Origin of the sequence: Micromonospora arborensis (genome assembly GCF_003205615.1) — a bacterium.
GTDB classification, from domain to species: Bacteria; Actinomycetota; Actinomycetes; order Mycobacteriales; family Micromonosporaceae; genus Micromonospora; species Micromonospora arborensis.
On the sequence record NZ_PYBV01000048.1, the window covers coordinates 1 to 49,909 of the forward strand.

Annotated in this window: 46 protein-coding genes and 1 pseudogene; 32 read left to right on the forward strand and 15 right to left on the reverse strand. The window is 69.8% G+C overall.

Annotated elements, in window-relative coordinates:
- The coding region (locus C7C45_RS29585; RefSeq protein WP_146247444.1) for an RICIN domain-containing protein at positions 1 to 185 on the forward strand (185 nt) is incomplete at its 5' end.
- Positions 186 to 388: 203 nt separating this feature from the next.
- On the opposite strand, the pseudogene C7C45_RS35940 reads toward C7C45_RS29585, so the two are convergent.
- Positions 389 to 624: pseudogene (locus C7C45_RS35940) on the reverse strand (transposase); the annotation flags it as partial.
- 54 nt (positions 625 to 678) lie between these two features.
- Positions 679 to 1,536, reverse strand: coding sequence for a zinc-binding dehydrogenase (locus C7C45_RS29595; RefSeq protein ID WP_244200640.1), 858 nt, complete (start codon positions 1,534 to 1,536; stop codon positions 679 to 681).
- Between the two features lie 263 nt (positions 1,537 to 1,799).
- On the opposite strand from C7C45_RS29595, the gene C7C45_RS29600 reads away from it, so the two are divergent.
- The 10 genes from C7C45_RS29600 (at position 1,800) to C7C45_RS29645 (ending at position 10,320) form a co-directional block, all read left to right on the forward strand.
- Positions 1,800 to 2,585, forward strand: a complete 786-nt coding sequence (locus C7C45_RS29600; RefSeq protein ID WP_110567617.1) for a helix-turn-helix transcriptional regulator — start codon at positions 1,800 to 1,802, stop codon at positions 2,583 to 2,585.
- Between the two features lie 324 nt (positions 2,586 to 2,909).
- Positions 2,910 to 3,686, forward strand: coding sequence for a cyclase family protein (locus C7C45_RS29605; protein ID WP_110567619.1), 777 nt, complete (start codon positions 2,910 to 2,912; stop codon positions 3,684 to 3,686).
- A 30-nt stretch (positions 3,687 to 3,716) separates the two neighbouring features.
- Complete coding sequence (locus C7C45_RS29610; RefSeq protein WP_110567621.1) at positions 3,717 to 5,237, forward strand: AMP-binding protein; 1,521 nt, start codon at positions 3,717 to 3,719, stop codon at positions 5,235 to 5,237.
- A gap of 1 nt (position 5,238) precedes the next feature.
- Complete coding sequence (locus tag C7C45_RS29615; protein WP_110567623.1) at positions 5,239 to 5,502, forward strand: phosphopantetheine-binding protein; 264 nt, start codon at positions 5,239 to 5,241, stop codon at positions 5,500 to 5,502.
- Between the two features lie 2 nt (positions 5,503 to 5,504).
- Positions 5,505 to 6,551 carry an anthranilate phosphoribosyltransferase gene (locus tag C7C45_RS29620; RefSeq protein WP_110567625.1) on the forward strand — a complete coding sequence of 349 codons (1,047 nt, stop codon included), beginning with the start codon at positions 5,505 to 5,507 and terminating at the stop codon, positions 6,549 to 6,551.
- Positions 6,544 to 7,365: a tryptophan synthase subunit alpha gene (gene trpA / locus C7C45_RS29625; protein WP_110567693.1), complete on the forward strand. Its 822-nt coding sequence runs from the start codon at positions 6,544 to 6,546 to the stop codon at positions 7,363 to 7,365. Before C7C45_RS29620 ends, trpA begins: the two co-directional genes overlap by 8 nt.
- Positions 7,362 to 7,736 carry an ectoine synthase gene (locus tag C7C45_RS29630; RefSeq protein ID WP_110567627.1) on the forward strand — a complete coding sequence of 125 codons (375 nt, stop codon included), beginning with the start codon at positions 7,362 to 7,364 and terminating at the stop codon, positions 7,734 to 7,736. Before trpA ends, C7C45_RS29630 begins: the two co-directional genes overlap by 4 nt.
- 31 nt (positions 7,737 to 7,767) lie before the next feature.
- Entirely contained in the window at positions 7,768 to 8,907 is a 1,140-nt protein-coding gene (locus C7C45_RS29635) for an acyl-CoA dehydrogenase family protein (RefSeq protein ID WP_110567629.1), read from the forward strand.
- Between the two features lie 3 nt (positions 8,908 to 8,910).
- On the forward strand, positions 8,911 to 9,606 hold the full coding sequence (locus tag C7C45_RS29640; RefSeq protein ID WP_208641437.1) for a phosphoribosylanthranilate isomerase: 696 nt from the start codon (positions 8,911 to 8,913) through the stop codon (positions 9,604 to 9,606).
- Positions 9,607 to 9,621: 15 nt separating this feature from the next.
- Positions 9,622 to 10,320, forward strand: a complete 699-nt coding sequence (locus C7C45_RS29645) for a beta/alpha barrel domain-containing protein (protein WP_110567631.1) — start codon at positions 9,622 to 9,624, stop codon at positions 10,318 to 10,320.
- A gap of 81 nt (positions 10,321 to 10,401) precedes the next feature.
- Here the strand turns inward: C7C45_RS29645 and C7C45_RS29650 are convergent, their stop codons facing one another.
- Positions 10,402 to 11,313, reverse strand: a complete 912-nt coding sequence (locus tag C7C45_RS29650) for an AfsR/SARP family transcriptional regulator (protein ID WP_341866524.1) — start codon at positions 11,311 to 11,313, stop codon at positions 10,402 to 10,404.
- A gap of 761 nt (positions 11,314 to 12,074) precedes the next feature.
- Between C7C45_RS29650 and C7C45_RS29655 the strand changes: the two genes are divergently transcribed.
- Complete coding sequence (locus C7C45_RS29655) at positions 12,075 to 12,854, forward strand: SDR family NAD(P)-dependent oxidoreductase (RefSeq protein WP_110567633.1); 780 nt, start codon at positions 12,075 to 12,077, stop codon at positions 12,852 to 12,854.
- A 16-nt stretch (positions 12,855 to 12,870) separates the two neighbouring features.
- Here the strand turns inward: C7C45_RS29655 and C7C45_RS29660 are convergent, their stop codons facing one another.
- Both C7C45_RS29660 and fabG read right to left on the reverse strand, forming a co-directional pair.
- Complete coding sequence (locus C7C45_RS29660; protein WP_110567635.1) at positions 12,871 to 13,842, reverse strand: aromatase/cyclase; 972 nt, start codon at positions 13,840 to 13,842, stop codon at positions 12,871 to 12,873.
- A 20-nt stretch (positions 13,843 to 13,862) separates the two neighbouring features.
- Positions 13,863 to 14,648, reverse strand: coding sequence for a 3-oxoacyl-ACP reductase FabG (gene fabG, locus C7C45_RS29665; protein WP_110567637.1), 786 nt, complete (start codon positions 14,646 to 14,648; stop codon positions 13,863 to 13,865).
- 190 nt (positions 14,649 to 14,838) lie between these two features.
- Here fabG and C7C45_RS29670 point away from each other — a divergent pair, with 190 nt between their 5' ends.
- The 13 genes from C7C45_RS29670 to C7C45_RS29730 all read left to right on the forward strand — a co-directional run bounded on the left by C7C45_RS29670 (position 14,839) and on the right by C7C45_RS29730 (position 28,470).
- Positions 14,839 to 15,228 carry an antibiotic biosynthesis monooxygenase family protein gene (locus tag C7C45_RS29670; RefSeq protein WP_244200642.1) on the forward strand — a complete coding sequence of 130 codons (390 nt, stop codon included), beginning with the start codon at positions 14,839 to 14,841 and terminating at the stop codon, positions 15,226 to 15,228.
- Positions 15,225 to 16,493, forward strand: a complete 1,269-nt coding sequence (locus C7C45_RS29675) for a beta-ketoacyl-[acyl-carrier-protein] synthase family protein (protein ID WP_110567639.1) — start codon at positions 15,225 to 15,227, stop codon at positions 16,491 to 16,493. Before C7C45_RS29670 ends, C7C45_RS29675 begins: the two co-directional genes overlap by 4 nt.
- A complete protein-coding gene (locus C7C45_RS29680; RefSeq protein WP_110567641.1) occupies positions 16,490 to 17,698 on the forward strand; it encodes a ketosynthase chain-length factor in 1,209 nt (402 codons plus the stop codon). Before C7C45_RS29675 ends, C7C45_RS29680 begins: the two co-directional genes overlap by 4 nt.
- Before the next feature lie 101 nt (positions 17,699 to 17,799).
- Entirely contained in the window at positions 17,800 to 18,057 is a 258-nt protein-coding gene (locus tag C7C45_RS29685) for an acyl carrier protein (RefSeq protein WP_110567643.1), read from the forward strand.
- Positions 18,058 to 18,107: 50 nt separating this feature from the next.
- Positions 18,108 to 18,542, forward strand: coding sequence for an ester cyclase (locus tag C7C45_RS29690; RefSeq protein ID WP_110567645.1), 435 nt, complete (start codon positions 18,108 to 18,110; stop codon positions 18,540 to 18,542).
- 91 nt (positions 18,543 to 18,633) lie between these two features.
- Entirely contained in the window at positions 18,634 to 19,476 is an 843-nt protein-coding gene (locus tag C7C45_RS29695; RefSeq protein WP_110567647.1) for an SDR family oxidoreductase, read from the forward strand.
- A 26-nt stretch (positions 19,477 to 19,502) separates the two neighbouring features.
- On the forward strand, positions 19,503 to 20,399 hold the full coding sequence (locus C7C45_RS29700) for an NmrA/HSCARG family protein (protein ID WP_110567649.1): 897 nt from the start codon (positions 19,503 to 19,505) through the stop codon (positions 20,397 to 20,399).
- A 95-nt stretch (positions 20,400 to 20,494) separates the two neighbouring features.
- On the forward strand, positions 20,495 to 21,283 hold the full coding sequence (locus tag C7C45_RS29705) for a TetR/AcrR family transcriptional regulator (protein WP_110567651.1): 789 nt from the start codon (positions 20,495 to 20,497) through the stop codon (positions 21,281 to 21,283).
- 145 nt (positions 21,284 to 21,428) lie between these two features.
- Positions 21,429 to 22,496, forward strand: coding sequence for an ATP-binding cassette domain-containing protein (locus tag C7C45_RS29710; RefSeq protein WP_110567653.1), 1,068 nt, complete (start codon positions 21,429 to 21,431; stop codon positions 22,494 to 22,496).
- Positions 22,493 to 23,326, forward strand: a complete 834-nt coding sequence (locus C7C45_RS29715; protein ID WP_110567655.1) for an ABC transporter permease — start codon at positions 22,493 to 22,495, stop codon at positions 23,324 to 23,326. Before C7C45_RS29710 ends, C7C45_RS29715 begins: the two co-directional genes overlap by 4 nt.
- A gap of 306 nt (positions 23,327 to 23,632) precedes the next feature.
- Positions 23,633 to 24,085, forward strand: coding sequence for a nuclear transport factor 2 family protein (locus C7C45_RS29720; RefSeq protein ID WP_110567657.1), 453 nt, complete (start codon positions 23,633 to 23,635; stop codon positions 24,083 to 24,085).
- Between the two features lie 282 nt (positions 24,086 to 24,367).
- Positions 24,368 to 27,157 carry a DEAD/DEAH box helicase gene (locus C7C45_RS29725; RefSeq protein WP_110567659.1) on the forward strand — a complete coding sequence of 930 codons (2,790 nt, stop codon included), beginning with the start codon at positions 24,368 to 24,370 and terminating at the stop codon, positions 27,155 to 27,157.
- Between the two features lie 11 nt (positions 27,158 to 27,168).
- Entirely contained in the window at positions 27,169 to 28,470 is a 1,302-nt protein-coding gene (locus tag C7C45_RS29730) for an SWIM zinc finger family protein (protein WP_244200643.1), read from the forward strand.
- Positions 28,471 to 28,670: 200 nt separating this feature from the next.
- Here C7C45_RS29730 and C7C45_RS29735 read toward each other — a convergent pair whose 3' ends face one another.
- The gene (locus C7C45_RS29735; RefSeq protein ID WP_208641441.1) at positions 28,671 to 29,657 is read right to left on the reverse strand and encodes a zinc-binding dehydrogenase; all 987 of its coding nucleotides are present in this window, start codon (positions 29,655 to 29,657) and stop codon (positions 28,671 to 28,673) included.
- Positions 29,658 to 29,707: 50 nt separating this feature from the next.
- Entirely contained in the window at positions 29,708 to 30,166 is a 459-nt protein-coding gene (locus tag C7C45_RS29740) for an ester cyclase (protein ID WP_110567664.1), read from the reverse strand.
- Positions 30,167 to 30,301: 135 nt separating this feature from the next.
- Here C7C45_RS29740 and C7C45_RS29745 point away from each other — a divergent pair, with 135 nt between their 5' ends.
- Entirely contained in the window at positions 30,302 to 31,138 is an 837-nt protein-coding gene (locus tag C7C45_RS29745) for an NAD(P)H-binding protein (protein ID WP_110567666.1), read from the forward strand.
- Positions 31,139 to 31,223: 85 nt separating this feature from the next.
- Complete coding sequence (locus C7C45_RS29750) at positions 31,224 to 32,042, forward strand: TetR/AcrR family transcriptional regulator (RefSeq protein WP_110567668.1); 819 nt, start codon at positions 31,224 to 31,226, stop codon at positions 32,040 to 32,042.
- Positions 32,043 to 32,080: 38 nt separating this feature from the next.
- On the opposite strand, the gene C7C45_RS29755 is transcribed toward C7C45_RS29750, so the two are convergent.
- Positions 32,081 to 33,166 carry a serine hydrolase domain-containing protein gene (locus C7C45_RS29755; RefSeq protein ID WP_110567670.1) on the reverse strand — a complete coding sequence of 362 codons (1,086 nt, stop codon included), beginning with the start codon at positions 33,164 to 33,166 and terminating at the stop codon, positions 32,081 to 32,083.
- Between the two features lie 23 nt (positions 33,167 to 33,189).
- Positions 33,190 to 34,692, reverse strand: coding sequence for an FAD-binding oxidoreductase (locus C7C45_RS29760; RefSeq protein ID WP_110567672.1), 1,503 nt, complete (start codon positions 34,690 to 34,692; stop codon positions 33,190 to 33,192).
- 239 nt (positions 34,693 to 34,931) lie between these two features.
- On the opposite strand from C7C45_RS29760, the gene C7C45_RS29765 reads away from it, so the two are divergent.
- The 3 genes from C7C45_RS29765 to C7C45_RS29775 are packed head-to-tail and all read left to right on the forward strand — an operon-like array spanning position 34,932 to position 37,980.
- On the forward strand, positions 34,932 to 35,792 hold the full coding sequence (locus C7C45_RS29765) for a class I SAM-dependent methyltransferase (protein ID WP_110567675.1): 861 nt from the start codon (positions 34,932 to 34,934) through the stop codon (positions 35,790 to 35,792).
- A 44-nt stretch (positions 35,793 to 35,836) separates the two neighbouring features.
- Positions 35,837 to 36,526, forward strand: a complete 690-nt coding sequence (locus C7C45_RS29770) for a transglutaminase-like domain-containing protein (RefSeq protein WP_110567677.1) — start codon at positions 35,837 to 35,839, stop codon at positions 36,524 to 36,526.
- Positions 36,523 to 37,980 carry a UbiD family decarboxylase gene (locus C7C45_RS29775; RefSeq protein WP_110567679.1) on the forward strand — a complete coding sequence of 486 codons (1,458 nt, stop codon included), beginning with the start codon at positions 36,523 to 36,525 and terminating at the stop codon, positions 37,978 to 37,980. The genes C7C45_RS29770 and C7C45_RS29775 overlap by 4 nt, the downstream gene beginning before the upstream one ends.
- Before the next feature lie 198 nt (positions 37,981 to 38,178).
- On the opposite strand, the gene C7C45_RS29780 is transcribed toward C7C45_RS29775, so the two are convergent.
- Positions 38,179 to 38,823: an alpha/beta fold hydrolase gene (locus tag C7C45_RS29780; protein ID WP_110567681.1), complete on the reverse strand. Its 645-nt coding sequence runs from the start codon at positions 38,821 to 38,823 to the stop codon at positions 38,179 to 38,181.
- Between the two features lie 198 nt (positions 38,824 to 39,021).
- Complete coding sequence (locus C7C45_RS29785; RefSeq protein WP_110567683.1) at positions 39,022 to 39,969, reverse strand: VOC family protein; 948 nt, start codon at positions 39,967 to 39,969, stop codon at positions 39,022 to 39,024.
- Between the two features lie 67 nt (positions 39,970 to 40,036).
- Here C7C45_RS29785 and C7C45_RS29790 point away from each other — a divergent pair, with 67 nt between their 5' ends.
- Positions 40,037 to 40,660: a TetR/AcrR family transcriptional regulator gene (locus C7C45_RS29790; RefSeq protein WP_110567701.1), complete on the forward strand. Its 624-nt coding sequence runs from the start codon at positions 40,037 to 40,039 to the stop codon at positions 40,658 to 40,660.
- 98 nt (positions 40,661 to 40,758) lie between these two features.
- On the opposite strand, the gene C7C45_RS29795 is transcribed toward C7C45_RS29790, so the two are convergent.
- Positions 40,759 to 41,790 carry a hypothetical protein gene (locus tag C7C45_RS29795; RefSeq protein WP_208641446.1) on the reverse strand — a complete coding sequence of 344 codons (1,032 nt, stop codon included), beginning with the start codon at positions 41,788 to 41,790 and terminating at the stop codon, positions 40,759 to 40,761.
- A 261-nt stretch (positions 41,791 to 42,051) separates the two neighbouring features.
- Here C7C45_RS29795 and C7C45_RS29800 point away from each other — a divergent pair, with 261 nt between their 5' ends.
- Positions 42,052 to 43,029 (forward strand): GNAT family N-acetyltransferase, encoded by a 978-nt coding sequence (locus C7C45_RS29800; RefSeq protein ID WP_110567687.1) that lies wholly within the window; start codon positions 42,052 to 42,054, stop codon positions 43,027 to 43,029.
- 295 nt (positions 43,030 to 43,324) lie between these two features.
- On the opposite strand, the gene C7C45_RS29805 is transcribed toward C7C45_RS29800, so the two are convergent.
- From C7C45_RS29805 to C7C45_RS29815, 3 genes are all read right to left on the reverse strand, one after another.
- A complete protein-coding gene (locus C7C45_RS29805) occupies positions 43,325 to 46,183 on the reverse strand; it encodes a glycosyl hydrolase family 95 catalytic domain-containing protein (protein WP_110567689.1) in 2,859 nt (952 codons plus the stop codon).
- 402 nt (positions 46,184 to 46,585) lie between these two features.
- On the reverse strand, positions 46,586 to 49,474 hold the full coding sequence (locus C7C45_RS29810) for a glycosyl hydrolase family 95 catalytic domain-containing protein (protein WP_110567691.1): 2,889 nt from the start codon (positions 49,472 to 49,474) through the stop codon (positions 46,586 to 46,588).
- A 250-nt stretch (positions 49,475 to 49,724) separates the two neighbouring features.
- A partial coding sequence (locus C7C45_RS29815; RefSeq protein WP_146247445.1) for an RICIN domain-containing protein occupies positions 49,725 to 49,909 on the reverse strand: 185 nt, incomplete at its 5' end.

The window sequence follows — 49,909 nt, forward strand, 5'->3', positions numbered from 1 at the left end:
CAAACGGCGGCACCAACCAGATGTGGTACCTGCGGCCCACCGGTGACGGCTACTACACCATCGTCAGCCGCAGCAGTGGACTACTGGCCGACGTCTACGGCGCGGCGACCACTGACGGGACGCAGGTCGTGCAGTGGACCGCCACCGGCGGCACCAACCAACAGTGGCAGTTCGTACCCGCCTGACCAGTAGCAGAGGTGAGTGCCAAGTTCGGCCGCCGGTAACGGGCTGCCGATTGTCGCGCCGACTCGGGGGCACGGTTTGTGCGCCCGAGTCGGCCGCGATCCAATCACGGTGGGCACGAGCTACCGATCCGGGCAGGCGCGGATCCGGTCCGCTCGCTACCCGTACGTGATCCAGGCCCGAGGCGTCGCGGCTGAGTGCACGAACGGTCGAACGTGTACTGGCAGACGTTGCGCTTCTTGTAGATCACCTTGTCGAAGGCGGGCGGTCGCCCGCCGGTGCTGCCTTTGGCGGCCCGGCGGGCGCCCTGGTCCGAGCGTTCGGGGATGACGTGCCGGATCCCTCGCTGCCGCAGAGTTCGACGCGTCGGGTCATGCGCGTAGCCTCTGTCGGCGATCAGCACCTCGACGCGCTGCCGGGTCGTCCGGCTCCGGGCTCGCTGGCGGCCGCGTCGGCTTCCCCCCGATCGCTCGCAATCGGAATGGCAAGGGACGGTCAGGGGACAAGGGCTACGAAGCGGAGGCCCGTCGTCCGCTCTGCAAGGTCGAGGGCGGCGGGTGGGTCGTCCAGGCCGACCGTCAACAGCTCCACCGCGGAAAGATCCAGCAGACCGGAGCGGACCAGGTTCCACACTGTGGTCACCGTTTCGTCGTCGCTCATCCAGGAGCCGCGCAGATTGAGCCGGCGGTGCATCAGGTCGCCGTACGGAATCGTGAGGTTCTGTCGTACGCCGCCGATGAGCACAAGGGTGCCGTGCCTCCGCAAGCTGTCGTAGGCGGCCATGGTCGCGTCTGCCGTCGGCGTGGCGCCGAGGGTGTCCAGGGCCACGTCCACCGGGCCGATCGCTGCCGCGTCCGTCGCACGGTCACCGGTCAGCTGGTGGGTGCGTACGCGGGGGGCGAGCTCGGCCAGCCGACCGAGCGCCTCGGAGTTACGGCCCACCGCCGTCACCGTCGCCGCGCCTTCCGCCAACGCCACCAGCACCGCCGCGCCACCCAGCTGACCCGTCGCGCCGATCACCGCAACGTCGCGACCGGCCAGCGGGCCGGCGGCGTGCAGGCCCGTGGCGGCGATGCAGAGCCACGGCAGGAACGACAGGCGGGCCGGTTCCGGATAGTCTTCGGCGCCGGGCAACTTGACCATTGTTTCCTTCGCGCACAGCGCGCGCTCGGCGAAGACGCCGTCATGCCACACCGTACGCATGCGTTCCGTGCGCGCGCTGCCCACGCCAGAGCCGCCCAGGCCGACCCAGCCGACCAGGATCTCGTCGGCGCCGCCCGCGTCGAGCAGCGCCGTGTCCAGCACGATGTCGCCGGGGGCCACGTGGAACACGTCGGGCGCGACGTCGGTCACCCGAGCGATGCAGGAGGGGCCCAAGGTCAGCGGGATGGGCAAGCCGCCGCGGTTTCCTCTCACCACCGCTTTCGTGTACGCCGGAAGATGCGCGGCGAGCACCTCCACGAGCACGCCACCGCCTTGGAGCGCCGGCTCGGGAACCTCCGAGAGGCGCACGTCATCGTCTTGTGAAGCAACAGTCCAAGCTCGCATGGATCAAGCGTCGCAGTTCGCTAAGGTAGTATCCAGAGTCGCGTTATTCTGGTACTGGAGGTTCTAGGGTGAGTCTCGAGCTGGGCGCGTTCCTGCGTAGTCGCCGCGAGCGGGTAACCCCAGCCGACGCGGGCTTGCCGGTTACCGGGCGCCGCCGCACGCCCGGGTTGCGTCGCGAGGAACTGGCCCTGCTGGCCGGCATCAGCGCCACCTGGCTCACCTATCTGGAGCAGGGTCGCGACGTACGCCCCTCCGGCCAGGTGCTCGACGCTCTGGCGCGGGCGTTGCGGCTCACCGCCGCCGAGCAGGAGCACCTGCGCCGCCTGGCCGGTGGGGACGCAACCCCTGAGCAGGACGCCCCTGAGGAGGTCGGACCCGAGGTCGCGGGCGTCCCGGCGTTGCTGGGCGACAATCCCGCGTACGTCACCGGCATCTGTTACGACCTGCTTGCGATCAACGACGCCGCCGCGGAGCTGTTCGGTGGCACCGGGCCGGGCGGCAACGTCGTGCGGTGGATGTTCACCGAGCGCGCCGCTCGCGAGATCCTGGTCGATTGGGAGCGGGAGGCGCGCGACATCCTGGGCCGGCTACGGGCGATCGCGGGGCGGCATCCCGGCCACCCGCGCGTGACCCGGCTCGTAGCCGAGCTGAGCGAGGCCAGCCCCGAAGTACGCGAGTGGTGGCCGCAGTACGACATCCAATTCAGTCACGCGGGCCGCAAGCGCTTCCGGCATCCCCGGCTGGGTGTGATCACCGTGTCGCACACCGCGTTCCACGTCGCCGAGCGGCCCGAGCAGACACTGGTGGTCTACCACCTGCCGGGCAGCGCAGGTCCCCTGCCCGGCTACCCCTGAGCCGCCTGGGCAGGGCCATCGTGGATCACGCTGTGGAGGGGGCGGGCCGCCGCCGTGCTCACCACGCACCGGAAGGCGTTGTCAACGCGGACCACCCAGATTCGCGGCGGGGCTCCTCGATCGTTGCCGCTGCACCCGTAGCAACGCGGCGGCGGGTGCCGGCGGCCCGGGACGGCCGCGGGCCCCGCGGGCCGGGGGCCGACCCTCCTGGGTCCGGCGTGAGCGCACGGCGCGGCCGGTGCCGTCGTGGCTCGCCCGTCCAGCCGGCTTCCAACGCCTCTCGAGCGCTGATAGCGACCGTTGACGGGAGCCGAGGAGGTAGCTGTGCGGATCATCGACCTGTCGTCCCCGATCGACGCGGCCGCGTACGAGCCGGATCCGGTCAGGCACGAGGTGCTCAGCCCCAGGGAGGGCGCCCTGCACATGAGTTCGGAGATGCGCGAGCACTTCGGGATTGAGTTCGACCCGGACATCTTGCCCGACGGCGAGTTCCTCTCGCTGGACCGGCTCAGCCTGACGAGTCACACCGGGACGCACGTCGACGCCCCGTCGCACTACGGCTCCCGTGCCGGATACGGCACCGGAGTGCCCCGGCACATCGATCAGCTGCCGCTGGAATGGTTCCACCGGCCGGGCCTGGTGCTGAACGTGGCCGCCGAAGAGCCCGGCGTGGTCGGCGCTGCCGAGTTGGAGAAAGAGTTCGCCCGGATCGGGCGCACACCGCAGCCGCAGGACATCGTGCTGCTGCGCACTGGTGCGAGCGCGTGGGCCGGAACGCCGCGCTACTTCACAGACTTCGTCGGGCTCGACGGGCCCGCCGTGCACCTGCTCCTCGACGCCGGGGTACGGGTGATCGGCACCGACGCGTTCAGCCTGGACGCCCCGTTCACGAACATCCTCGCCCGCTGGCAGTCCACCGGTGACCGATCGGTGCTCTGGCCCGCTCACTTCGCGGGACGGGACCGGGAGTACTGCCAGGTCGAGCGCCTGGCAAACCTGGAATCCCTGCCTCCGTACGGCTTCGAGGTCGTCTGCTTCCCGATTCGAGTGGCCGGCGCGGGCGCCGGATGGACCAGGGCCGTCGCCCTCCTCGACGACTGATGCTCGCCCACGACCGGAATAGGACCTGACATGAAGGTGCAGTCCGAACTGGTGGACTCGATCGTCCGTACCGGGACGACCGACCCGGACTCGGTGGCCATGGTCTGGCGGGCCCGGGAGATCAATTACGGGATGCTGCTGGACCTGGCGGCGCAGGCCCGGGACCGGGTGACCGCGCTCGACCTGGACGACGGCGAGCCGGTGGGTCTGCTCGCGGACAAGTCACCGGAGGCTGTGGCGCTGATTCTCGGCGTGCTCCAGGCGGGGCGGCCGTTCCTGTTGCCCGCGCCGAACCTGCCGTCGGCCACCCTCCGCGAGCTGTTTGGTCAGGCGGGCTGCCGGCAGGTGCTGTCACCGCAGGACACGCTGCGAATCCCCGGTGTCGCTGCTGGACGGGCGCCGGCCGGTACCTCGTTCATGCTGACTACCTCCGGCTCGACCGGCCTGCCCAAGGTGGTGCCGCTCGGAGTCGACGCGGTCGATCGTTTCGTCGCCTGGGCGTCCGACCGGTTCGGCATCGGCCCCGGAGTCCGGGTGCTCAACTACGCCCCGCTCAACTTCGACCTGTGCCTGTTGGATGTCTGGACCACGTTGGGTCGAGGCGGCACGGTGGTGCTGGTCGACCCGGACGAGGCGCTGCGGGCCGGCGCCCTGGCAACCCTGCTGGCCCGGGAACGGGTGTCGGTGGTCCAGGCCGTACCGATGTTGTTCGGCCTGCTCGCCGGCCCCGATTCCGACGCCGCGTCCCCGGACATCGCGGGTGCGAGGCAGGCGTCCGATGCGGTGCCCCGGGTCTACCCGGACGTCACGCAGGTCGTGTTCACCGGCGATGCGATGCCGACCCAGGTGCTGCGCCGGCTGCCTGCCGTATTCCCCTCGGCCCGCCTCTACAACCTCTACGGCTGTACGGAGACCAACGACAGCTTCCTCTGCGAGATTGACCGAGACGGCCCGTTCGATGGGCCTGTGCCGCTCGGCCAGCCGCTGCCCGGGGTCGACGCGGCCGTCGTCGCGCCCGACGGCACGATCGTCACCGGACCGGGGGACGGGGAACTGTGGGTGCGTACCCCCTTCCAGAGCAGCGGCTACCTGGGTGCAGCCGCAGGCAGCGGCCGGTTCGGCCCGGACCCGTCCGGACGCCCCGGCCCGGCCTGGTACCGCAGTGGCGATCTGGTGCGTCGAGATGCCGACGGCCGGCTGTTCCTCTGCGGCCGGGACGACCACCGGGTCAAGGTACGCGGGGTCGGGGTGGATCTGTCCGAGGTGGAGCAGGCGCTCCTCGCGCACCCGGACGCCGCCGACGCGGTGGTGCTCGCCGTGCCCGACGCGCTGGTGGGCTCCCGGCTACACGCCGTGGTCCGGCGGGCCCCCGGCAGCGCCCTCAACAGCCTGACCCTGCGCCAGCACTCCGCGGGAGCGTTGCCGCGCGGCGCCATCCCGGAGACGGTCCGTGTCGTGGACGCGCCGTTGCCGCGGACCTCCACCGGCAAGGTCGACCGCCTTGCCGTACGGCAGGCACACCTCGCCAGCAGCTTCCCGGAAGGAGTCTGAGTTGCAGCACGCACGGGTCATCACGCAGTTCGTCGTCGAGGAGTTCCTGCCGGACATGTCCCCCGGCGACGTGGACGTCGATCTCGACCTCATCGACAACGGGATCATTGACAGCCTCGGCCTGCTCAAGGTGATCGCCTGGCTGGAGGATCGGTTCGGGATCGCCGCCGACGATCTGGAGCTGTCCCCGGAGCAGTTTCGGTCGATCCGGTCGATCGACACGTTCGTGGCGCTGACAGCCACGCACTCGGTTGAGGCGTCCTAGTCGTGCACCAGGTGATCGCTGCCCTGCTCGCCCCTCGTCAGCCGATCGACCTGCCCGGCTGGCGCTCCTTCTGGGACGGCCTGCACGCGGGTGAGATCCGGCGGGGGGAGGCGGTGGCCCTGCTGACCTCCCTGGCTACCTGTCCACCGGACGTGGGGACCGTGGAGGCGATGCTCGCCTCGCTCGACGAGCGCCGTCTCGCACCGCCGGTGCAATACGACGAGAGCGTCAACATCGTGGGCACCGGTGGAGGGCCTCGTACCTTCAACATCTCCACCGCGGCAGCCTTCGTCGGAGCGGCGTCCGGGCTGCGGGTGATCAAGACGGGTGCCCGGGCGTACAGCGGCGGCCGGGGCTCCTTCGACCTGCTGGAGCAACTCGGCATCCCGCTCAGCAACGCGTACGAGGAGACCGGTGAGACGCTCGACCGGTTCGGGCTGGCCTTCGCCGGCTACTTTGTCTACCCGCCGGAAGTGTCCCTGCTGGCTCGGGCGATCTTTCCGATGCGGATGCGGGAAATCGGCCGATTCGTCAACGTCCTCGGCCCGGTCCTCGCGGCGGCGCCGGTGACCGCTCAGCTGACCGGGGTCTCAGACCACGGGCTGCTGCCGACCCTGCGCCGACTGGCGGTGGCCCTCGGTAAGCCTCGAATCTGGTTCTGCACGAACGCCCTGGGCGCTGACGAGCTGACCGGATTCGCCGACGACCTGCTGTACACCGCCGACGGCGGACCGCCCGTACGCCTGGCCGACATCGGCCTGGCCGAGCGGCCCGGCACGCTCGCGGACCTGCACCCGGCGCCGCCCGGGACGGACCTGGTGGCGGATTTCCTCGATGTGTTGGCCGGACGGCGCGGCGAGGTCGCGACGCGGGCGGTCTGCCTGAACGCGGCGGCGCTGCGGGTCGCCCTCGATCCGGTGACAGGCTGGCCGGAGGCGATGGCGCGGGCCGAGGAGGCCATCCGGTCCGGGGCGGCGCTGGAGCTGGTCGGACGGATGCGTGACGCCGCGCCACTTGCGGCGCGGCCGAGGGTGCGCCGCGGTGGCTGAGTTCTTCACCGCCCGCAGCGGCGACGGTCCCGGGTTGGCGGTGTTTGTCACCGGCGGTGACCCGCCCCCGAACCGGCTCGCCGAACTGGCGATCCTGCTCGACGAGCGCGGCGTCGATTGCCTGGAGTTGGCGGTGCCGTTTCCCGGCTCGGTCACCGACGGTCCGGTGCTGCGCCGCTCAGCCCAGCGGGCGCTGCGTCGCGGCACCGACCTCGCCGAGGTGCTGGCATTCGTCGCGCAGATCCGACCGCGGCTCCGCCGTCTGCGGATCGCCCTGCTGGCCGACTGGAGCCACAGTGTGCGACCGATGGGCGACGCCGAGTTCGTTCGGCGGGTGGCCGATTCGGGGGCCGACGGTCTGCTGGTGCACGCTCTGCCGCCGCGTCTGCGCGAACGCCACCTGGCCCAGGCCGTCGACGTCGGCCTGCCGGTGGTCACCACCTGCTACGCGACCTCACCACCAGCGGTACGTGCCGTGGCGGCACGGGACGCCACAGCATACGTCTATGTCGTCGCCGCCTACGGGCGTAGCGGGACCGCTCCGGCGGGCGGCTACGCCGGGTTGGGCTCGGTGGTCGCCGCCGTCCGCGCGGGCAGCCGCGTGCCGGTCGCCGTCGGCTTCGGGGTACGCACCCGCGCCGATCTCCTTCAGATCCGCGCGATCGGCGCGGACGCCGCCGTCGTCGGCACAGCCGCCGTGCAGGCCATCGAGCGGGCCGAACGGACTGGCCAGGACCTGCTGGCCGGGTTCGACACATTCCTGCGATCAATGGGGATCGTCGACCAATTGTCAGAAGAAGGGACCCATCGGTGATTATCAGGGAACTGGACGACGTGACCACTGTCGACTGGGGCAACGGCCTCAGCCGACGGTTCCTCCTCGAGTCGGACGGAATGGGCTACTCCATCACCGACACCACCGTCCGTGCCGGCACGATGGCTCGGCTGGAGTATCGCCGGCACCTGGAGGCCTGCTACTGCCTCGAGGGTGAGGGCAGTGTCATCGACCTGGCGGGTAACACCTACCCGATCCGACCGGGCGTGCTGTACGCCCTGGACAAGCACGATCCGCACTGCCTGGTGGCAGGGCCGCACGGCGACCTGCGTCTGGTGTGCGTGTTCAGCCCGGCCCTGAGAGGGGACGAGCAGCACAACATCGATCCCGAGGGCTTCTCGCAGTACTGATCCGTAGTAACGACCTCATTGGAGTCGGCAAGTGATCACTTGGACCGCTGACCAGGACGCCCTGCGAAACGGTCTGGCTCCCTGGCTCCACGTGCTCAACGACGAGCACGTGGAGCTGGACGCCAGGGCAGAGTTTCCCCGCGAGAAGTGGGCGGTGCTCCGACGCGCCGGGCTGCTGGGTCTGCCGGTACAGGAGCGCTGGGGCGGTCTTGGCCAGGACCTGCTCACCACCATGTACGTCCTGGAGGGTCTCGGTGAGGGTTGCCGGGACGCCGGACTCAACTTCTCTGTGTCGACCCACCTGGCGAGCACCGCCATCGCGGTGCAGCGTTTCGCCTCGGCAGCCCTGAAGGACCGCTATCTGCCGGAGGTCGCCTCCGGTGCTCTGATCGGCGCGCATGCGATCACCGAGCCGGACAGCGGTTCGGACGCGCTGGCGATGCGTACCCGCGCCGTCCGCGACGGCGATCATTTCGTGTTGTCCGGTCAGAAGGCCTTCGTCAGTAACGGCCCCGTGGCCGACCTGATCGTGGTGTATGCCCGTACCGGGGAGCCCGGCAGCCCACTGGGGATCACCGCCTTCCTCGTCGAGCGAGAAACCCCAGGCCTGGTCGTGGGACCGCCGACGGCCAAGATGGGCCTGCGCACCTCGCCGTTCGGTGAGCTGTACCTCGACGGGTGCCGGGTGCCAGCAGCCAACGTGGTGGGCAGGGTCGGCGGCGGGTTTCTGGTGCTCGACCACGTGATGAAGTGGGAGATCCTCTGCGGCTTCGCGATCAACGCGGGGGAGATGCGGAACCGCGTCGACCGGTGCCGGGAGTACGCCCGCACGCGCAACCAGTTCGGTAGCCCGATCGCGAAGTTCCAAGCGGTCGCACACCGGATCGTCGACATGGAGATCGGCGTGCGTACCGCCCGCGCTGCTCTCTACGGTGCGGCAAGCCGGATGGTCGCGGGTGCGAACGTCACGATGGACGTCGCCGTGGCGAAGGTGGTGACCAGTGAGGCGAACGTGGCCTCGGCGCTCGCCGCCGTACAGATCTTTGGTGGCAACGGATACACCACCGAGTACGGAGTCGAGAAGGAGCTGCGTAACGCGGTGGCCGGCACCATCTACTCCGGCACCTCGGAAATCCAGCGCAACCGCATCGCCGCCATGCTGGGGCTCTGACCCGTGGCGGTGGTCAAGATCTGTGGAGTCGAGTCCGGACGGGACGTCGATCTGCTGCGCGACTGCGGCGCCGACCTTGTCGGGGTGTGGTGCGGGGTGGCCGATGGGCCGCGGGACCTGTCGGTGGACCGCGCCGCCGCGCTGGTCGCTCGGGTCGGCGCAGCCTCCCCGATCCCGGTGCTCGTCACCACCCTCACCGACGAGCGCCGGCTGCGGAACGTGGTGGACCGCACCGGTGCCCGGTGGGTGCAGTTGCACGGCTGGCAACCACCCGCCCTGGTCCGCCGGCTCAAGGCCGAGCCGGGTCTTGTCGTGGTGAAAGTGCTGCACGTCGGCGAGGGCGGATGCCCGGAGCAGCGGATCATCCCGGCGTACGAGCGCGCCGGGACAGATCTGTTCCTGCTGGATGCTCTGGCCGCGGGCCGGGTGGGCAGCACCGGGACCATGGTCGGCGCGGCCGCCGCGCTCGCCGTCGTCGACCGGTGCACCCGGCCGTTCCTGCTTGCCGGAGGTATCTCCCCGACCAACCGTGCCGCGTGCGAGGCGGTCGTCTCCCACCCGCTCTACCACGGCGTCGACGTGGACGGCGCGGCCCGCGACCGTCGGGGCCGACTGGACGCCGAGCGGGTCGCCCAACTCATCAGTGCCTGGCGTTCGAGTGCAGCGGGGCCGGACGCCGACAACCCAGCCGACGACTGAGCAGGGGTCATCACCATGGATGCCACCTTTATGGACGCCCTCCGCCAGGCGGACCGTCCGGTCGTGATGGAGCTGAAGCGCCGCGACGGTGCCGGTGCCGACCTGTTCGGCGGCCGTTCGCTGCCCCGGATCGTCGCGGCCTACGAGCGGGCTGGTGCCCCCTGCCTGTCCGTGGTCACCGGTCACTGGTTCGGAGGCACCGAGGACATGCTGCGCGAGGTGCGTTCGCTGACCGGGCTTCCCCTGCTGCAGAAGGACTTCATCACCCGCCGACGGGATCTGGACCGAGCGGTGCGACTGGGCGCGTCGGCGGTGCTGCTGACCGCCCGGCTGCTCGCCCGGGCCAGCCTCGACATGCTGGTGACCGGGGCGCTGGAGCGAGGGCTCACGCCGTTCGTGGAGGTGGCGACGCCCGCCGACGTGCGGGCGGTGCCTCGGGCGGTCGACTGCGTCATAGCGGTGAGCAACGGCGACATCGCCAGCCGCGAGCGGGCTCCCGCCGACCTGAACCGCAGCGTGCGGCTGCTCAGTGAGGTGTCGGCCGCCGGGACGCCGTGCCCGGTCAGCGCAAGCGGCATAGCTGATCCGGCCGACGCGGCTCGCCTCCTCCGGCTTGGCTATCGGGGCCTGCTGATCGGCTCCGAACTGCTGCGCGCCGGCGACGAGTTGCCGGTCTGGCTGGCCGAATTCGATCGTCTCCGTCAGGCTGCCTGACGGCCCTACCGAGGCCCCGGCTGACAACTCGTGCTCCGCCGCCCGACCGATCGGACGGCGGAGCGGATCATGACGATCCGACTACGCGGGGCGCGCCTGTGCCCACTCGACTTCCCGCTTGATCCGGTTGTCCGCATCCACCCGAGGCGCGTTGCGCAGTGTGTTGGCGCCAGGCACGTTCAGCGCCGGATCGCCGGCGAGGATCGCCCGGTGCAGGTGCTGGAGGTCGTCGCACGGGTCCACGCCGAGCTCGTCGACGAGAGTTTCGCGGGCCCGCTGATAGGCGTCCAGCGCCTCGGAGCGCCGTCCGGCCCGGTACAGCGCCAGCATGAGCTTGCCCTGAAATCCTTCGTGGGTGGGCTGCCGGGCGGCCAGCCCGGTCAGCTCACCGAGGAGCTCGTGGTGGCGTCCCAGCCGGAGGTCCGCGTCCATACGTAGCTCCAGCGCGCTCTTGCAGATCTCGTCGAGGCGCAACGCCTCCACCTGGAGGAGAGGGCCGGGATTGATGTCGACGAGCGCCGGCCCCTGCCAGAGGGCGAGGGCTTCGCGCAGAGTCCGTACGGCGGTGACGACCTCGCCCCGTTCCAGCTCTGCCCTCCCGCGCTGGGTCAGCTGCTCGAAGCGCAACCAGTCCAGCGCGTCGGGGCTGAGGGACAGCAGGTATCCGCCCGCGTAGGTGCGTAGGGCCTCGCCCCGCGGTCGCTCGCTCTGCGGGGGTCTGCCCATGCTGGGCAGTCTGGTGTTCAGGTGTTTACGGAGCTGGTAGACGTACGTCTGCAACGTCGTGGTCACGCTCGGCGGAGGCTTGTCGTCCCACAGTTCCTCGATAAGCAATTGGTTCGGCACGACGCGGTTGGCGTGGATAGCCAGCAGCGCCAGCACGCGGCGGGTTTTAGGGGCTGTGGGAGTTACGTCAATTCCATTAACGCGAACCGATAACGGACCGAGTAGATTAATCTGCACCGCGTACATTGATCTCCTCCGTTTTGACATTCCCGCATTTGCTCGACCCGCTCATTGCTGGGATCCAGAGCAATTCTCGGACAATTGTCGACGCCCCATTCTCTGGTGGGCGCCATCAATTGCCGGGTTTTGGCTGGGATCGTGGCATGGCAGTTGTTCGCCGTGCATATCTGCCACCCGTGACCACCTGCATCACAGAAGGCCGAACAGGTCGGCCTTGGGTGGCGGCGGCGAGGAAGACTTGCCTGCTAGAGGGCAACGCCTTCGGGCGCTCGGGGCATTCCGGAGCAGCTCGCCCGGCGCATCACTCGGTGTCGCGCCCATTCTTTGAGGACAAAAAATGGGTTACGTCGCGAATGCGCGTCGATGACAATGGGGACCCCCGTCTCCAGTTCCAATGCTGCTGGAAGCTGAGATGTATCGTATGCACTGACATGCGCCCTGCGCAACCGTTGATTTACCTTGAGCTATCGTCGAGCGGAATTCGAGCCGCTCTCCGCCCAGCTTGTAAGGGGTGTGCCGGGCAGTCCGGTAACGCAAAGTAGCGCCGCTTGCGAGCGCCCTGGTATTGGCGGGTATGACAGACCGATTACCTACCTCAGTGTGAGCGGACCCGCCGGACCCCCGGGGCTCACCGCCCGGTCGTCCTGCGTCCTGGACGGTGCCGGGCATGCCACAGGTCGGGACGTGGCCCAGGCTCGGTCGGGTGTGCGATGCGACGTCCCGGCGGGCGGTGGCGGGCCGAGCGCTCGCCCCAGCCGGCCTCGAGCGGCCGTTTCTACCGTGGGGCCATGAACGATTCCAGCGCAAGGACCGACCGTGCAAACCGACCGCGGGGTGTCGTGGTGACCGGCGGCGGAACGGGTATCGGACGGGCGACCGCGCACGCGTTCGCCGATCGGGGCGACCGGGTGCTGGTGGTGGGCCGGTCGGAAAGCACCCTCGCGGAGACCGCGAAACACCGAGACGGCATCTCGGTGCTCCCGATCGACGTCACCGATCCCGCGGCACCCGACGTGATCGTCGAGACAGCCCTGCGTGAGTGCGGCCGCCTCGACGTCCTGGTGAACAACGCCGCGACGGCGGGCTTCGCCACGTTGGAAGAACTCGACCCGGCCAGCGTCCGGGCCGAGGTGGCGACCAACCTGCTGGCGCCGATCCTGCTTACGCAGCGGGCCGTCGCACCGCTGGCCGCTACCGGTGGCACAGTGGTCAACATCAGCTCCGCCGGGTCGCTCGGCCTGCGGGCCATGCCGGGCAGCTCGGTGTACGCGGCCACCAAAGTCGGACTGGACGCGTCGACCCGCACCTGGGCGGTGGAACTCGCACCCCGGGGAATCCGGGTGGTGGCCATCGCCCCGGGGCTCGTCGACACCGAGGTCGCCGTCCGCGCGGGCATGTCCCGGGAGGCGTACGACGAGTTCCTCGCCTCGATGCTGCCGCGCATCCCGTCCGGGCGGGTCGGTGTACCGGAGGACATCGCCTGGTGGGTCGTCGCGCTCACCGAGCCCGGCGCTGGGTACGCCAACGGCATGGTGCTCGCAGTCGACGGGGCGCTCTCGGTCACCTGACCCGCCCGCGCTCGGGCTACGACCGGGTGGCCAGGCGCCGACCCTCGGCGAACTCCTTGGCGGCGTACATCGTGGCGGTGCTGTTTCGGCCCAGTGCGGCTCGAACGTACGTGCGGGCGTCGCCCAGGGTCGCATCCGGACCGAGAACGCCCTGAATGGCCTGCGGATCCAGCACCACCCGGTGGGTGGAGATGACCATCGCCCCGTCCTCGTGCGGCTCGATCGACCACTGACCGGTATGTACGGACATCAGCGCCGGGGTACGCAGTTGCTTGTAGACGATGCGCCGGTGCGGGAAGCACACCCGCACAGACCGGGTGCTGTGGGTCGAGCCGTCGGGGGTGGTGGTGTCCATGTCCAGCAGTTGAACGCCGGGGTCCTCCTCCGTCAGCCGCACCCGAGCCACGTGCGGCAGCCGGCGGTCCCAGTGACCCGCCTCGTTGAGGAAGTCGTACACGTCGCCCGGCGCGCCGTTGACGTGAACCACGTCGTCGAAGACCAGCAAACGGCCGTCGCTCTCGGCCGGCGACTCGACAGCGGCGCGCACCGCGGCCAACTCCGAACGGCTGTTGCGGTCCACCGCCTGATGGATCCAGGCCATGGCGGAAGGGTCGTCGCCGACGGCCCGGAAGTCGTGGGTGAGCCGGACCAGGGAGCGCCCGTCCGCGGTCGGCTCGATGATCCACTCACCGCCCATCGACGCTACCGGCGGGGCGGAGACCACCTGCCGGAAGCGGATCCGCCGAGCCTGCCGATCGAGTTCCCGGCGCGAGGTCCACCCCTTCACTGCGTCATTGGCGGTGGCCCAGATCCGAATCACCTCCGAGGTGGAGCCGGATTCGACGTACTCCACGTGCACGGTGGGTGGAAAGACGAGTGGCCACCGGCTCACGTCCAGGACCAGGTTGTAGACGGTACTGGCCGGAGCGGAGACGATCTCGCGGTGTTCGGTGTGTGCAGAGGGCGGCTGGTTCACGCGGTTCTCCATTTCGGGTCGGTCGGGTCGGTTCAGTAGTTGCCGAGGCCACCGCAGACGTTGAGAGCCTGGGCGGTGATCGAAGCGGCGATGTCGGTGACCAGGTAGCCGACCAGGCCGGCCACCTCCTCCGGGGTGGAGTAGCGGCCCAGCGGTATCTTCGCCTCGAACCGCTGCCGTACGTCGTCCTCGGTGGTGTTCCAGAAGTCGGCGTAGCCGCCGCGTACGCGCTGCGCCATCGGCGTCTCGACGTAGCCGGGGCAGACCGCGTTGACGGTGATGCCGGTCTTCGCCAACTCCAGGCCGAGGGCTTTGGTCAGCCCGACCACCCCGTGCTTGGAGGCCGAGTACGGCGCCCCGTAGATCACGCCCTGCTTGCCTCCGGTGGAAGCGATGTTCACCACCCGGCCCCAGCCGGCATCGAGCATCCGGCCCGTGGTCAGCACCTCCCGGGTGACCCGGAAGACGCTGTTCAGGTTCGTCTCGACCACGTCGTTCCACAGCTCGTCGCTGATCGTCGCGGTCGACCCGCCACCGCTGCGCCCGGCGTTGTTGACCAGCACCCCGACCGGGCCCCAGGCGTCCACCGCCGTGCGCAGCAGGGTGTGCACCTCGGCGCCGGAGCGGACGTCGCACCCGCTACCGCGTACCTGAAGGCCCTTGTCGCGTAACTCGCTGGCGGTCTGCTCGACCGCCGCCGTGTTCCGGGCGCAGATCCACACCCGGTGACCTTGCTCGGCGAGGGCCTTCGTCACCGCGAGACCAATCCCGCTCGTCGCACCGGTCACCACCGCGACCGGACCGCTCTGCCCTGGCATCTCGTGCCTCCTCACGTCGGCTCCACAGGTGCGGTCGAGACTGCCAGTGGCTGCTCGAGACTCTCTCGACCGGCGGATTGGCGCTGCCCCGGCCGGCGGACTTCCAGCGAGGTTCAAGGCAGATGCGACCCGACCCGTCCACGGTCGACACGACGAACCGCGGCACCCGCGGCTCGGTACCGGCTCGGACATGGGGAGTGTGTTGGACATGCGGGCAGGCGGACTCGATCCTGCGGAACGGGACGCGGTTGTCTTCGTCAACCGGTTCACCGTGCACGCCTCGACGGAGGACTTTGAGCGAACCTTCTCCGAGACCTCGGAGTTCATGGCGAGCCAGCCGGGCTTCGTCGCGCACACTCTGGCCCGGCACGCGGAGCAGCCCGGCGCGTACGTCAACGTCGCGTACTGGCGGGATGAGGAGTCGTTCCGCCGGGCGTTGGCCCAGCCGGGGTTCGCCCCGCACGCCATCGCTCTGCGGGCCCTGGCGACAAGCGATCCGAATCTCTACCGGCCGGCCGTGCACCACGACGCGGCCCCGGCCGCTGCCGGCGGTATCGGCCCAGGGCGGCACACCCGATGACCCGCCGGGCCGTCATCACCGGCATCGGAGTCCTGGCACCGAGCGCGAACGGCACGAAGTCCTTCTGGGACCTGCTGGTCAGTGGCCAGACGGCCACCCGGAGGATCTCGTTCTTCGACCCGACGCCGTTCCGCTCGCAGGTGGCGGCCGAGTGTGACTTCGATCCGCTGCGCGCCGGGCTCTCACACCAGCAGTCCCGGCGGATGGACCGGGCAGCCCAGTTCGCGGTGGTCAGCGCCCGAGAGAGTCTCGCCGACAGCGGGCTGGACCTGGAGCGTACCGACCCGACCCGACGCGGCGTGGTGATCGGCAGCGCGGTCGGCTGCACGATGAGCCTGGAGCGCGAGTACGTCGTGGTCAGCGATGGCGGCGCCCGGTGGCTGGTTGACGAGAGCCACGCCGTGCCCCACCTGTTCGACTACCTGGTGCCCAGCGCGATCGCCCGCGAGGTGGCGTGGGAGGTCGGCGCGGAGGGCCCGGTCTCCCTGGTCTCCACCGGCTGCACCTCGGGTTTGGACGCGGTCGGCCGGGCCGCCGAGTTGGTGGTCGAGGGCAGCGCCGACGTCATGGTGTGTGGGGCCACCGACGCCCCCATCTCGCCGATCACCGTGGCGTGTTTTGACGCGATCAAGGCGACCACCCCGCGCAACGACGACCCGGCGACAGCATCCCGGCCGTTCGACCGCACCCGCAACGGGTTCGTGCTCGGCGAGGGGAGTGCGGTCTTCGTGCTCGAGGAGCTGGAGCACGCCCGCCGTCGGGGTGCCCACCTGTACGCAGAGGTGGCCGGTTTCGCCTCCCGGGCCAACGCGCACCACATGACCGGGTTGCGGCCCGATGGTGTGGAGATGGCCGAGGCGATCCGGGTAGCGCTGGCGCGGGCCCGCAGCGCGCCGACCGAAGTGGACTACGTCAATGCCCACGGCTCCGGTACCAAGCAGAACGACCGGCACGAGACGGCGGCGGTCAAGCGCAGCCTCGGGCGGCACGCGTACGACACCCCGGTCAGCTCGATCAAGTCGATGATCGGTCACTCGCTCGGTGCCATCGGCTCGCTGGAGATCGCGGCCTGCGCGCTGGCGATGGAGAACGGCGTGGTGCCACCGACGGCGAACCTGCGTGAACCTGACCCCGAGTGCGACCTGGACTATGTGCCGCTGCGGGCCCGGGAACGGCGGGTGGACACCGTACTCAGCGTCGGCAGCGGCTTCGGTGGTTTCCAGAGCGCCATGGTGCTGCGCCGCCCCGGGCGGGGCGCGGCATGACGGCGGCGTTGATCACCGGGCTGGGCGTGGTCAGCCCGGCCGGTCTCGACAGGGAGACCCACTGGGCCGAAACCCTCGCGGGCCGGTGCGTCATCGGCCCGATCACCCGTTTCGACGCCTCGGGATACTCCAGTCGGCTGGCCGGTGAGGTGCCGGCGTTCGAAGCACGGGAACACCTGCCGGGGCGGCTCATCCCGCAGACCGACCGCATGACCCAGTTGGCCCTGCTGGTGGCCGACGCCGCGCTCGCCGACAGGGAGGTCGACGTGGCGGCGATGGGCGAGTTCGGGGTGGGCGTAGTGACCGCGAGCAGCGCCGGTGGCTTCGAGTTCGGCCACCGGGAGCTGGAGAAGCTGTGGAGCCGCGGCCCCGAACACGTCAGCGCCTACCAGTCGTTCGCCTGGTTCTACGCGGTGAACACCGGTCAGATCTCCATCCGGCACGGCACACGTGGGCCCAGCGGCGTGCTGGTGACCGAACAGGCCGGCGGTTTGGACGTGCTCGGGCAGGCCCGCCGGCAGGTGCGGGACGAACTACCGATGATGATCAGCGGTGGGGTGGATGGCTGGCTCTGCCCGTGGGGCTGGGTGGCGCATCAGGCCAGCGGGCACCTGAGCCGCCGCACCGATCCGCGCTCGGCGTACCTGCCCTTCTCGGTCGACGCTGCGGGGTACGTGCCGGGGGAGGGTGGCGCGCTGTTCGTCGTCGAGTCAGCCGAGTCCGCCCGATCGCGGGGTGCCCGACCGCGGTATGGCGTGATCGCCGGCTACGCGGCAACCTTCGACCCGCCCCCGGGCTCCGGCCGGGAGCCCTCCCTGCGCCGGGCGATCGAGGCGGCGCTCGACGACGCCAGGATCGCCCCGACCGACGTGGACGTCGTGTTCGCCGACGCGGTCGGCCTGCCGGAGCTGGACGCTGCGGAGGCGCGGGCGCTGGCGGCGGTGTTCGGGCCGTATGGCGTGCCGGTGACCGCCCCGAAGACCATGACCGGCCGGCTCGGGGCGGGCGGCGCGGCGCTCGACGTGGCCAACGCGCTGCTCAGCATCCGCGACGGGGTGCTACCGCCGACGGTCAACGTGTCCGAGCCGGCGCCCGTTCACGAGCTGGACCTGGTCCGCGTCACCCGCGAGGCGCGGGTCCGCACCGCGCTGGTCCTCGCACGCGGCCACGGCGGGTTCAACTCCGCGCTGGTCGTCACCGCCTGAACGGTCCCACCCCGCCTGTTCCGACCGGATACCAACCCACCGCCGTCGTGGGGCCGCCGGCACCGAGAAGGCCGCCCCGCACCGACCCTCAAGGAGAGCGAATGACGACCCTCGAACTTCCGGTCCTACGGGACATCCTGCGCGAGTGCGCCGGTGAGGACGACGCCGCCGGCCTCCAGGGCGACATTCTCGATGTGCCCTTCAGCGACCTCGGCTACGACTCGCTGGCCCTGTTGGAGACCGCGAGCGTTATCCAGCGCCGCTTCGGCGCTCGCCTCGCCGACGACGCCGTCACCCGTGCGGAGACCCCCCGGGCGCTGCTCGACCTGACCAACGAGACCCTCGCCGGCACCAGCTGACTGTCCCATCCGCACGATCCGAGACCCGACCCGAGAGCCGAGGAGGCCGCATGAGTGTGCAGATTGACGCCGTACGTCGAATGGTGGCGGCGTACAACAGCGGACAGACCGAGGACGTCGCCGAGTACATCCACCCTGACTACCTCAACCCGGCGTCCCTGGAACACATGGACCTGCGCGGCCCGGCCGCCTTCGCGATGGCCGTGAAGTGGCTGCGGATGACCTTTTCTGAGGACGTCCACCTGGAGGAGGTCCGCTACGAGGAGAAGGGCGACTGGGTGCGCGCCTACCTGGTCCTCTACGGCAGGCACGTCGGCAACCTGGTCGGGATGGAGCCGACCGGCCGGCGCTTCTCCGGTGAGCAGATCCATCTGATCAAGTTGGTGGACGGCAAGATCCGCGACCACCGTGACTGGCCGGACTACCTGGGCACCTACCGCCAGCTCGACGAGCCGTGGCCAACTGCCGAGGGCTGGCGGCACTGACCGTCCCCCGCTCGCGGGGGCCCGGCTGGCGCGATCGCCGGCCGGGTCTCCGCGCCACGGCCCATTCCCCTCCCAGCAAAGGAGAGACGCGATGATCCTTGTTACCGGCGCGACCGGAAAGGTGGGCGGACACGTGCTGACCCGCCTGCGGGAGGCGGGCCACCAGGTCCGCGCTCTGAGCCGAGACCCCGACCGGGCCGACCTGCCCGCCGACGTCGAGGTGATCGCCGGCAGCCCCGCTCAGGTCGACTCGTCCGCAGCCGCGCTGGCCGGCGTGGACGCCGCGTTCGTCTGCTTGGTGGGCGACGTGGAAACCCAGGCCCGGGGGTTCGCCGAGGCGGTCCGGCGGGTCGGTGGCGTCCGGCGGCTGGTGCTGCTGTCGTCGTCGGCGGTGCTGCATCCCGTGCGACACCGGATCGGCGACGAGCACCGGGCCGCCGAGGAGTTGATCGGCGCGGTCGCACCCCACGCCACCCTGCTGCGGCCGGGGCCGTTCCACACCAACTCGCTGTGGTGGGCGAAGTCCATCCGGGAGCAGGGCCGGGTCCGCTGCCTGGTGGGCAACAATCCGGGTGCCCCGCTGGACCCGGACGACCTGGCTGCCGTCGTGGTGGCGGCACTGACCTCTGCTGAGCACGCCCGCCAGCGGTACGAACTTACCGGGCCGGAGGTGCTCACCTCCGCCGAGCAGGTGCGCACCATCGCCGAGGTGACCGGGCGGGAGCTCGACTTCGAGGTGGCTGCTCCGGCGGAGGTGGTGGCGATGTTCGCATCGATCACCGGCGACCGGCCCGCCGCCGTGACCAACGTGGCGGCGCTGCACAGCGCCCAGGTCCCCTGGGGGCGCACGACCGACACCATCCAGCGGCTGCTGGGCCGTCAGCCGCGCACGTTCCGGGACTGGGCGGCCGAAAACGCCCACCTGTTCAAATGACCCCGCACTCCAGAGAGGATCCTTCGATGGCCGACAGCAGCGGCATCGTCCTCGTGACCGGCGCGACCGGTACCCAGGGTGGCGCCACCGTCCGAGCCCTGATCGCCCGGGGCCGCCCGGTGCGGGCCCTGGTCCGCGACCCCGGCACCGACGCCGCCCAGGCGCTCGCAAAGGCCGGCGTTTCCCTGGTGACCGGCGACCTCAACGACCCCGCGTCGCTGCGAGCAGCCATGGCTGGTGTGCACGGGGTGTTCAGCGTGCAGACCTTCATGGCCCCCGGCGGGTTGGGCGCCGAGGTCCGCCAGGGCCGTGCGGTCGCCGACGCGGCGGCGATAGCAGGGGTCCGCCACTTGGTCTACAGCTCCGTCGGCGGGGCCGACCGGTCCAGCGGGGTGCCGCATTTCGAGAGCAAGTGGGCCATCGAGCGGCACCTGCGGTCGTCGGGCGTCCCCACCACCGTGCTTCGTCCCACCTTCTTCATGGACAACTTCGCCGCGTTCGGCCCGCAGGTGGTCGACGGTGCGCTCGTGGTCCGGCTGGCGCTGCGTCCGGACACCGCGGTGCAGCTCGTCGCCGCGGAGGACATCGGGGTGTTCGCCGCGCAAGCCTTCGACGACCCCGACACGTACGTCGGGGCGTCGCTGGAGTTGGCCGGGGACGAGCTGACCGGTCCGGAGTTGGCCGCGCGCTTCGGCGAACTGGCCGGTATGCCCGCCCGGTTCGACGAGCTGAGTCTCGCCGAGGTCGCTGCGGATCCGTGGATTCCGTACAGCCACGAGATCGCGGTGATGTTCGAGTGGTTCCAAACCGATGGTTACGCGGCGGATATCACGGCGCTGCGGGCCCGACACCCGGGCCTGCGGACGTTCGCCGACTGGCTGCGGACGATCGGTTGGCGCCCGCCGGTGCCCGCCGCGGGGTGAGCCGGCCGGACCACGGGTCGGGCTCTTTCGATGGACACGCACGTCTGCGTATATTGTATCGTACGTCATACGGCTAGGCCGACCATGGAGGGACGATGAGTCCGGACGACCGGGGCAGGGGTGTCGCCGATCCGGCCCGGAGCCTGGCCCTGCTGTGGGGCGCGCGCGGCCCGGACGCCCGCAGCAGGTCCAATCTCGGCGTGGAGAAGATCGTCCGGGAGGCCATCGACATGGTCGACACGGACGGACTGGGCGAGCTGTCCATGCGCCGGCTGGCCCAGGCGCTCGGGGTGGGCGTGATGTCGCTCTACACGTACGTGCCCGGTAAGGCCGAGCTGATCGAGCTGATGGTCGACACCGTGTACGGGGAGACCCTGGACGCCGGGGAGTTGCCGGCCGGGTGGCGGGCGGCGCTGGAGCAGGTGGCACGGGCCAACTGGGCGCTCTACCGCCGGCACCCCTGGGTGCTGCGCATCCCGGTGGGCCGCCCGTCGCTCGGTCCGCACGCCACAGCCAAATACGAGTACGAGCTGCGGGCCGTGGAGGGACTCGGTCTCACCGAGGTCGAGATGGACTCGGTCGTGCGCCTGGTCACCGACTACGCCGAGGGGGCCGCCCGGCGGGCCGTCGAGGCATCCGTGTTGGAGCGGGAGAGCGGGCTGACGGACGAGCAGTGGTGGCGGGTCTGCGGTCCGCTGCTCGGTGCGTTCGTGGATGGTTCGCGCTACCCCGTCGCCACTCGCGTCGGCTCCGCCGCCGGGGCCGCTCACGGTGGTTCCTACTCGCCGGAGCACGCCTTCGAGTTCGGGCTGGAGCGGATGCTCGACGGCATCGAGGTCTTCATCGCGAGCCGGACGACGCGGGCCCAGGTCTTTCCCGGCTGACCGGATCCCGCCGGGCGTTCTCCCTCTTCGGTGTCGTCGCCGCGCCGACGACGCGCACCTCTGCCGTATGCGCTACCGTATGCGCTACCGTATGGTGTACGTTAAATGTCTTCGACAGGTGTTGTGGTGCTCAGGGAGGAGCGACGTGACAGCGGGTAATTACGCGATTGTCGCGGAGGGACTGCGTAAGCGGTACGGGGACAGGTACGCCCTGGACGGCTTCGATCTACAGGTCCGGCCGGGCTCGGTGTGCGGCCTGCTCGGCCCCAACGGGGCCGGAAAGACCACCTCCGTGCGGATCCTGTCCACGCTGCTGGGCTTTGACGAGGGCCGGGCCGAGGTCGCCGGCTTCGACGTGGCGCGCCAGGCCGACCAGGTCCGTTACCGCATTGGCCTGGTCGGACAGAACGCCGCGGTGGACGAGGTTCTCAGCGGCTATCAGAACCTCGTCATCTTCGGCCGGCTGTTCCACCTCGGTACGAAACATGCTCGGCAGCGCGCCGGCGAACTGCTGGAGCGGTTCGGGCTCGCCGAGGCCGGCGACAAGCCGGTCAAGGCATACTCGGGCGGCATGCGGCGCCGGCTCGACCTGGCCGCGGGGATGATCCTCACGCCGTCGGTGCTCTTCCTCGACGAGCCGACCACCGGGCTCGACCCGCGTAGCCGCAACGAGGTGTGGGTGTCGGTTCGGGAGTTGGTCCGTTCGGGGACCACCGTTCTGCTGACCACTCAGTACCTGGACGAGGCCGACCAGCTCGCCGACCAGATCTCGGTGATCGACACCGGGAAGGTCATCGCCGAGGGCACGCCCGACGACCTGAAAGCCCGGCTCGGAGGCGACCGGATCGATCTGGTTGTGCACGACGCTGCCGACCTTGCGGCGGCCAGCGCGCAGCTTCGTCAGGTGGCCGGGGCCGAGCCCGAGGTCGACGCGGATCGGCGGTTCGTCAGCGCCCAGGTCGGGCACCGCGCCGCGGCGCTCACCGAGGTGCTGCGAGGGCTCGACGCGGCGGGCGTCGCCGTCGAGGACGTGGCGCTGCGTCGCCCGACCTTGGACGAGGTCTTCCTGCACTTGACCGGCCGTCGCCCGCAGACCGTCGAGGAAGCCGAGGCGGCCGGGAAGGCGAAGAAGGGCAAGGGAAAGAAGGGTAAGGGCGACGAGCCGAACGCCGGCCCGGCCCGCTCGGAGAACGTCGAGGAGGTTCCCGCGTGACCAGTGCGACCCTGCCCGGCACCGCGTCGCCGGACGTGGTGCACGGCCGCCCCTCACTGCTGGGCGACAGCATCACCCTGACCCAGCGCAGCCTGGCTCACTGGCGTCGTAATCCGGGGCCGCTGATCGCCTCCCTCGGGTTCAACATCGTGATGGTGTTGATGTTCGCGTACCTGTTCGGCGGCGCGTTGCAGGTGCCCGGGGGCGGCAGTTACCGCGAGTTCCTGATGCCGGGCATGTTCGCCATGACCATGGTGTTCGGCATCAGTCTCACCACGCTCGCCGTCTCCGCCGATCTGGACCGCGGCGTCACCGACCGACTCCGGTCGATGCCGGTCTCCCCCCTGGCCCCGTTGATCGGGCGGGCGGTGGCCGACATGCTCTTCGCGGTGGTCACCCTCGCGGTGATGCTGCTGGCCGGCCTCGCCGTCGGCTGGCGCGCGCACGGCGGCGTCGGCGACACCCTCGCCGCGTTCGGGTTGATCCTGCTGCTGCGCTTCGCCCTGGTCTGGGTGGGCATCTTCCTCGGCCTGGTCATGAAAGGTCAGGAGGCGGTGGCCGGCGTGCAGACTCTCGAGTTCCCGCTCGGCTTCCTGTCGAACGCGTTCGTCTCTCCCGCCACCATGCCCGGCTGGCTGGGCGCGATCGCCGAGTGGAATCCCCTGTCGGCGACCGTCGGAGCGATCCGGGAGCTGTTCGGCAACCCTGGCTGGGGTGGCGACTCCTGGGCGGTCCAGCACTACCCGACGATGGCGGTGATCTGGCCGATCGTGCTGGTGGTGATCTTCCTGCCGTTGTCGATGAGCAAGTACCGGTCCTTGAGCCGCTGACGAAACACGCCAGCACCGCCTGGGACGATGAGGCGCAGCTGCTGCCCCCGGCCGACGAGAGTCGCCGGGGGCGGCCTCGTCTTGTCCGCGTTCCGGCCGTGACGCCGGCGTTGTCGGTGAGCCGCCGAAAGAAACCGTGGGGAGAAGAGGCGTACCCCTGCCCGGCGCAGCCCGCGGTCGATCTCCGCATCCAGGCGGCGCTGGCGCCGAACCGTCCCTCCGATCCGCGAGGGCTTCTCTAGCGAGGTGCGGAAGCATCGCGGTCACCGACACCGCCGACGAGGCGAAACAGAGAGGGCGGCACCGATGACCGTGCAAGTTGAGAACGTCGTGGACCGGACAGCCTTCGCTCGGGTGTACGCCGAGGTCCAACAGTTCTACGCCCGGCACATGTACCTGCTCGACAGCGGTGCGGCCCGGGAGTGGGCCGAAACGTTCACCCCCGACGGGGTGTTCGCCGCCCCTTCGGCCCCACAGCCGATCGTCGGCCGGGCGGCGTTGACCGCCGGCGTCGAGCAGGCGCACGCCGAGCTGCGCGACAAGGGCGAGCAGCACCGGCATCTGCTGTTGTCGGTGGACGTCGCACCGCAGCAGGACGGCTCGCTGGTGGTGCGCAGCTACGCCCAGATCATCGCCACGCCCCGGGGCGGCGCCCCGCGGCTGCACCTGATGTGCGTCACCCGCGACCTGCTGGTCCGGGACGCGGACGGGCGGCTGCTGGTCCGGCACCGCCGGGTCACCCGGGACGACCGCGCCTGAGCCCGCGACTCCGCGGCCCGGCGGCGCGTAGGGAAGCCGTGTCGTCGGGTCGCGGCCCGCACCGGTACGTCGCGAGGCCCCCGTCCGCAGGCCCCACGGAGGCGGTGCGGCCGGTTCCGGATCGATGGGCGTCTCGGTTGGCGGCACGCCGATTGCCGACAGGTCGGCCAGCAGGGCACCGGACCGCCGGCCGCATCGTGTAATATACGGTACGTTGTACGCTAGTGTTGTCACGTCGTTCGCGGGCAGTCGTCGCCCGCCCGAACCACCCCTGGAGGCCAGGTGCGACTCGGGCCGTTCGCGGTCGTCTTCGAGCCGGGAGACCCGCCCCGGACGGGCGCGGTCAGCTTTTACGACCCGACCGGCCAAGCGTTGCCGGCGGAATTCGACGATTTGGGGGAGCGCGGGGAGCTGGAGCTCGCCCTTCCCCGCGATGGCGTGGTGACGCTGTCGACGACTCAGGTCTGTGCCATCCCGGTCGGCGATGCGGTCCGTCAGCTCCTCGCGCTGCGCGACGCCGACGACGTCACCCCCGCCGCCGCGTTCTGGTCGGCGGTGGCGGTTACCGGTCTGCACCTGGCCGCCCGTGGGCGACTGCTACCCGGGGTCTCCCCGGAGGGCTGGGACGCCTGGCGGGCGGGGCCCTTCGACATCGCCGACGTGCAGCGCATTCGAACCCTTGCCGCGGCGATGCCGCCCGAGGCCCGCGCCGTGCCGGTCGACATGGGAGCCGAGCAGCTCGTGCTGCCCGAGCCGGAGGGCCTGGTCTACGCCTTCCTCGACGCGGTAGCCGACACCCTGCCGCGTATCCCCGCCGCCACCTGGCTGACCGGCGACGTCCGGTTCACCGGCTTGAAGCCCGAGCCGGCGGCCGACCTGCGCGACTGGGCGGGAGAGGTCTCCGCCGGCGTCGACACGGGTCTGCGGGTGGCGCTGCGCCTCGAGGGCCGGGGCGACTTCGACAGCACGCCGGTTTCCGGCGTGGTGCGGCTGCGCAGCCTCGCCGACCCCACGCTGGTGAGCGACGCGGCGGCGCTGTGGGAGGGCGACGAGCACGGGCTCGGCGATGGCGCCACGTTCGAGGCGATGCTCGCCGTCCGGCGTGCCGCCGCCGTGTGGGCACCGCTGGAGCGGCTGCTCGACGAGGCCGCGCCGGTCGAGCTGGAACTGCTCGACGAGGATCTGACAGATCTGCTCGGCGGCGCCGATGCGCGGCTGACCGAGGCCGGCATCGACATCGAGTGGCCGCCGCAGCTCTCCCGCGAACTGGACGCGCAGGTGCTGGTCAGCTCGCCGCCGGAGCAGCCAACCGAGGTGGCCGGGTTCTTCCGCTCGGCGGCGCCGATGCCGCTGAGTTGGCAGCTTACTCTGGCCGGTGCCCCGCTGACCGACGCCGAGATGGACCTGCTCGCCAAGTCAAGGCCGATCGTCCGACTGCGCGACAGGTGGGTGGCTGTCGAGCCCGAGCTGGCGCGCAAGGCCCGGGAACGCCAGCTCAGGCCACTCAAGGCGTACGACGCTCTGGCGGCGGTGCTGATCGGCAGCACCGACGTCGAGGGTGAGCGGGTCGAGGTGGTGGCCGATGGCTGGCTGAGCCAACTGTGCGAGCGGGTCGCCGAGCCCGATGGTGGGCCCGAGGTGGTGACGCCACCGGCCGCGCTGGACGGCACACTGCGCGATTATCAGGTGCGCGGGCTGCGTTGGCTGGACCGGATGACCTCGCTCGGCTTCGGCGGCTGCCTTGCCGACGACATGGGCCTGGGCAAGACGGTCACCGTCATCTCGCTGCACCTGCGTCGCCAGGCCGAGTCGGCGACCGCGGGTGCGACCCTGGTGATCTGCCCGGCGTCGGTGCTCGGCAACTGGGAGCGTGAGATCCGGCGGTTCGCCCCCGGTGAACCGGTCCGCCGGTTCCACGGCAGCGCCCGCTCCCTCGACGGCCTGACCGGCGGGTTCGTGCTGACCAGCTACGGCACCATGCGAGTCGACGCCGAGGCCCTCGCCGGACATTCCTGGGGGTTGGTGGTCGCCGACGAGGCGCAGTACGTCAAGAACCGGCTCAGCGGCACGGCGAAGGCGCTGCGCGACATTCCGGCCCGGGCCCGTGTGGCGCTCACCGGCACCCCGGTGGAGAACAACCTCTCCGAGCTGTGGGCGATTCTCGACTGGACGACCCCTGGGCTGCTCGACAAGGTCGGCACGTTCCGCTCGCGGTGGGCCCGGCCCATCGAGGTGGATCGGGACAGCCCGACGGTCGAGCGTCTGTCCCGGTTGGTCCGACCCTTCCTGATGCGCCGGCGCAAGTCCGACCCCGGTATCGCCCCCGAGCTGCCGCCGAAGACCATCACCGATCACCTCGTCTCGCTCAGCGACGAGCAGGCCACGCTCTACCAACGGGTGGTCACCGAGGTCATGGCCGAGATTCGGGCCAGCGGCACCGGCATCGCCCGTCGTGGTCTGGTGCTCAAGCTGCTGGTCGGCCTCAAACAGGTCTGCAACCACCCAGCGCACTACCTCAAGGAGCCGCAGGGCAAGCTCACCGGCCGGTCGGAGAAGCTCCAGCTCCTCGACGACCTGCTGGAGATCATCCTGGCCGAGGGCGGCGGTGCGCTCGTCTTCACCCAGTACGTCCAGATGGCCCGGCTGCTGGAACGCCATCTCGGCGAACGGGGCGTGCCGGCGCAGCTGCTGCACGGTGGCGTGCCGGTGCACCAGCGCGAGGAGATGGTGCGCCGGTTCCAGGCTGGCGAGGTGCCGGTGTTCCTGCTGTCGCTCAAGGCGGCGGGCACCGGCCTCAACCTGACCCGGGCGGATCACGTCATTCACTACGACCGCTGGTGGAACCCGGCGGTGGAGGAGCAGGCCACCGATCGCGCCTATCGGATCGGGCAGACCAAGCCGGTGCAGGTGCACCGGCTGATCGCGCAGGGCACCCTGGAGGATCGGATCGCCGCTCTGCTGGAGTCCAAGCAGGGGCTGGCCGACGCGGTTCTCACCGGCGGTGAGACCGCCCTGACCGAACTGTCCGACGCCGAACTGCTCCGGCTCGTGCAGCTGCGCGGCGAGGGATGAGGGAAGGCAACGTGGACTTCGACGTCGATTTCGACGACTCCGACGACGAGTTGGAGCAGGACGACCCGGGGTTCTCCGGGGACGACCGGCGTGCGCGCAGCTTTCCGGCGTTCGGGCCGGGTAAGCGGATCGGCAGGAAGTTCGCCGACACCTGGTGGGGCAACGCCTGGATCGAGGCGATGGAGCACACCGCGCTGGACCCGGAGCAGCTCAAGAAGGGCCGCCGATACGCTTTCGCCGGGCAGGTCGGGTCGATCACGGTCTCCCCGGGCCGGCTCTCCGCGCCGGTCCACGACGGCGACCAGTACACCCCGCACGACACCGTGGTGCGCATCGGCACGCTCAGCGAGGCGGAGTGGGACCGGCTGCTCGACAAGGTCGCCGCGAAGGCAGGGCACATCGCGGCCCTGCTCGACCGGGACATGCCGCGCGACCTGGTCAACACCGCCGACGATGCCGGTGTGCGCCTGTTGCCCGGCTACGGCGACCTCGAACCGCGGTGCGACTGCCCAGCCTGGGACCATCCGTGCCGGCACGCCGCCGCGCTGTCGTACCAGGCGTCCTGGCTGCTCGACCGCGACCCGTTCGTGTTGCTTCTGCTGCGCGGGCGCGGCGAGGCCGAGCTGATCGAGGAACTGCGCGAGCGCAACGCCCGCCGGTCCATCGCCACCGCGGACGACGGCGCCGCCGGCACGCTGGCCGCCGAGGCGTACGCCGCCCCGTCGGTCCCGTTGCCCGACCCGCCCGGTCCGGCGTCTGGCGCGCCGATGGCGCTGGCCCCGTTGCTCGCCGAGCACGAGGCTCCCGGCATCGACGCCGAGGCGCTCGGTGTGCTCGTCGCCGATGCGGCTGACCGAGCCCGGCACCTGCTCGCCGCGACCCCGGAGGAGATTCTCGCGCCGGAGCCAGGCGCCTGGCCGGACGCCGTCCGGCTGGCTGCCCGGATGCCGCGCTCGCGGGCGGCGAAGCGGATCGGCGAGGCCAGCGGCCGGGCGGCCGAGCTGCCGCGCGCCATCAATGCATGGGAGTACGCGGGCGCTGCCGGGGTGGATGCCGTCGACGCGGTGTTCAATCCGCCGAAGGAGTTGGTCGCCCGGGCCACCGACGCGTTGCGCGAGGCGGTCGAGGGTGGCGGCGCCGCGCCCGAGGTGAAGAGCTGGCGTAACCGGTGGACTGTTGGCCGCGACGTCCAGGTGCGGTACGGCCGAGACGGCCGCTGGTACCCCTTCCGGAAACGGTCGGGGGACTGGTGGCCGGCGGGGCCGCCAAGCCCCGAACCGGCGGACGCCCTGCTCGATCTGTCCCGGGACTGACCCGTCCGTCGCCGCGGCCGGCCGGGTGTTTCCAGTCCGTCCGGCCGCTGGTACGGCGGGTCAGTCCCGGGCCTACCGCGTCGCCGGCCTCCAGCACCGCTCGAACCTCTGGTTAAACGGCCCGGGTCGCACGTGGCGACCCGGGCCGTTTTCTCGGGCGGTGAAAGCGCCGTCGGCGCAGCGGTCCACCGGTCTTCAGATCAAGGCACCAGGACGAGTTTCCCGACGACACCTCCGTCGATCAGTTCCCGTACCGCCCGGCCCGCCTCGTCCAACGGGTACCGCTGGGCCACTGTGGGCCGCAACGCCCCGTCGCGGACCAGGCTGAACAGGCTGGCCAGGTCGTCGCGAAAGTGCGGACCGGGCTTGACGTAGTAGGTCCTCGCCCGGCGGCCCCGGGTCGCGCCGACCAGTCCGGCGAGGTTCCAGCCGATCACTCTGCGCAGCGCCGGCAGATGCGGCCGGAACCACTGGCCGGGCTGGTAGCCCGCCACCGAGGAGTCGTACGACACGAGCGTCCCGCCCGGGGCGAGCAGCGACCAGCCTGCCGTCAGGCCGGCGCCGCCGATGTGGTCGAAGACCGCGTCGACGCCCCCGGGAGCGAGCCGCCGAACCGCGGCGACCACGTCGTCGCGGTAGTCGAGCGGTTCGCCACCGAGGGCCCGCACCGCGTCGTGCTTGGCCGGCGACGCGGTGCCGATCACTCGAACCCCGTGGCGGACGGACAGTTGGGTGAGCAGGGTGCCCACCCCGCCGCTCGCCCCGTGAACCAGCACCACCCCGCCCGGGCGGACCCGGGCGGAGCGGTGCAGCATCTGCCACGCGGTGACCCCGTTGCAGACCAGAGCGACCACCTCGCCCGCGTCGAGGTCCTCCGGGACCGGGGCCAGTGACCTCACGGTCACCTCCGCGTACTCCTGCCAGGCGCCGATGCGTGGCATGGATACCACCCGATCGCCGGCCCGCCAGTTATCGACCCCCGGTCCTACCTCGACGATCCTCCCGATGAGGTCGTAGCCGAGCACACACGGCGGCTTCGACGGGAACGGGTGCAGTCCGCCCAGTGTCTGCACCTCGGCGAAGGAGACACCCGCGGCCTCCACCCGCACCACCACCCGGCCGCGTCGGGGGGACGGGCGTGGCCCGGTGTGTACCTCCAACGCCTCCGGCCTGCCCGGGGACGTCATGACGACACGGCGATTCACCGGTGCCGTCTGGTCTGTGTCGAGGCCCATGGTCAGACGTCCGCCGGCACCTTGCCGAGCTCCTTGAGCATCGGCAGGTAGTTCATGACGTCCCAGTGCTCGACTACCTTGCCGTCGACGAACCGCAGCTCCTCGACGATGTGCCAGGCCACCTTCCGGTGCGTCGGCGCCAGGTCGCCGAACTGGCCCTTGTGAGTGGCCGTGATGGTGATCCGCAGGATGACCCGATCCTGCTCGGCCATGATGCTCTTGACGTCAAGGTGCAGGTCGGGGAAAGCCTTGATGCCGCCCTCCATCCGGCGAATCATCTCGTCGGTGTCGACCACCTGGTCCTCCGAGTAGTGGACGACATTCGGCGCCCAGTACTTGATGATCCCGTCCAGCTCCCATCGGTTCCACGCCGCCACCATCTGAAGGCAGCGTTCCTTGTTCTCGGCCAGGGTCCGGTCGTCGTCGGTCAGGGACCGCTTCGCGTTTGTGGTCATGGACATGTGCACTCCTTGTGGCCCGACGGTCGTCTGGTTCCACCCTCGCGACCTGCTCTCAAGGACCCCTCAAGGGCAGGTCGTGATGCTCGGTGTCGAGATCGGGCGCGGCCCGACGAGGGAAGGGAACGGGTGGACGCAATGACGATCCTGGTGACGGGTGCGACGGGACACGTGGGCCGGCACGTGCTCACGGCACTGCTCAACGAGGGCCACAAGGTACGGGCGATGACGCGCGCACCGGAGCGGGGCCGGTTCCCGGCCGACGTCGAGGTCGTCCGAGGCGACTTGACCGAGCCGGAAGGGCTTGCCGACGCCCTGCGCGGGGTGGAGCGGATGTATCTGTTTCCGGTGCCCGACACCGCCGTGCAGGTGGTGCGGCAGGCGAAGCGGGCCGGGGTTCGACACGTGGTGGTCCTCTCCTCCACCTCCGCGGCCGACGCGACCAACTTCAGCGGCGTCTATCACCGCACCGTGGAGCGTGCGGTCGAGGACAGCGGCCTGGATTGGACGTTTGTCCGGCCGGACGAGTTCGCCACGAACCTGTTGTGGAAGTGGGGCCACTCGATCCGCGCCGAGGCGGTGGTGCGGGGTCCTTACCCGCAGGCCCGGCGGGCGCTGATCCACGAGGTGGACGTGGCGGCGGTGGTCGCCCTGGCGCTCGGTCGCGACGGCCATGCCGGGCAGGTGTACGACCTGACTGGCCCGGAGGCGCTGGACCAGCGCGTCCAGGTGGCGCAGATCGCCGAGGCGGTCGGCCATGAGATCCGGTTCGAGGAGGTCACCCCTGAGGCAGCTCGGGTCGAGCTGAGCGCGTTCATGCCGGTGCAGGTGGTCGACATGGTCCTCGGCTACCTGGCCGAGTCGGTGGACGGGCCGCCGATGGTGTTGCCGACGGTGGAGAAGCTGACCGGTCGGCCGGGGACGTCGTTCGCCCGCTGGGCGGCCGACCACGCTGCCGAGTTCCGACCCGCCTGATCCGAGCCGAGTCGGGTCGGCCGGCGTCCCCGCGCCGGTCGGCCCGTACGCGGTACGGTATGCGACCCGGTAGGATGGCCGCACTATGTCGAAGGAGCAACGGGGGAAGTTCGACCCCGCCCGCAGCCTGGCCATCCTCTGGCGAACTCGCGAGCCGACCAGCCGTAGTGCCGGGCCGGGGCTCAGCGTCGACCGGATCGTCCGGGCGGCCGTCGAGATCGCCGACGTCGAGGGCATCGACGCACTCACCATGCGTCGGGTCAGTGAGGCGCTGGGCGTCGGAACGATGTCGGTCTACACGTACGTCCCCGGCAAAGCCGAGCTGCTCGACGTCATGGTCGACGTGCTCTACGGCGGGATGGCGCGCCCGGCGGAGATCCCCGGCGGTTGGCGAGCCCGGCTCGAGCAGATCGCCCGGGAGAACCTGAAGCTCTACCAGGCCCACCCGTGGCTCCTGCGCGCCGAAACCAGCCGGCCCGTGCTCGGCCCCAACCTGCTCGCCAAGTACGACTACGAGTTGGCTGCCGTGGCCGGCATCGGCCTCGACGACGTGGAGATGGACTCCGTGCTCACCCTGGTCCTCGGGCACGTCCGGAGCGCCGCCCGGGTCGCACTGGACATGGTCAACCTGGAGCGCGAGACCGGCATGACGGACAACCAGTGGTGGCAGTCGCACGCCCCCTGGCTGGAGAAGTTCATGAAGTCGGGCAGTTACCCGACGGCCGCCCGGGTGGGCACGGCGGCCGGCGAAGCGCACGGCGCGGCGTACGGGCCGGAGTATGCGTTCGAGTTCGGCCTCCAGCGTGTGCTCGACGGCATCGCGGTGATCGTCGCCGAGCGTTCGGCCGGACCGGCTCGCGCCGACGTCGGCCGGGCCGGGGAAGGCCCGGCCGACGCCGGATAGGCCGCGACGACACCCGCCGCACCTGGTCGTGGTACGGATCAGAGGCAGTCAGCGGCGGCGTTGATAGCGTCCACCACCGCGTCCTCGAAGACACCGGAAAAGTCGTCGGGGTCGATGTCAAGGGTGATCGACGACTCCAGGCGCTGGCGGCCGTCCAGGGTGCTGCCGATGAAGGTGGCGTAGCCGGGGATGCCGCCGCCGTGGCCCCAAAGGCTGAGCCCGCGGGAGGTGACCAGCGGCATGAAGCCCAGGCCGTAGCCGTTGGACATGGGCAGAGTCACCCACTCCGGCGGCACCGTGGTCTTCATCTCCTCGAACTGCTCCGGCTTGAGCAGCTTCCCGGTGACCAGCGCGACCAGGAACGTGTCCAGATCCTTGGTCGTCGAGATCATCTCGCCGGCCGAACACGCCTCGGACGGGTTCATCTCCGTCACGTCCACCGACTTGCCCTTGATCTTCATGTAGCCCCGAGCGTGTACGCCCGGGATGTTCGGGTCGTCGCCGGGCAGGACGGTTTCGGTGAGCCCGAGCGGCTCGATGATCCGGGCCCGGATCTCCTCGGCGTAGCTGCGGCCGGTCACCGCCCTGATCAGCAGTCCGAGCACGATGTAGTTGGTGTTCGAGTACTCGAACGTACTGCCGGGGGTGAAGTTCAGCGGCTTGTCCGCCGCGATCTTCACCAGCTTCTCCGCGTCGAAGTGCCGGTGCCGGTCCCGCTCGAACCGGTCACCCGGCCGCTGGAAGGCGTCGGCGTGGTTGTACAGGCCGCTGGTGTGCTGGAGCAGGTTGCGGACTGTCACCTGAACACCCTGTGGCAGCAGCCCCGGCAGGTACTCCGCCATCGGCTTGTCAAGGTCGACCTTGCCCTCGCCGACGAGCTGGAGGATGACGGTCGAGACGAAGACCTTGGTGATGCACGCGATGCGGAACTTGCCGTCGGTGGGGACCGGCTCGTCCCGGCCGAACTCGCGGACCCCCGCGTGCACGGTGAACGTCTCGCCGCCGGTGGTGATCCTGAACTGGGCGCCGGCCGCGCCGACGGTGGTCAGCTTGTCGACCGCCTCCTGGAGCTTGATGCGTTTGGGGTCCTTCGTCTCGGGCTTGACCGCGGTGTCGATGGACATCGGATTCCTTTCCTCGGCCCCGTTCACTGAACGGACAGGGCGTGGCAGAACACGGCGAGCGGATCCCACCGCTTCTTGATCTGTTGCAGGCGCGGGTGGTTCTCCTTGAAGTAGAGGTACTGCCAGGGCACCCCGGAGGTGTTCCACCGCGAGTCGGTCATGTCGACGTCGGGAAAGTTGATGTAGCAGCCGTCGTTGCGCTCGTCGGGTGCCGGCACGCCCCCGGTGGCCGCGTAGACGTCCCGGTAGAGGCGACGGGTCCAGTCGAGGTTCGCCTCGTCCGTTGACGGGTCGTGCCAGGAGGTCAGGTAGAGGGCGCGCAGTACCGAGTCCCGCTGGGCGACCGCGGTGGCGTCCGGCACCACCGCGTTCGCCGCGCAGCCGTACGACTGGAGCGAGATGGTCGCGGTGGAGAAGGCATGACCATCGCCCCAGAGGTGGTCGTAGATCGTGTCGATCTGGGCGTCGGTGTAACCGCGCCGCAGATACGCGGACTTGATCTTGTGGCGACCGTTCTCACCGTCCTGCGCCCGGGCCAGCTTCTGCATCGTGGCCAGCCAAGGCCGCCGCTCGACGGGCATGTCGAAGCGAGGTGCGTCGATGCCCTCGGTCATCTCCGTGACGGCACGGGCCAACAGCTCCTCAGCGTCGTCGCCGGTGTCGTCGAGGTGGTTGAACAGGATCGCCCCGATCCCCGGGTCGTCCTGCGGGGCAACCGCGAACAGCACCAGCCCGCTGAACAGCCCGGCGTACCGGGAGTCCGGTGAGCTGTTGCGCTCGTGCCACCGACCGTGGCTGCCCACCAGCGCGCGCAGCGCCTCTCGGGTCAACCCTTCGCGAGGGAAGATCGTGCTCGACGCCAGCACCGACGCCGGCGGCCGCGGGAGCAGATCGCTCGGACCACCCTCGGCACCCTGGCTGCGCAGCCAGTACCGGGTGACCACCCCGAAGTTCCCGCCGCCCGCACCCGTGTGCGCCCACCACAGGTCGTGGTGTGGGTCCGCTGGGTCACTCGTCGCCACCACGGCCCGCGCCCGGCCATCCGCACCGACCACCACCACCTCGACCGCGTACAGGTGGTCGGAGCAGGTGCCGAACCGGCGGGACAGCGGGCCGTACCCGCCGCCGAGCAGGTGCCCGCCGATCGCCACCAGCTCGCTCGACCCGCCGGGGACGGTCACCCCCCAGCCGAGGTAGAGGGCACGGTAAAGGTCGAGCAGGCGGGCCGCCGGCTCGACGGCGAATGCCTGCCGTTCCTCGTCGAAGCACACCCGGTCCATGGCGGCCATGTCGATCACCACCCGGACCGCCGGATCTGCCACGAAGTCCTCGTAGCAGTGCCCTCCACTGCGGACCGCGATCCGCTGGCCAGCACGGACCGCATCATCTACCGCACGGACCACCTCCTCGGTCGAGCGCACCAGGACGAAGGAATCCGGACGGGGGGCGAAGCGGGCATTGTCGCCGCGGACCACGAAGTCCTCGTAGCGCGGGTCACCTGCCGCGATACGCGTCGGTTCCGGCATGCTGCACCCCTCTCTCGTCGCCATCACTGAGGACGATGGTGGGACGCCGGCCTCGAGGAACCTCGTAGCCCCGCTGGAGCCGCCTCGTCTCGCCGCGGGCGCTCGCCAGCCCGACCCTGGCTCGGCCCGGGCCGGCCCATCGGTATTCCGGTGGTCCTCGAATGTGGCTCCACCGAGCCGGGGGACGGTCGACGCAGATCAGGCGAGAGCCGCCTGTCCACCACGACCCGGGAGCCGCCGTGGACACCACGACCTACAAGACGGCCGTGACAGAGGCGTTCAACAGCGCCGCCGCCTCGTACGACCGGATGGGCGTCGAGTTCTTCACCCCGATGGGACGCCGGCTGGTGGAGCGGGTGAACCCGCAGCCCGGTGAGCGGGTGCTCGACGTCGGCTGCGGCCGGGGCGCCTGCCTCTTTCCCGCAGCCGAGCGCGTGGGCGCCACCGGCCGGGTGCTCGGCATCGACATCGCCGAGGCGATGGTCGCGGCTGCCCGCGAGGAAGCGGGCCGGCAGAGCCTTTCCACTGTGGACGTACGGGTCATGGACGGCGAACACCCGGACCTGCCGGCGCGCTCGTTCAATGCGGTGACCGGCAGCTACAGCGTCATCTTCTTCCCCAACGCACCCGCCGCCCTTGCCCGGTACGCCGACCTGCTCGACGACGAGGGCAGGCTCGGGTTCACCAGCCCGGTCTTCACCCCCGACACCTTTCCCTTCCTGCCGCCGGTCTTCACCGAGCTGATCCCTCGGGAGCTGCTGCGTAACCTGCCCCCGCAGTGGCAGCCGGCCGAGCTGACCCGCAGGTTCAACAGCTGGCTCTCCGACCCCGCGGACCTGGTCCGCACCCTGGCGGACGCTGGGTTCCGGGCGGCCGACGTGGTGGACGAGGAGGTGGCCATGGTCGCCGAGTCCGGCACCGCCTGGGTGGATTGGTCCCACACCCAGGGCATGCGCCTGCTGTGGCAGCACCTTCCGGAGCGGGAGAGTGGGGATCTGCGGGACCGTCTCATCGCCGCGCTGGACGCCATGCGAGTCGGCGACGGCCCGCTGACCATCCAGGTCCCGGTCCGCTACGTCACCGCCACGGTGGCGCGATGAGGTCCGGCGGGCCACTGGGCCTCGATCATCGACGGGAGGAAGCAATGGGTACGGATGCGCCGGGGACCGCCGACCTCGCGGCCACCTATTTTCTCGACCACGACTCGCCGGAGGTCGTCGACTTCGTCGCCCGCAGCGCGCCAGCAGAGGGCGATCCGAAGGCGCGGGCCGTGGCGCTCTACTACGCCATCCGCGACGGAATCCCGTACGAGGTCTATTCGGCGGACCTTTCCCGAGAAGGGCTGCGGGCCAGCGCCACGCTGCGCGCCGGTACCGGTATGTGTATTCACAAATCCGTGCTGTACGCGTCGGCGTTGCGTTCCATCGGCGTACCGAGCCGACTGGTCCTGGCCGACGTGCGTAATCACCTGACCTCCGACCGGCTGCGTTCGCTGATGGGTGGGGACGTTTTCCGCCACCACTGCTACACCACCGTCTTCCTCGGAGGGCGGTGGGTGAAGGCGACCCCGGTGTTCAGCAGCAGGCTCTGCCGGCTCTACCGGATGGCTCAGCTCGAGTTCGACGGGCGCACCGACAGCGTCTACCACCCGTACGACCTCGACGGTCGGCGCCACATGGAGTTTCTGCACACCCACGGCGAGTTCAGTGACCTGCCGTATGACCGGATCGTTACGGATCTCCGGGCCGCTCACCCCGGCCTCTTCGCCGCCAGCATGCGGGTCGTCGACGGCTCCCTGGTGCGCGACGCGGCGAACGCGGCGGGGGGCCGATGATCAGGAACGAGCCCCGGTCCGGCGCCACCACCACGCCGGCACTGTCGATGCGTTCGGCCGTCGCCGCGCTGCGCCGTGCGAATCCGGAGCGGTACCACGAACGCGGTCCGCTCGGTTCCGGCGACATCGCCGCCGACTACGCCCGGTGGTATGCGGCCGTCCCGGCCACCTCCCGTGCCGCTGCCGAAGACGTCGTCCGCTACCGCGTCGCGGGGCGACACGACACCCGCGTACTCCTTGGCCTTTACGGCGACGCCGCGCGGGTACGCGCGTGGCTGCCCGGCTACCCGGACCGGGTGGGCCGGGCGGCGGTGCGACGCCTGCTCGGTGCGGCGCGCCCGGCGGTCCTTGGCGTTCGGCAGGCCGAGCGCCGGCCGGTCGACCTCACCGCGTTGCCGGTGCTGCAGGCCACTGATCGGGACGCAGGCGCCTTCCTCACGACCGGTATGGTGCTCGCCGACGACGGTGGCGCGCTGTCGGTGCACCGGATGCTGGTCCTCGACCGGGAGCGACTGACCCTCTGGATGGTCCCCGGTCGCACCCTGGGCCACCGCTACGCCGAGGCCCAGCGGGCGGGCCGCCGACTACCAGTCTCGATCAACGTCGGGGTGCCCCCGGCCGCGATGGTCGCCTCGGCGCTCAACGCACGGTTCCTGCCGTCCGGTGTGGACAAACTCGCCGTGGCGGGCGCTCTGGCCGGCGCGCCACTGACCCTGGCCGACGCGGTCACACAACCGGTCAGGGCGCTCGCGGAGTCGGAAATCGTCCTGGAGGGCTACCTCGATGGCGCAACCGCCGACGAAACCCTCGGTGACCGCCTGGGTGGCTCCCTACCGGAGTTCCTCGGCTACCACGGCTCGGCCCAAGCGGCGCTTCCGGTCATCACGGTAACTGGGATGACCGTGCGGGACCAGGCGGTGTACCAGGCCATGATCGGTCCGGGGCGAGAGCAGTCGGTGGTTCTCGGGCTGGCCGGTGCTCTCTCCGTTCAGCTTGCCGGCCGCTCGCGGGACTGGAATCTGGTTCGGGACCTACACTTCTCACCCGCCGGGGGCGGCATGTTGACCCTCGCCGTGAGCCTGCGCAAGACCGGCCCCGGCTCGGACGCCGCGCCCGCCCGACTGGCCCGGGAACTGTTTGACGCGCACCCTTTCGCGAAGCTCGTCATTTTCACCGATGACGACGTGGACGTGGGCACTCCGGAGGATGTGCTGTGGGCCCTGTCAACCCGGGCCAACCTCAGTAGCGACTGTGTGACGTTCGACGACTACCCGCGGTTGCCGATGGACCCGTCACAGACGAGTGCCTGGTTGGCCGAGCGGGGTCACCCCGGCCGGTCGTACGTCGACGCCACGGTGCCATACCGGGTTCGACACCTCGCCGAACGGGCCTTCGCCGGGCCTCCGGTCCGGCGACGCCGGCCCGTCCGGCACACACCGGACTCCCGCCCGTGATCCTGAGCGCCGGCAAACTGCCGATATCCCTGGGTGGCCCAACTTATGCTCGGCGCGAGAATATGAGCTGTTTCAGCGGTTGGAGAGGGGCCCTTTGCTCCTGGATCGAGGTCGCACCTGCAGCGCTTGGCACATGGCCACGCAGGCAGGCGCGGACCATAGCGCAGGACCTCGTGGGGTAGTGCGCAGCCTGTCTTGTCAGGGCAACGGGTATGCGGTTAGGCGGTCGGCGAGTTGCTTCGGGTGGCTGAGCGCCACTGCGTGCCCGCCGTCTATCTCGTCCGGGACGACGCCGAGTCGATCCACGGCAACCCGCCGCTGAAAGTCCGCTGGGAAGAACCGGTCCTCGCGTGCGATGAGCACCGTCGTCGGCACGTTTGGCCAGGAGTCCAGGGGCCACGGCTCGTTCCCTTCCGCGCTGACCTGGTCCCGGCTGTGTGCCGCTGCCTCCGCGACGATCTCGGCCGGCACACCGTTGTAGAACTGCTGCTCCTCGCTGAGCCCTTCCGCGCTGCGGTAACCGGTGTTGGCCCACCAGTCACCGGGTCTCTCACCAGGCTCCGGGACCATCGGTGTAAGCAGGACGAGTAGCCGCACCGGCAGCTTGTCGGCAATGAGCGGCGCGGTGAACGCACCGTACGAGTGTCCGACGACCACGAGGTCGCTCCGGTCGCCGATCGCGTCGACGGCCGTCTGGCCGAACTCGGCGAACCCCGCGGATCTGTCCTCGATCGGCAGTTCCGGAGCCACCACGTCGTGGCCGCGGCTGATCAGCTCGGGGACAAGGAGATGCCAGTCCCAGGCGCTGCCCCCGCCGCCGTGGATCAGAACGAAAGTCGCCATGCCCGGAGCCTCACACACCGGTACGACAGCCGCTCGCGGCTTTGCCGACGACAGTGCGCCGGATGATCCATGCTGGAGGCGGGCGATGCGACGGCGGGGGAGCCAGGTGGCGTACGTGCGGCGCTGCCCACGATCGCGAGTCGCGGACCGTACACCAGTGCGTTGGTTTCCGAACGATGTAGAGGTGTTTCTGTCGATTCAACGAAAGGCGATCACCGTTCCGAACGCGGCGGTGGCTGGCACGAAAAGCTCTCCGGATGCTGCTCGACAGAGCGGAACCTCATTGGCCCGGAGAAGTTCCTTCGTCGCGGCCAGGTCGCGGACTCCGACCGTGTAGGCGACGAGGGCGGGCAGTGCCGGTGGTTGCTGTCCGGGCAGAGCCTCGGCGAGGCGGGATGCCCGCACGAGGGTCAGTGTTGCCGCGCCGAGATCGAACACCCACCCACGCGCGTTGGCCCTGGGTGTGTGGTCAAGGTAAGCCTCGTAGCGTGTCCGGACAGCGTCCAACTCGGAGTCGGCGATGCAGAGCGTAGCGTCGACGAGACCGACGGCGCCGTTGGGATGGTCGGTTGCGCGGGAGCCCTGGATTCCGGGATCCAGATCCGCGGCGACACCGATCCTGCCTTCTGCCTCCACGCCAGGTTGGACGCCGTCGATCTCCAGATATCGGACTGTTTCGACTCGGGGGACTGCTGGGCGTCGCACAGTGTTGACCCCGCCGTGTCTGATCCCGGAGTTCGTTAGGCGAGCTGCCGTGGCCTCGATATCGGAGGAGGACAGCATCAGGATGTGCAGGCCCTCGTACCGGTCCAGGCAGTCGGACAGATTTGCGCTGGTGGCGTTGATCCGCTCCATCAGTGACGGCAGCACGCTGGGCGGGGCGTCCAGCGGAACCAGTCGCGCGTCGGCCGGCACCCGACTACCTACGCCGTCGACGACGGTCACCAGTTCGACGAAGTCCTGAGGAAAGTCGGCGTGGGTGTTGGCCGCGCCGAACGGCTCGAGTGTGCCTCCGTCCTGCGGCACCATCGCGGGATAACTCGGCGTCGGCAGCGCGAACCCTAGCCGTCGATACAGCTTGAGCGCGGCGGGCATTTCGCGGACCACGTGACCGACGTGGTGCAGGCGGGTGATCTCAGGGGTCATATCGACCACGCTAGAAGTAGCTTGACCACGTGGTCAAGCTACTATGGAGGTGGGTACCCTCAGACGAATGAGCGCGCAGCACGTAGACGGTAGGCGTCTGCGTTACCAGCACCGGCGGCCCGAACTGCTCGATGCCGTGGTCAGCTACGTTCTCGCGCACGGGATGGCGAATCTGGCGATGCGGCCGTTGGCCGAGGCGGTAGGGGTCAGCCACGGGGCCCTGCTGCACCACTTCGGCACAAAGGAGGCCCTCCTCATCGAGGTGACCGATGTGCTTCGCCAGCGGTTGGCCGACGCGGCCGGCCTAGCCGGCTCATCCGGCAGCCTGGCCGACCTCGGCTCGTGGTGGCGGCGGTCGACGACCGCAGACCGCCTGCCGGTCTATCGCTTGTTGTTCGAGGTCTTCGCTCAGGCCACACGAGAGCCGGAGCGCTATGAGCGTTTCCTTCAGCAAGCAATGCACGACGCGCTTGGGCTCATACAGCGGCTGGTCTTGGCAGAAGGATGCCCCAGCGAGCAAGCGCCCTTGATCGCATCGATGATCGTGGCCCAGGCGCGCGGCCTGCAGCTCGACCTCCTGGCCACCAACGACCGCGAACGCGTCGACCATGCCTTCGCTGTCTTCATCGGCCTGATCGACAGCCTGCGGCAAAGCTGGACCGGCGAGCAACCATCAACGCGACCGCGCTGACGAGGTTGTTCCGGCGTGGAGGGGCCGGAGCAGGCCCCGTCTGCTCACGTCGAGTCGAATGCAATTCGGAGGCCGGCGGGCAGTGGAGGGCGACCGCGTCACTGCATAGCGGTGGCAGGGGGGTGATCGAATGATTTGGGGCAGCGGAAGGTGTACAGCGAATAGCCACGCCCGATCTGCACACCGACGAAGTCTGGGGACGCGGCCGGGTTCTCCTCGGACGGGCGCCAGCTGCAATTCATGCCGTTCCAGTCGCCCGAGTCCACGGTGAAAATCAAGGTCATCGTGGCACCGCAGACAGCACATTCCATTGGGTACGGATCGGTCAGTGACCAGTTCGCGTACCCGCCGACCTTCCATCCCGGCGCCAGCGACAGGTCGCTCTGATAGTGGGGACGGCTCTGGTCTTCGTCGTCATCCCACTCGTCGAGCCGCTCGCGTAGGTCATCGGGGAGCAGGTCGGCGTATTGGTACTCGCGGACCTGCTCGGGGTGCACCACGCACGGAACCGGCAGGTACATGTCGCTGATCGCGGGCGGCTCGGGAGGCGCCTCGAGCAGCGGGCCGACGGCAGAACTGTCGCGCCAGTAGAGAAAGACGCGAGGGCTGTAGTGCCGGTCCGAGTGGTCCACCGGGCACCAGAGCACCTGGAGCAGGTCGGTACCGTCCGGACCGGCGTAGTCCGGGACATCTTGTCGGTACAGCTGCGCCACCGGGACCAGCGGGATGGGATCCTCGGTCAGGTCGTCGAGGTCCAGAGCGTCGGCCGCATCGAGCTCGGCCCGCTCCTCCGCAGTCAAGAAGTCCCCGCCCGGCAGCGGCTCCCGGGTTTCTGCGGTCGCGAGGATCTCCCGCCTGCGGAGCAGGGCGGCCGGGGTGGTCAGGTTGTATGGCTCGTGCGCCCCGGCGTCGTCGCAGACCGGCCATGCCTCGTCGGCCGGCCACAGCAGCGGTCCACCGACCGAGCTGTCCGTAACGGTCGGAGCGCCGGGTCGGGGATGCAGGCGGGTAGCCGTGAGGGAATGTTCCCGCAGTTCGGGGAAGAGTGCGGTGATGTCCAGGGGACGCGGAGGCGTGGTGCGGACCATAGAAGCGGATCTTATGGCCCGCGCGCTGGTCCTGAGTTCCACAGACCGGTCACTTTGCCGTGGCCGAGGGGCGCGAGAAACTGGTCGGGTTCTTCAGCGTGTTCGCACCTGGTGCCAGCCGGTTCGACAAAGGTCGAGGTAGATGCTGAGTCGCCAGGGGTTGGAAGCCGGCGACCAGACCATCCCGCCGTTTGTTCCTTGACTGTGGACATGCCTGTTCGGTGTCCAGCTGCCACCCTGTCAACCCGGTGCTGCGCGACCGGCCCCCCCGCGCGAGGCGTCGGCCCAATAGGATGACGGTCGATGAAGATCGCGTCTTGGAAACCCGCCACGCTGGCCGATGCGGTGTCGTTGGCGGCCCTGTTCCGGCGAGTCGAGGCGGCTGCGCCCGTCGGCCTTGAGCAGCACGCTGACGACGTCACGACACGGCTGGCGGCTCTCGGGCCGGAACTCGGGTCGGGTACCCGGGTCGGCCGCGATGACGACGGGGACGTCGCCGCGTACGGGGAGGTCGCGGAGATGGGCGAGGTCGATGATGTCCTCCGGATCCGGCTGGCCAACGTGGTCCGTCCCGACACCGCGAACGACGTCCGTGCGGAGTTGTACCAGTGGCTCCTCGGACAGGCCGAGCAGGTGCGGCAGGTCCGCGGATCGGCGCAGGCAGCCGTTCTCGGCACCCGGTGCGCCGAGAACGATCGCGTCGGACACGAGTTGCTGGCCCGGCACGGCTTCGAGTTGGTCCGGCACGAGCGGGACCTGGTCCTGGCGCTGCCGGAGTCGCTGCCCACCGAAGTGCTGCCGCCTGGCCTGGTGTCGAGCCCCGTCGACGAGCGCTACGAGGAACTGGCGCGGCTGGCCCACAACGAGGCTTACGCCGACAGCCCGTCTGCGATCCGACCGGACCAGCGCACCTGGCCAGCGCACGCCATCGCGCACCCCCGATTCCTGCCCGACCTGTCCTGCCTGGTGCTCGTGGAGGCGGATGGGGCCGAGAACCCCGTGGCCGGCTTCCTGTTTGCGCTCGCCGACGACGACACGGAGAAACCCACCGCAGTGCTGCACTGTCTGGGCAGCCGAGTCCCCTGGCGCCGCCGTGGCCTCGCCACCGCCATGATCACACACGCCCTCCGCAGGGCTCGGTCCGCAGGCTTTCAGCAGGTTCGCCTCCGGGTGAGCGACACCAATCCGGCGGCTCTCGCGCTCTACCGCAAGCTCGGCTTCGTCGGCTCGGGGCGCGGGTACGCGGTGCTGATGCGACGCCTCGGCCCTGATGCCAGCTGACACCGCGTTGCTCGGCTTACTCGACCGGGCAGGCCGCGTGACAGCGACTTCGGTGAGCTCAGACCCCTCGGAGGCAACGTCAACCGCATCAAGATGACCAAGCGATAGATGTACGACCGCGCGAGCCTCGACCTCCTCCACAAACGCGCCCTCGCCACACCGTGAACCACCACCAGGATTGCTCGCCGAGTGAGTTGCCAGAGCCGCGACTGATGCGGCGCTGACAACACACCCGATACACCGACGCGCAGTGGACCAACCTGCCCGTGCGCGATCTGTAGCTATGAGACAGCCTCTAGATTCGTACAAGTTTGAATCGCTGGTTGGCACCGGTGCCGGGTGTCCACTGGGAGATGCGGGCACCGTCGGCGGTCGAGGCCTGCCAGACGTCCATTGCCAGACCGCTTTGCCTGTTGATGAGTCTGACCACCCCGCCGCCCTGGTCGTCGACCCGCCATTGCTGGCTGGCCGCGTTGGACGCGTCGGGTTGCTGGGTGATGTCGGCACCAGTGCTGTTGCTGGCGACCTGCAGGAACAGGCCGCTGTGCCGGGCCCTGATCCGGAAGTAGCCACCGTCGGCCGGCACAAACTCGAACTGCTGGTTCTGTCCGCTGCTGCTCGCCCACTGGATCAGCAATCCGCCGGCGGCGGTGGACGCACCGTTGATGTCGGCGGCCTTGCCGCTGTGCTGGGCCACGAGTCGGTAGTACGCACCAGTCTCGACCGGCCCCGAGTTGACCGCGGACGCGCGGTAGGTGTGGCCGGCCTGGCCGGTGAACTCCACGAGATCGGCCTCGATCCGCGTCGGCTGGACGGCGCTGCCGCTCGTCTCGTCGCGCAGTTCGAAGGTGCCGGCGAAGATCCGGTTGCGAACGCGGATGGGTCCGGCGCGGTCGGGAGTGACGACGAGCTCGATTCGGCTGCTGCTCCAGGTGGCGCCGACGGTGTATCCGCCGCGGCCCCGGAGCCCGGTGACCTGCCCGGTTGGCCAGGCGGATGGGAGTGCGGGCAGGAGGTGCAGTTCGCCGGCGTGGCTTTGCAGCAGCATTTCGGCGATGCCGGAGGTGGCGCCGAAATTGCCGTCGATCTGGAAGGGCGGGTGCAGGTCGAACATGTTCGGGGCGAGCCGGTCGGTGCGTACCAGGTCGCCGAGGAGCTTGTGGGCGCGCGTGGCGTCTTCCAGCCGAGCCCAATAGTTGATCTTCCAGGCGAGTGACCAGCCGGTGCCGTCGTCGCCGCGCAGTTCCAGGGTCTGTCGTGCGGCCTGGTGCAGTTGTGGTGTGCCGCGTTTGGTGATCTGGTTGCTGGGGTGCAGCCCGTACAGGTGGGAGACGTGCCGGTGCGTCCGCTCGGTCTCCACCCAGTCGGCGAGCCATTCCTGGACGTTGCCGCGGGACCCGACCCGTGTCGGCGGCAGCCGGTCCCGGGCAGTCAGTACCTGGGCGCGGTAGGAGGCATCCACGTTGAGGACTTCGGCGGCCCGTGCGACGCCATTGAACAGGTCACGCAGGATCTGGTTGTCCATCGTCGGCCCCGCGCACACGCTGGCGTTGGTGTGATGGCGCAGCTCGGGCGAGTTCGACGGATTGGTGACGAGGTAGCCGAGCGTCGGGTGGCTGACCAACGTGTCGAGGAAGAACTGGGCAGCGCCTTTCATGGCCGGGTAGTTGGCGCGCAGGAACTCGACGTCTCCGGTGAACTGGTAGTGGTCCCAGATCATCGTGGCCAGCCAGGCGCCGCCGGTTTGCCACATTCCCCACAGGGCTTCGTCGACCACTGACGAGCCGCGCCACGCGTCGGTGTTGTGGTGGGTGACCCAACCCCCTGCGCCGTACTGCACCTGAGCGGTGCGGGCGCCGGTCACCGTCAGATCTTTGATCATGTCGAAGACCGGCAGGTAACACTCGGCCAGGTTGGTGGTGTCGGCCGGCCAGTAGTTCATCGGCAGGTTCGCGTTGATGGTGAACTTCGAGTCCCAGGAGGGAGCCATCTGGTCATTCCAGATCCCCTGCAGGTTCGCCGGCTGGCTGCCCGGCCGCGAGGAGGAGATCAGCAGGTAGCGACCGTACTGGAACAGCAGCGCGGAAAACTGCGGGTCGTTGACACTCGCGTGCTGCGCGATCCGCACGTCGGTGGTTTGGTCGGCCGCCGTGGTGCGTCCCAGATCGATCGACACCCGGTTGAACAGCGCCTGGTAGTCGGCCACATGTCGGCCACGCAACTGGTCGAAGCCGATGGTGCGGGCCGCGGCGAGGTGCCGCCGCGCGATGCCCTGGTAGTCGCCGTTGACGGTCCGGTAGTTGACGTAACTGGACCCGATCGACACCAACAGGGTGACGCTGGTCGCGCCGGAGACCCGCAGCGTGCCGCCGGAACTGCTGACCGTACCGCCGCTCACGGCGGCATTGGCCAGAGCAAGGAACCGGACCTGCCCGGTGATGCCCTCCATGCTGCCCGAAACACCGTCGAGGCCGATCGTGGCGGCGTCCGGGCTGGACACGGTCGTCCGTTGCGGGCTGCCGAACGTGGCGGTGAACGTGATCGCGTTTGCCCGGTCAGCGGTCAACCGCATCGCGATCACCTGGTCCGGTGCGCTCGCGAACACCTCACGCTGAAACCGCACCCCGTTGAGCACGTAGCTGGTGGTAGCGGTGGCCGTGGTCAGATCGAGGGTCCGCTGGTACTGCGACGCCCCGCTGGCACTGCCAAAAGCCAGCCGCAGGTCGCCGACCGGCTGGTAGGCCAACTGCCCGACCGGACTGCCCAGCATGGTCTGGTTGATCAGATCCTGCGCCTGCGTCCACTGATCGGCGAAGACCCGCCGCCGAATCTCCGCCAGGTTGGCCGCACCGCGGGTGTTGGCCGAGTCATACGGGCCACCGGCCCACACGGTGTCCTCGTTGAGCTGCAGCCGATCGGTGTCGACATTTCCGAACACCATCGCGCCCAACCGCCCGTTACCGATCGGCAGAGCCCGTAGCCAATCCGAACCCGCCGGCTCGTCGTACCACAACGCCATGTCGTTGGCTGCCAGCACCTGTGGGGGTGCAGTCGACCCGGCCCGAGCGGCTGCGGTCCAACCCGCCGGTAGCAGCATGACACCAGCCCCAGCCGCCCCGGCTCCGAGGAGTTTCCTTCGTGTCACTTCAGACATCTTGTCTCCTTCGCGCAGCCGAGCGACGCAGCGGTGGCCCCAGCCGCCCGGGTGGTGACGATCGCAGGGCGGAAGAAGCGGAACGTCGGCGAGGACGTCGCCTGAGTCCTTCGGGGGTGTCCGGGCGATCCAACATTCGTCAGACGTCACATGTTAACTATTGAAATCAGAGATGGTCAATGCGTAACCACGGCACCACACGTGATGCCGTCGTCCCGACCGTCCAGGGCTTCGTAAACCCAGCCCACGTCGTTCGTGCCAGCGCCCTGCGGAGTCGGCGCGCAAGAGGCGATCGACTGACGGGTGCTCCCTGAAGGTCAGACGAAGACTGGCGGGCGCCAGCCGGAAATCTGGCGGCCCATTGCCCGGAGCCGCTGCGACCAGTGCCTCTGACCTTCCGCCTCAGGCATCAAGGATCTGCCATTCCTGGCTGATCTCGCCACTGACCGGTTGCTGGACCACCCTGGCGCCGTCCGCGGTGGAGCCGCCTTCGACCCCGACACACCAGCCATTGCTCACGTTGACGAACCGGTAGTATCCGCTGGTCGTCGCCGGGACGAGGTTCCACCACTGGTTACGTCCGCCATTGTCGGCCCATTGAACGAGTGCCGCGCCCTGGCCCGAGCCACCCGGACTGTCCAGGACTTTTCCGCTCTTGACACCGGACAGCCGGAATGAGCCGTCGCTGTTGGGTAGCAGCCGCCACTGCTGGTTGGTCGCGCCGGTCCACGGCCACTGGATGACAGTTGCCCCGTCCGTGGTGGAGCCGCCGTTGACGTCCAGCACCTTTGCGCTGCGCCGGTTGACCAGTCGAACGATGCCGCCGGCGGCGGCTGGCAGGCCTACGACAACCTGTGTCTGTTGCCCGGCCGTCAACGAGATCACCCGGGCATTCGGGCCGAGCGGCGAGGGGGTGACCGTCGCGGAAGTGGTGATGGAGGCCATCCCGCGCCGGCTGAGGAGGGTGATCGCCTGGGTGATCGTCGAGGTGAGTACCACGGTTACTGATCGACCGGGCAGATCCCAGGAGAGGCTGTGGATGCGGACCTGGTTGCGTCCGCGGACCCCGGTGATGGTGCCCCTGGCGAGCTGGCCGGGCAGGGCGGGCAGCAGCTCGATGACGCCGGGCCTGGTGTACACAAGCGCTTCGCTGAGCACGGCCGGCAGCGTGTGGGCCGCATCGGCGTTGTAGGTTTCCAGATTCGGGTTGTGCGCTGTCATCAGCGACCGGAAGACCATGTTGTTGCCGATGATCTTCCGGAGGTTGCTGTAGACGCCGGCGGCGTCCTTGAGCCGAGCGGAGGCGAGGGCTCGATGCAGGCTGCCGTGCGCCGAGGTGTTCTCGTCGCCGCGCAGCGCCAGGGCCTTGAGCGCCGCGGTGACCAGCCCGGGCGCCTCCTCGGGATTGATCTCGTGCAGGGGCCACGCGCCGTACAGGTGATGGACGTGCCGATGGTTGTAGCGATCCGTGAGTCCCGGCCAGGACCATTCGGCGAGGGCGCCGCTGCCGTTGACCGTGTAGGGCGGAAGCTTCGCCAGCAGGGCCGTCCAGCGGGCGACACCTTGACCGGCACCCTGCTCGACACCGAGTGCGTTGGCGGCCTCGACAGCCGCCCGCAGGGCGTGTCTGCCGGCCTGGATGTCGCCGGTGGCGTTGATCGCCAGCAGGACGTTCGTGCTGGCCGGCGAGTTCTCCATCGAGAACGACGGCACGAACACCACCCGGCCGGCCGAGTCGGTGCGGGTCAGGAAGTCCTCGTAGAACAGCGCCAGCTCCATCAGCGCCGGTCCCAGTTTCTCAGCCAGGAACGTCCGGTCCCCGGTGACCTGGTAATACTCCAGCAGCGGGTAGAGCAACCAGTCCGCGCCACCGGTCCAGCACTGGCCGGGGAAGCCGGGGTCGAAGTGCAGCATGTACCCGTACTCGCCGTCGGTTCGCGACGGGGCCAGGAAGCCGCGGGCGCCGTACAGGTTGCGAGCGTTCGTGCGCCAATGGGCGAGCTGACCGAGGATCAGGTTGAAGTAGCCCTGCATGGCGTCGGTGAGGTCGAGAATGTTGCCGCCGGCGACCTGCAGGTTGATGTTGGCATCGGTGGTGAAGTCGTCGGCCCAGGCGCCGTTCCAGGTGCCGGCCCAGATTCCGGTCAACCGTGGCGGCAGTACGCCGCTGGAGGTGATGAACAGGTAACGGCCGCTGTCGTAGAGGCGCTCCAGCAGGGCCAGGTCGATGGTGTTGCGGTTGGCGTTCTGCCGGGCGATCAGCTGGGTGGTCGACAACTGTCGGTCGGCGGCGGAGACGTTCAGGTCCAGGCGGGAGCGGTCGTACATCGCCGAGTGCAGGGTGACGTGTCGGGTCCGCAGCTCGGCATAGTCGGCGCGCACTGCGGCCAGCGCCGCGTGCAACGGCCTGCTGTCCCAGGCCGTTGGTGACTCGTACCGGTCGAGTTTGGTCAGCAGGAGGAGCCTGGTCGCCGCGGTGACGACGATGGTCGACCCGTTCGCGGCTACCGTGCCACCGGTGGCGACGACCCGGGTGACGCCCTCGAAGCCGAACGCGCCCTGCCCGGACGGGTAGGTGCCGCGCAGGTTCAGGTAGCCGGAGCCGTCAATGACGCTGGCCTGGGTGGTGAAACGGACCGAGCTGGGGACACCGGCGAGGGATGTGTTGGCGCTCAGCGTCGCGTCGATCGATCGGCCGGATGCCGGGGTCAATTCGTGTACGACGACGTTGTCGGCTCGGGAGGCGAAGGCACGGCGAGTCCAGGTGCCGTTGCTGTCGGTCCAGGTGGAGGTGACCTCCCCGGTCCGGAAGTCGGTGCTGCGGGCGTATCCGTTGGCCGTGGTCATGCCGGGCGTGCTGATCTGCAACTCGAAGCCGGGGTGGTAGGTCTGGGTCCAGCGCAGGCTCCAGCCGGCCGCGAAATCCGTGTTGGCTCCGCCGTAGTTCCCGGCCAGCGCCTTGTCCCGCACGCCGGCCAGCCGCCCCGAAAGTACCGGCGGGGTCACACCCCGGCTGCCGTTGGGCATCACGAAGCGGTGGTGATTGAAGATCACCTTCTCGAGGGTCGGCGTTCCGTACAGGACCGCGCCGTACTCGCCGTTGCCGACGAGGAACCCGTCCGTCCAGGTTGTCGCCGCGGTCGCGTCGTAGATCCCGCGCTCGGGCAGGGTGACCTGAGGCGCAGCGGCGGCGGCCCGTCCGGCGCCCACGGCCGGGATCAGGGCCGCCGAGCCGGTGGTCAAAGCGGCGGTGGCGAGCAGGCGCCTACGGCTCACGGGCAGGTCCGTCATCAGGAGTTCCTCTCGACACCGAGGCTGAAGGGTTGTGCGTCATGTCGTTCGGCGCCCGCAGCCCGTCGGGTCTGAGCTACGGACAACGGTTCCGCATTCTCGAATCGATTCGGCAAGAGCATGGGCGTCAATTCCGCCGAGATCGGATCGTGGTCTACTCGGACGCGGGAACCCCCGCGCCCGAGTAGACAGCACAACGATCGTCAGCTGGTCACCGGCGGCCGAACTTGACACTCACCTCTGCTACTGGTCAGGCGGGTACGAACTGCCACTGTTGGTTGGTGCCGCCGGTGGCGGTCCACTGCACGACCTGTGCCCCGTCGCTGGTCGAGGCGGCGTAGACGTCGGCCGCGAGTCCGCTGGCCTGGCTGACGATGGTGTAGTAGCCGTTACCGGTGGGCCGCAGGTACCACGACTGGTTGGTGCCGCCGTTTG

Bases quoted from the DNA above. Each gene is read 5' to 3' on its own strand.
- C7C45_RS29705 (WP_110567651.1), top strand. From the start codon at position 20,495: ATGAGTCCGGACGACCGGGGCAGGGGTGTCGCCGATCCGGCCCGGAGC.
- C7C45_RS29645 (WP_110567631.1), top strand. From the start codon at position 9,622: ATGGATGCCACCTTTATGGACGCCCTCCGCCAGGCGGACCGTCCGGTC.
- C7C45_RS29810 (WP_110567691.1), bottom strand. From the start codon at position 49,474: ATGACGGACCTGCCCGTGAGCCGTAGGCGCCTGCTCGCCACCGCCGCT.
- C7C45_RS29785 (WP_110567683.1), bottom strand. From the start codon at position 39,969: ATGACCCCTGAGATCACCCGCCTGCACCACGTCGGTCACGTGGTCCGC.
- C7C45_RS29700 (WP_110567649.1), top strand. From the start codon at position 19,503: ATGGCCGACAGCAGCGGCATCGTCCTCGTGACCGGCGCGACCGGTACC.
- C7C45_RS29720 (WP_110567657.1), top strand. From the start codon at position 23,633: ATGACCGTGCAAGTTGAGAACGTCGTGGACCGGACAGCCTTCGCTCGG.
- C7C45_RS29775 (WP_110567679.1), top strand. From the start codon at position 36,523: ATGATCAGGAACGAGCCCCGGTCCGGCGCCACCACCACGCCGGCACTG.
- C7C45_RS29655 (WP_110567633.1), top strand. From the start codon at position 12,075: ATGAACGATTCCAGCGCAAGGACCGACCGTGCAAACCGACCGCGGGGT.
- C7C45_RS29675 (WP_110567639.1), top strand. From the start codon at position 15,225: ATGACCCGCCGGGCCGTCATCACCGGCATCGGAGTCCTGGCACCGAGC.
- C7C45_RS29685 (WP_110567643.1), top strand. From the start codon at position 17,800: ATGACGACCCTCGAACTTCCGGTCCTACGGGACATCCTGCGCGAGTGC.
- C7C45_RS29695 (WP_110567647.1), top strand. From the start codon at position 18,634: ATGATCCTTGTTACCGGCGCGACCGGAAAGGTGGGCGGACACGTGCTG.
- C7C45_RS29690 (WP_110567645.1), top strand. From the start codon at position 18,108: ATGAGTGTGCAGATTGACGCCGTACGTCGAATGGTGGCGGCGTACAAC.
- C7C45_RS29745 (WP_110567666.1), top strand. From the start codon at position 30,302: ATGACGATCCTGGTGACGGGTGCGACGGGACACGTGGGCCGGCACGTG.
- C7C45_RS29680 (WP_110567641.1), top strand. From the start codon at position 16,490: ATGACGGCGGCGTTGATCACCGGGCTGGGCGTGGTCAGCCCGGCCGGT.
- C7C45_RS29770 (WP_110567677.1), top strand. From the start codon at position 35,837: ATGGGTACGGATGCGCCGGGGACCGCCGACCTCGCGGCCACCTATTTT.
- C7C45_RS29800 (WP_110567687.1), top strand. From the start codon at position 42,052: ATGAAGATCGCGTCTTGGAAACCCGCCACGCTGGCCGATGCGGTGTCG.
- C7C45_RS29790 (WP_110567701.1), top strand. From the start codon at position 40,037: ATGAGCGCGCAGCACGTAGACGGTAGGCGTCTGCGTTACCAGCACCGG.
- C7C45_RS29660 (WP_110567635.1), bottom strand. From the start codon at position 13,842: ATGGAGAACCGCGTGAACCAGCCGCCCTCTGCACACACCGAACACCGC.
- C7C45_RS29760 (WP_110567672.1), bottom strand. From the start codon at position 34,692: ATGCCGGAACCGACGCGTATCGCGGCAGGTGACCCGCGCTACGAGGAC.
- C7C45_RS29755 (WP_110567670.1), bottom strand. From the start codon at position 33,166: ATGTCCATCGACACCGCGGTCAAGCCCGAGACGAAGGACCCCAAACGC.
- C7C45_RS29750 (WP_110567668.1), top strand. From the start codon at position 31,224: ATGTCGAAGGAGCAACGGGGGAAGTTCGACCCCGCCCGCAGCCTGGCC.
- C7C45_RS29780 (WP_110567681.1), bottom strand. From the start codon at position 38,823: ATGGCGACTTTCGTTCTGATCCACGGCGGCGGGGGCAGCGCCTGGGAC.
- C7C45_RS29650 (WP_341866524.1), bottom strand. From the start codon at position 11,313: ATGTCAAAACGGAGGAGATCAATGTACGCGGTGCAGATTAATCTACTC.
- C7C45_RS29610 (WP_110567621.1), top strand. From the start codon at position 3,717: ATGAAGGTGCAGTCCGAACTGGTGGACTCGATCGTCCGTACCGGGACG.
- C7C45_RS29740 (WP_110567664.1), bottom strand. From the start codon at position 30,166: ATGTCCATGACCACAAACGCGAAGCGGTCCCTGACCGACGACGACCGG.
- fabG (WP_110567637.1), bottom strand. From the start codon at position 14,648: ATGCCAGGGCAGAGCGGTCCGGTCGCGGTGGTGACCGGTGCGACGAGC.
- C7C45_RS29805 (WP_110567689.1), bottom strand. From the start codon at position 46,183: ATGTCTGAAGTGACACGAAGGAAACTCCTCGGAGCCGGGGCGGCTGGG.
- C7C45_RS29670 (WP_244200642.1), top strand. From the start codon at position 14,839: ATGGGGAGTGTGTTGGACATGCGGGCAGGCGGACTCGATCCTGCGGAA.
- C7C45_RS29735 (WP_208641441.1), bottom strand. From the start codon at position 29,657: ATGACGTCCCCGGGCAGGCCGGAGGCGTTGGAGGTACACACCGGGCCA.